Annotated in this window: 41 protein-coding genes and 1 pseudogene (1 of these 42 running past the window's edge); 18 read left to right on the top strand and 24 right to left on the bottom strand. The window is 49.8% G+C overall.

Annotated features, from left to right (window positions below):
* The 3 genes from AC2215_RS27610 to AC2215_RS27620 form a co-directional block, all read right to left on the bottom strand.
* Positions 1-616, bottom strand: partial view of an aldehyde dehydrogenase family protein gene (locus AC2215_RS27610; protein ID WP_486813253.1) — the 5' portion only. Its footprint begins 797 nt before the window's first position; the window shows 616 of its 1,413 coding nt (coding positions 1-616); its start codon is at positions 614-616; the stop codon falls past the left edge of the window.
* Positions 617-916: 300 nt separating this feature from the next.
* Entirely contained in the window at positions 917-3,265 is a 2,349-nt protein-coding gene (gene recJ, locus AC2215_RS27615) for a single-stranded-DNA-specific exonuclease RecJ (protein WP_486813254.1), read from the bottom strand.
* Between the two features lie 51 nt (positions 3,266-3,316).
* Positions 3,317-3,727 carry a hypothetical protein gene (locus AC2215_RS27620; RefSeq protein ID WP_486813255.1) on the bottom strand — a complete coding sequence of 137 codons (411 nt, stop codon included), beginning with the start codon at positions 3,725-3,727 and terminating at the stop codon, positions 3,317-3,319.
* A gap of 635 nt (positions 3,728-4,362) precedes the next feature.
* On the opposite strand from AC2215_RS27620, the gene AC2215_RS27625 reads away from it, so the two are divergent.
* Positions 4,363-4,563 carry a hypothetical protein gene (locus AC2215_RS27625; RefSeq protein WP_486813256.1) on the top strand — a complete coding sequence of 67 codons (201 nt, stop codon included), beginning with the start codon at positions 4,363-4,365 and terminating at the stop codon, positions 4,561-4,563.
* Here the strand turns inward: AC2215_RS27625 and AC2215_RS27630 are convergent.
* The 3 genes from AC2215_RS27630 to AC2215_RS27640 all read right to left on the bottom strand — a co-directional run bounded on the left by AC2215_RS27630 (position 4,560) and on the right by AC2215_RS27640 (position 7,073).
* On the bottom strand, positions 4,560-4,904 hold the full coding sequence (locus AC2215_RS27630) for a histidine kinase dimerization/phospho-acceptor domain-containing protein (RefSeq protein WP_486813257.1): 345 nt from the start codon (positions 4,902-4,904) through the stop codon (positions 4,560-4,562). The genes AC2215_RS27625 and AC2215_RS27630 overlap by 4 nt on opposite strands.
* A 190-nt stretch (positions 4,905-5,094) precedes the next feature.
* A complete protein-coding gene (locus AC2215_RS27635) occupies positions 5,095-6,648 on the bottom strand; it encodes a protein kinase domain-containing protein (protein WP_486813258.1) in 1,554 nt (517 codons plus the stop codon).
* A gap of 59 nt (positions 6,649-6,707) precedes the next feature.
* On the bottom strand, positions 6,708-7,073 hold the full coding sequence (locus AC2215_RS27640) for a DUF4359 domain-containing protein (RefSeq protein WP_486813259.1): 366 nt from the start codon (positions 7,071-7,073) through the stop codon (positions 6,708-6,710).
* 211 nt (positions 7,074-7,284) lie between these two features.
* On the opposite strand from AC2215_RS27640, the gene AC2215_RS27645 reads away from it, so the two are divergent.
* The 4 genes from AC2215_RS27645 to AC2215_RS27660 all read left to right on the top strand — a co-directional run bounded on the left by AC2215_RS27645 (position 7,285) and on the right by AC2215_RS27660 (position 11,226).
* Positions 7,285-7,422: a hypothetical protein gene (locus AC2215_RS27645; RefSeq protein ID WP_486813260.1), complete on the top strand. Its 138-nt coding sequence runs from the start codon at positions 7,285-7,287 to the stop codon at positions 7,420-7,422.
* A gap of 26 nt (positions 7,423-7,448) precedes the next feature.
* The gene (locus AC2215_RS27650) at positions 7,449-8,414 is read left to right on the top strand and encodes a pentapeptide repeat-containing protein (protein WP_486813261.1); all 966 of its coding nucleotides are present in this window, start codon (positions 7,449-7,451) and stop codon (positions 8,412-8,414) included.
* 522 nt (positions 8,415-8,936) lie between these two features.
* A complete protein-coding gene (locus tag AC2215_RS27655; RefSeq protein ID WP_486813294.1) occupies positions 8,937-10,535 on the top strand; it encodes an FHA domain-containing protein in 1,599 nt (532 codons plus the stop codon).
* Between the two features lie 115 nt (positions 10,536-10,650).
* On the top strand, positions 10,651-11,226 hold the full coding sequence (locus AC2215_RS27660; RefSeq protein ID WP_486813262.1) for a hypothetical protein: 576 nt from the start codon (positions 10,651-10,653) through the stop codon (positions 11,224-11,226).
* Positions 11,227-11,408: 182 nt separating this feature from the next.
* Here the strand turns inward: AC2215_RS27660 and AC2215_RS27665 are convergent, their stop codons facing one another.
* The 4 genes from AC2215_RS27665 to AC2215_RS27680 are packed head-to-tail and all read right to left on the bottom strand — an operon-like array spanning position 11,409 to position 12,746.
* Complete coding sequence (locus tag AC2215_RS27665) at positions 11,409-11,696, bottom strand: (2Fe-2S) ferredoxin domain-containing protein (RefSeq protein WP_486813263.1); 288 nt, start codon at positions 11,694-11,696, stop codon at positions 11,409-11,411.
* A gap of 39 nt (positions 11,697-11,735) precedes the next feature.
* A complete protein-coding gene (locus AC2215_RS27670; RefSeq protein WP_486813264.1) occupies positions 11,736-12,338 on the bottom strand; it encodes a hypothetical protein in 603 nt (200 codons plus the stop codon).
* 44 nt (positions 12,339-12,382) lie between these two features.
* Positions 12,383-12,481 (bottom strand): hypothetical protein, encoded by a 99-nt coding sequence (locus AC2215_RS27675; protein ID WP_486813265.1) that lies wholly within the window; start codon positions 12,479-12,481, stop codon positions 12,383-12,385.
* Positions 12,482-12,509: 28 nt separating this feature from the next.
* Complete coding sequence (locus AC2215_RS27680; protein WP_486813266.1) at positions 12,510-12,746, bottom strand: PD-(D/E)XK nuclease family transposase; 237 nt, start codon at positions 12,744-12,746, stop codon at positions 12,510-12,512.
* A gap of 238 nt (positions 12,747-12,984) precedes the next feature.
* Here AC2215_RS27680 and recQ point away from each other — a divergent pair, with 238 nt between their 5' ends.
* Positions 12,985-15,144, top strand: a complete 2,160-nt coding sequence (gene recQ, locus AC2215_RS27685; RefSeq protein ID WP_486813267.1) for a DNA helicase RecQ — start codon at positions 12,985-12,987, stop codon at positions 15,142-15,144.
* Positions 15,145-15,190: 46 nt separating this feature from the next.
* On the opposite strand, the gene AC2215_RS27690 is transcribed toward recQ, so the two are convergent.
* Positions 15,191-16,108, bottom strand: coding sequence for a histone deacetylase family protein (locus tag AC2215_RS27690; RefSeq protein WP_486813268.1), 918 nt, complete (start codon positions 16,106-16,108; stop codon positions 15,191-15,193).
* Between the two features lie 526 nt (positions 16,109-16,634).
* Here AC2215_RS27690 and AC2215_RS27695 point away from each other — a divergent pair.
* The 5 genes from AC2215_RS27695 to AC2215_RS27715 all read left to right on the top strand — a co-directional run bounded on the left by AC2215_RS27695 (position 16,635) and on the right by AC2215_RS27715 (position 22,751).
* Positions 16,635-19,286, top strand: coding sequence for a bifunctional serine/threonine-protein kinase/ABC transporter substrate-binding protein (locus tag AC2215_RS27695; protein WP_486813269.1), 2,652 nt, complete (start codon positions 16,635-16,637; stop codon positions 19,284-19,286).
* Positions 19,287-19,471: 185 nt separating this feature from the next.
* Positions 19,472-19,969 carry a methylmalonic aciduria and homocystinuria type D protein gene (locus AC2215_RS27700; RefSeq protein ID WP_486813270.1) on the top strand — a complete coding sequence of 166 codons (498 nt, stop codon included), beginning with the start codon at positions 19,472-19,474 and terminating at the stop codon, positions 19,967-19,969.
* A 38-nt stretch (positions 19,970-20,007) separates the two neighbouring features.
* Entirely contained in the window at positions 20,008-20,718 is a 711-nt protein-coding gene (gene rnc / locus AC2215_RS27705) for a ribonuclease III (RefSeq protein ID WP_486813271.1), read from the top strand.
* Between the two features lie 162 nt (positions 20,719-20,880).
* On the top strand, positions 20,881-21,915 hold the full coding sequence (locus tag AC2215_RS27710; protein ID WP_486813272.1) for a Gfo/Idh/MocA family protein: 1,035 nt from the start codon (positions 20,881-20,883) through the stop codon (positions 21,913-21,915).
* Between the two features lie 86 nt (positions 21,916-22,001).
* Positions 22,002-22,751 (top strand): SH3 domain-containing protein, encoded by a 750-nt coding sequence (locus AC2215_RS27715; RefSeq protein WP_486813273.1) that lies wholly within the window; start codon positions 22,002-22,004, stop codon positions 22,749-22,751.
* Positions 22,752-22,853: 102 nt separating this feature from the next.
* On the opposite strand, the gene AC2215_RS27720 is transcribed toward AC2215_RS27715, so the two are convergent.
* From AC2215_RS27720 to AC2215_RS27730, 3 genes are all read right to left on the bottom strand, one after another.
* A complete protein-coding gene (locus AC2215_RS27720) occupies positions 22,854-24,176 on the bottom strand; it encodes a sensor histidine kinase (protein ID WP_486813274.1) in 1,323 nt (440 codons plus the stop codon).
* Positions 24,177-24,680: 504 nt separating this feature from the next.
* On the bottom strand, positions 24,681-25,559 hold the full coding sequence (locus tag AC2215_RS27725) for a response regulator (RefSeq protein ID WP_486813275.1): 879 nt from the start codon (positions 25,557-25,559) through the stop codon (positions 24,681-24,683).
* A gap of 601 nt (positions 25,560-26,160) precedes the next feature.
* A complete protein-coding gene (locus AC2215_RS27730) occupies positions 26,161-26,658 on the bottom strand; it encodes an orange carotenoid protein N-terminal domain-containing protein (protein WP_486813276.1) in 498 nt (165 codons plus the stop codon).
* 237 nt (positions 26,659-26,895) lie between these two features.
* Between AC2215_RS27730 and AC2215_RS27735 the strand changes: the two genes are divergently transcribed.
* The gene (locus AC2215_RS27735; protein WP_486813277.1) at positions 26,896-27,762 is read left to right on the top strand and encodes a fructosamine kinase family protein; all 867 of its coding nucleotides are present in this window, start codon (positions 26,896-26,898) and stop codon (positions 27,760-27,762) included.
* A 63-nt stretch (positions 27,763-27,825) separates the two neighbouring features.
* Here the strand turns inward: AC2215_RS27735 and AC2215_RS27740 are convergent, their stop codons facing one another.
* Entirely contained in the window at positions 27,826-28,803 is a 978-nt protein-coding gene (locus AC2215_RS27740; protein WP_486813278.1) for an AraC family transcriptional regulator, read from the bottom strand.
* Positions 28,804-28,969: 166 nt separating this feature from the next.
* Between AC2215_RS27740 and AC2215_RS27745 the strand changes: the two genes are divergently transcribed.
* Together AC2215_RS27745 and AC2215_RS27750 are read left to right on the top strand one after the other, a co-directional pair.
* Positions 28,970-29,836 (top strand): NmrA family NAD(P)-binding protein, encoded by an 867-nt coding sequence (locus AC2215_RS27745; protein ID WP_486813279.1) that lies wholly within the window; start codon positions 28,970-28,972, stop codon positions 29,834-29,836.
* Entirely contained in the window at positions 29,829-30,311 is a 483-nt protein-coding gene (locus AC2215_RS27750) for an anthrone oxygenase family protein (RefSeq protein ID WP_486813280.1), read from the top strand. Before AC2215_RS27745 ends, AC2215_RS27750 begins: the two co-directional genes overlap by 8 nt.
* Positions 30,312-30,322: 11 nt before the next feature.
* Here the strand turns inward: AC2215_RS27750 and AC2215_RS27755 are convergent, their stop codons facing one another.
* The 7 genes and pseudogenes from AC2215_RS27755 to pap form a co-directional block, all read right to left on the bottom strand.
* Positions 30,323-30,502: an alpha-hydroxy-acid oxidizing protein gene (locus AC2215_RS27755; protein WP_486813281.1), complete on the bottom strand. Its 180-nt coding sequence runs from the start codon at positions 30,500-30,502 to the stop codon at positions 30,323-30,325.
* Positions 30,503-30,771: 269 nt separating this feature from the next.
* A complete protein-coding gene (locus AC2215_RS27760; protein WP_486813282.1) occupies positions 30,772-32,115 on the bottom strand; it encodes a dihydroorotase in 1,344 nt (447 codons plus the stop codon).
* Positions 32,116-32,272: 157 nt separating this feature from the next.
* The gene (locus AC2215_RS27765) at positions 32,273-33,043 is read right to left on the bottom strand and encodes a creatininase family protein (protein WP_486813283.1); all 771 of its coding nucleotides are present in this window, start codon (positions 33,041-33,043) and stop codon (positions 32,273-32,275) included.
* A gap of 839 nt (positions 33,044-33,882) precedes the next feature.
* Entirely contained in the window at positions 33,883-35,586 is a 1,704-nt protein-coding gene (locus AC2215_RS27770) for a protein adenylyltransferase SelO (protein WP_486813284.1), read from the bottom strand.
* Between the two features lie 44 nt (positions 35,587-35,630).
* Positions 35,631-36,101, bottom strand: a complete 471-nt coding sequence (locus AC2215_RS27775; RefSeq protein WP_486813285.1) for a hypothetical protein — start codon at positions 36,099-36,101, stop codon at positions 35,631-35,633.
* Between the two features lie 128 nt (positions 36,102-36,229).
* Positions 36,230-39,904: pseudogene (gene metH, locus AC2215_RS27780) on the bottom strand (methionine synthase).
* A gap of 214 nt (positions 39,905-40,118) precedes the next feature.
* A complete protein-coding gene (pap, locus tag AC2215_RS27785) occupies positions 40,119-41,606 on the bottom strand; it encodes a polyphosphate:AMP phosphotransferase (protein ID WP_486813286.1) in 1,488 nt (495 codons plus the stop codon).
* Positions 41,607-42,238: 632 nt separating this feature from the next.
* Between pap and AC2215_RS27790 the strand changes: the two genes are divergently transcribed.
* Positions 42,239-44,887, top strand: coding sequence for a CHAT domain-containing protein (locus AC2215_RS27790; protein ID WP_486813287.1), 2,649 nt, complete (start codon positions 42,239-42,241; stop codon positions 44,885-44,887).
* A gap of 80 nt (positions 44,888-44,967) precedes the next feature.
* Here AC2215_RS27790 and AC2215_RS27795 read toward each other — a convergent pair whose 3' ends face one another.
* Entirely contained in the window at positions 44,968-45,360 is a 393-nt protein-coding gene (locus AC2215_RS27795) for a nuclear transport factor 2 family protein (RefSeq protein ID WP_486813288.1), read from the bottom strand.
* 213 nt (positions 45,361-45,573) lie between these two features.
* Here AC2215_RS27795 and AC2215_RS27800 point away from each other — a divergent pair, with 213 nt between their 5' ends.
* The 3 genes from AC2215_RS27800 (at position 45,574) to AC2215_RS27810 (ending at position 48,578) form a co-directional block, all read left to right on the top strand.
* Positions 45,574-46,020, top strand: coding sequence for a hypothetical protein (locus tag AC2215_RS27800; protein WP_486813289.1), 447 nt, complete (start codon positions 45,574-45,576; stop codon positions 46,018-46,020).
* Between the two features lie 82 nt (positions 46,021-46,102).
* On the top strand, positions 46,103-47,677 hold the full coding sequence (locus tag AC2215_RS27805; protein WP_486813290.1) for an NAD(P)/FAD-dependent oxidoreductase: 1,575 nt from the start codon (positions 46,103-46,105) through the stop codon (positions 47,675-47,677).
* A 181-nt stretch (positions 47,678-47,858) separates the two neighbouring features.
* Complete coding sequence (locus tag AC2215_RS27810; RefSeq protein ID WP_486813291.1) at positions 47,859-48,578, top strand: actin-binding WH2 domain-containing protein; 720 nt, start codon at positions 47,859-47,861, stop codon at positions 48,576-48,578.
* 230 nt (positions 48,579-48,808) lie between these two features.
* On the opposite strand, the gene AC2215_RS27815 is transcribed toward AC2215_RS27810, so the two are convergent.
* Positions 48,809-50,077: a glycosyltransferase gene (locus AC2215_RS27815; protein ID WP_486813292.1), complete on the bottom strand. Its 1,269-nt coding sequence runs from the start codon at positions 50,075-50,077 to the stop codon at positions 48,809-48,811.
* Positions 50,078-50,524: the final 447 nt, after the last annotated feature.

Consider the following 50,524-nt stretch of genomic DNA (forward strand, 5'->3'; position numbering starts at 1 on the left):
AGCAAACTAAATCCACTTGTTCGATTAAAGCGGCCCCCGTTTCCCCTGCCCCTTGGATATAACCGAGAACCGATCGCAGTTCGGGAACCGCAGCCAGAGTTTCCATCAGGGGTTCCACAAAGCGGGGGGTAATTTCGCTGGGTTTGACGATCGCTCCACACCCAGCTAGCAGGGCGGGAATGGCATCGATTAACGATAGCAGCAGGGGAAAATTCCAGGGACTGATGATGCCGACGAGGGGGTAGGGAACCCATTGCTGTTGCAGTTGGATGGTGGGCATGGCAGTGGGTTGGGCGGTGTCGGCAGTGAGGAATTGCGGCGTTAACCGACACCAGCGATCGAGACTGGAAATGACCCCATCAACTTCCATCACCGACTCCGTCAGCCGTCCCGTATCGGCTACCAACGCCGCCACGATCGCCTCTTTTCGATCGAGAAGTGCCTGTTTCCACTGCTGCATCACCTCAATTCGCCCTTCAACCCCCAGTTGCTGCCATGACGGTTGGGCTTGGCGCAAATTGGCGCAGACTTGCCCCAGTTCTTCGGCGGTGGGGGGTGTTATCTCGTAATCTGGGATGCCGGTACGGGGATTGCGAACGGGAATGGCTGGGTTCATGTTTTTTCGGAATGCGGAATTCGGAATACGGAATTCGGAATATGCGCAGGCTACACCAACAGAAGGCGGAATGATATCAAATCCGGTTGATTAACCATAATTAAGGGTTGAGGTCAGAGGAGGCCTGGGATGCAGAGGAAGCAGGGGAGGAGGACTATCCGTAAAGTTGGCGTATTATGGTCCTTTAACCAGATCTGATATGAAATGGGACAGATCGGGGTAGTTCGGGTCGGTGGGCAATTGAACCGTCGGCGTATGAATTGAATCCCGATCGAGAAAACCTGCCTACCCTACAGCTTACTATTCCTGACGACATGGTGATTGCGATAAAGCCGTTATCGATCGCACCATTTCTAACGGAATTTGGGAAAAGTACTGGCGGCGGAATTGCTCTTCGCGAACGGCTTCGAGAAATGGATCGATGTCGATCGCCTCTTTTATTTGCGCTGAGTCGGGGGAGAAGGTGAAGGCGAGGGAGCCTTGTTTTTGATTGACAGAAAAGCCAATTTTTGATAAGTATTCAAAGCCGATTTCCAGCGATCGCTTGCCGATGCCCAACTTCTGACAAAGCTGCCTAGAGGTTGCCGATTCTCCAGTCCGGGCGAGAAACTTGGCAATGCCCACCAACTGCTGCCACACTCGTTCCGGGGGGATGGGTTCTGGAGGAGGATAGCCGATCGCAACGGGAAATTCTCCTGCTCGATCGCGGGAATTGACGGCGTTTCGCAGCCACGATCGCAACTCATCCCAACTCGCCGGACAAGCTTCGAGAACCCGAACGTCGTCGGTTTGTATTTCCTCAGACCCGCGCCAGTCGAGAATTTCTACGCCGGAATCCGCCGCTTGCCCCAACACCCACCCTTCCAGTTTCGATCGCACGGCAATTAAGCGTACTTCGTAGCGACGATTGAAGGTATTGTAGTCGAGTTCGACGATCGCATCGCAGCGACCGGTGGGAATTTCATCTTTGTAGTGACCCCACCAAATGCCGGGAAATCCCCGATCGGTTAATTCGTCCCAGATGCAAAACTCGGTTTTGATGTATTTAACCTTGCGCCCTCTTGAGTCTTTAATGTTGCGATGCCAAATTCGATCGAACCAGCAATCTCGAATCAGGAGTTTGGGAACTGGATTTCCCATACCGCAGGGTTCGAGATGTTTCAACTCGCGAAATAACCCCTGTCCCAACTCCGCCACCGTCACCTGTAAATCTGCTTCGACAACTGCCCCAAGCGTATATTCCCCAGCATCGATTTTCTGACGCAACTGGCGGTTGATGCCTTCCACCAACAACGGGATATTCTCCACGGTTAAACTCAACCCCGCCGCAAAGGGATGACCGCCAAACCGGTGCAGGAGGTGGGCTTGAGACTTAACCAGTTCGTACAAATCCACGCCATTCACCGATCGCGCCGAACCTCGGGCAAATTGCGCCGTTGTTTCCCCCAAATCCCCACCATCGCGACTGAGTAAAATGGTCGGCCGTCCGTATTCCTGGGCTACCTGTCCGGCCACCAAACCCAACACCCCAGGGGCCCACTGGGAATCTTCGAGAACGATGGCGCAGGTGGTGGATAAATCCAGTTGGGAAAGCTGCTGCCGAACCTGCTGGGTGACATCCCGTTGCAATTCCTGGCGGCGGGCGTTTGCCAGTTCCGTTTCTAGGGCCAACTCGTTGCAACGCCCGGTATCCCGACTGGTGAGTAACTCGACGCAAAAAGATGCATCCCCCTGAATCCGGCTGACGGCATTAATTCGGGGGCCGAGTCCGAACGAAATATCCGTGGGTCGATCGCCGGTTCGCTTGCACAACTCCAGTAATTTCGCCACGCCGGGACGGGTGGGATTGGTCAGTTGCTGTTGCAGTTTGCCAATTCCCATCTGCGCCAGGTAGCGGCAATCCCCACTCAGTTGCACCAAATCGGCAATCAACCCGATCGCCACTAAGTCTAATAACCCTTCGAGGGGTTGTTGGGGAACGGTTGGGAGAGTCAGGTAGAGGGCTTCAACGAGTTTGTAGGCGACGGCAACCCCGGAGAGATGAAATAGGGGATGAGTTTCGGGGAGATAGCGAGGATTGATAATTGCCACCACGGGAGGGCGATCGTCCGGTAGGGTGTGGTGGTCGGTAACGATCGTCTCGATGCCTCGGCGGTTGGCGTATTCGATTTCCTCGAGGTTGGTACTGCCGGTGTCGCAAGTGACGATGAGTTGGGTTCCCGCATCGGCGAGGCGATCGATTCGGGCGCAGTTCAAACCGTGGGATTCCTTAAGGCGATTGGGAATGTAGTAATCGAGATGTTGGGTCTCGAAAAATTGCCCCAATCCTTCTAGCAATACCGACGTTGATGTAATCCCATCGGCATCGAAGTCGCCCCAAATCGCAACGTTTTCCCCCCGATTTCTGGCTTGCCCCAAGCGTTCCACCGCCTGGTGCATTTCTAAGCCGAACTCGAAGGGATCGGTACGGGTATAGCGTTTGGGATCGAGAAATCCCGGCAATTGGTTCAAATCGCGAACGCCCCGATTCCACAGCAGAGTGGCGAGGTGTTGGCAGGTTTCCCCCCCGAACTTCTGCACGGCTTGTCGGAAAGCTTCAGGGGGTTCGACGGGAGGAACGAGTTGCCATGTGGCGTTTGCAGAAACCATAGACCGGGATTTTAACCCTAGGGATTCGTTCGGGCAGGAGGCTTGCCGAGATTACAAGGCAGGTTCTACAACCTTCGCTTTCCCTCGCAACGGCGGCGCGGCGGCGGCCCCATAATTGATGCGGCAACCGATATTAAAAACACTTGCCCCGCATTCGAGGGGTACGATGTCTCCTTTAAGCATGGCGCTACAACTGACGTAACCGTCGGCGTTGGTATCTTCGATCATGCACTCGATGGGACGCGCGCCGGCACTCGACGACCAAACTCTCATACCTTGTTCGGCAACGAGATGATTCCAGAAGAAATCGAGGAGAAATACGCCCATGCCAACGGTTAAGAGTATACCCGCAATTAACCCCGCTCTAACTTTCCAGTTGCCGAAAAAGTTGCGGATGCTGGCTTGCATTTTGGCGATCGGACCTGAAACTTGGGGGGTGGATTCTTGTGGTGCTTCGGACATAGGAGCGCCTCTTGAATATATTAGAAAATTTTAGAAAATATTAGGTCAATCTTAGGTCGGGAGTGACTCGAATCGGGCGATCGCAACGCCACTGGGATTCGGATTCAGCACTAGAGTTACTCTAACATTTCCTTTTTGGGGGTTGCGTTCGGATTTCTCGCTCTAGACAGATCGTCGAGACCTCTTGAAAACAGAGCATTTTTGGGTTCTCGAATCGGGTGTGAGGGTCCGATCGCAGTAGCCATATCGGTTATGGCACAAGTGGCTGTGGGACGAGGTCGGACCGGAGCGGGGCGCGCGCATACGCAAGGGAACGCCGACCGTTGGGAACTGTCTTGAGCAGGAGAGGCAGGGGGAGAACAAACCCTTGAAATCTCGTGTAATTCCAATGCTCGATTCTCCTGCATGAGACGCTTCGCGAACGCATCGATTCTAAAAAGCATTCACCTGTCCCCGAGAGCTACCCTGGCTCTCCTCTACCGGTCTCCTAACGAACTCGACCGTGACAATCTGCGTAATGATACTCATTCAGAATGCGTGTTTTTATAAAAATTTTATATTATGATACGTGTAAATACGCAGACTGCGTAAAAATACGTACTATAATAATGCAGTCGAGTTGAAGCTACCTATCCATGTTGCCCCAACTGCAACTGCTACCCGATGCCCTTTCGGAAATTGTCGCCTCGGTTGCCGATACTGGGGTTCTGACCAAAACCGATCGCTATGGATTGATGACCGTATTATTAGAAGAATCTCTCGATGAAGAGTCTATTCTGGCCACCAATCGCTTGCTTCGAGGCGTTTTAAAAGGACGGATTAAAATCGCCGATTAAGTTCGACTTGATTTGGAAGGATCGGAACTCGTTCGAGGAGATCGTATTGGAGATAAAGTATCTGCCGAAGAATTCCAGTGATTTGGACGATTTAATATCTGTTCTTTCGGCTCGTTTTGACTCAATAACTCCTTCATGGTTCCGACCGCACCTCGAATATGTTGCAAGTAATATTTTCGATCGATTTGAGTGCCAAAGGTATCCTTTTGTGCGAGTAACTCTACTGACATCAAAATGGTGTTTAGAGATGTCCTAAACTCATGCAAGACATCAGTGAATTCATTGTGCGCGGTGGCAAGAGAATCGAGCGACTTTGGGTCGACTTGAGAGGATTTTGTCATGGGAATCTGTTGGTGTAGACGAGAAATATCTAAATGCAGATCGCATTGAAATGCCAATTACATTTAGGTCAAGAGGGATAGGAATCGAGTTTTTAAAAACAAAAACATCGAATTCTGGGAATTTATAGCATTACATAATATCAAATTCAACTGGGTCGATTCATCAATTTTCCGACCAGTCTGGGAACTGTCATAAGGGCAAGGGAGAATCTTGAAGTAAGTTCCAACATTTTTGGCATTTCTTTATCTTCTGAGCCATCGCTCCAATCTGCGATCGCCATTGCAGACCCCCTGCCCAGGCACGAGAGGGTAAATGTCCTACGGGGGCACGGCGATCGTATCTCAGACCCCGTTCTCCCGAGGCACTGCGGGCCACCGACCAACCCACCCGATCGCAAAACTCAATGTAGTCGCCATCGCACGCTTCATAAATTTGCTGCTGGACGCTCAATCCAAACCGTCCTTGGGAGTAAGCACTCCACAATCGATCGATCGTTTGTAAATCCTCGCAGGGAAGGCGATCGATTTCGTGCAGGTGCATGGAAGCATTGGCGGGTTTGTTGAGGGTGCGACAGAGCAATCGCCGAGTTTCGCGATCGGCCCCTTGCCATTTTTTCTGCTTCAGGAGCGATCGCAACGGTGCGTAATCGAGTCCCACAGCCGATTGCAACACTTCGTCCGGCACGAGTGGTTCCGCCAACCCCAACCAATTCGCCCATCGCGAACGCCGTTTAACCCGTTTTGGCTGGGTTTTTGGGGGTGTGCGCGCCAGGGATTGCGCCAGGGGTTTGGACAGGGTTAAATCGTTTAACACCGCTCGTGCGGACTGATAGCGGCGGCTGAGGGCATTTTCGAGCAGCTTGTCTAGAATCCCAGCCAGGCGATCGCTCACTTGGGTGTTTGGGGGGAGAGAATCTCGCCATTTCCAGCGATCGGTTATCAAGTCGAACAATTCCACCGGGGATTTAGCGGTGAGCAAATGGACGCAGGTTGCCCCCAAACTATACAAATCACTGGCGGGAAACACCTTGCCTCGATGCTGTTCCGGGGCCATATATTCCGGAGATCCGATAATCGTGCCAGTTTTTTGTTGGAAATGGGGGGCGCAAATTTTAGCAATGCCGAAATCAATTAACACCAGTTCGGGTTCTTGAGCAGGTTTGTCCCGTCGGATGTCAGCGGGAACTTCCGAAATGCGATCGGCGATTTCCCCTTTCAATGGGGCAACGCGACGCATGAGATTCGCGGGTTTGAGATCTCGGTGGACGATTTGACGCTGGTGGATAAACTCCAACACCGGCAACATCTCTCGCAACAGTTGCCAAATTTGCGCTTCGCTAAAAGCACCCTGCTGCTTCAACTCCTCGGAGAGCGATCGCCCGTTAATCCATTCTTGTACTAAATAAAGCTGCCCGTTAAACTCGAAATGCGCCAGGAGTTGGGGAATTTGCGGATGCTCCCCCAGTTCGTCCAAACGATTGGCTTCTTGCTGAAATAGAGCAACGACCTTTTCTTGGATCTCGGTCTCGTCGGTTTGGAAGTAAAGTTGTTTGATGACGCAACGGGGATGGGATGGGATGTCTTCATCAATGGCGAGAAACGTACGACCGAATCCCCCTTTGCCAATGGTCTGTAGCGGACGATATCGATTTTTCAGGCGCAAGGGCGTGCCGCAAGTCTGACAGAATTGAGTTGAATCGGGATTTTTGCGGCTGGTACATTGAGGGTTCGTACAGTAGCTCATTAATTTTCTCGCACGCTCTTGTGGAACCACCATTTAACCGACCCCACAGATGTACCCCATTACTTTAGCGTTTCGCTTTTGTATGTGTGAAATGTATTGAGAATGCCAAAGGTTTCAATCTGGTAGGAGGGTGTGAACGGAACAGGAGTGGATAATTTGGTTTGATAGATACTAAACACGCCAAAGTTTTGTCGCTGGGTCGATCGGGCGACAATTTGCTCCACAGGAGAACCACTGGTTTCGAGAAGGGAATTGCATTGGTCTTGTAAGAAACCAGCATCCTCGCAGACGTTATCGTTTAGATAGGTTTTCAGCGTTGATGCGGCATATTTTTCGTAGGCAGACTGCTTGGGGTTCGTCAGTGCCAACACCACACCCACTCCTAGCAATCCAAGGAGGGGTAGGACGAGGTTTATTTTTTTCACGGTAGTAATCCTATAACCTATTCGTGTTTTCCAGAGCGATATACTGCCAAAGGAACGAGCTTTTCGGGATGGATTGAGTTGCGCGCTTACCCCGATGCTAGTTCGGTCTATGGACTTAACTCCTTACTTCTATTGTGTCATTTGAAACGACGAACGACAGTTGGGGGTTAGATTGAATGCGGCAACATCTTGCGTTTGGATATCCCCAACGGTGATAATACAAACGTTAGCCGATCGCCCCTGGAGCGATTCAACACAGTACAAGATCGACAAACGCCCTCTGGATGCATCTCGCGATCGCTTCGATCGCCCGAACCACTTTCCCCGATCGCCGCGCTCGTTTTCTTAAATAGTCGTAAGATAGGAGTTCGAGACTTGGTAGCCAATGAAGAACACCTGAGCTTGCTCAAGCAAGGCGTTGCCGTATGGAATCAGTGGCGAAAGCAACACAGAAAGATCCGACCCGATCTGCGCGGTGTCGATTTGCGCGGCACGGATCTCAGAAAAGCCAATCTGGCCCGAGCAATTTTGTTTAAAGCCAATTTTTTCGGTGCCGACCTCCAAGGTGCGAGTCTCGATCGAGCGGTATTGTTCGGGACCAATTTCAGTCGGGCGAATTTGATTCAAACCAGCTTGACCAACACCGATTTATTCGATGCCGACCTCACGGGGGCTAAACTCAAACGGGCCAACCTGCGCAAAGCCGACCTCACGGAAGCCGACCTTACGGAAGCCGACCTTACCGGGGCGAGTTTAGTGGACGTACAAGCGGTCTCCACGAATTTTGAAGGAGCGATTCTGACCGGTGCTTGCGTTGCCGATTGGAATATTAACGATTCCACCCATCTTGAGGATGTAATTTGCGAGTGGATTTATCTCGATTCGATCGTCACGCCAACGGGCAAAATTCGCTTTCGAGAACGGCGACCCCAGGATTCGCAAAAAAACTTTGCCAACGGTGAATTTCTATCTCTATTTCAAGGGAATGCAGAAATAGTCGAACTCGTGTTTTCTCGGGGAATTGAGTGGGCGGCGTTTTTAGATATTTTCCAACAGATCGAGCGGGACTTAAAAGAGCAAACGATTTCCATTCAAGCCTTTGAAAAAAAATCCGAACAGTCGTTTTTGATTCGCTTAGAAGTTCCAGAAGAATGTGACGGCAAAGAAATTGAAACCTATTTTCAAAAAGAATATGCATTAAGATTAAAAAAACTCGATCGCGCAACTCAAAAAGATTCAAAATCTTCCGACAATAAAAGCTCGACCAAAAAACGAAATAAGTGCGCGAACTTACTCGAGATTGCGCGTATTTTAGCCAGGTACCAACATTCTCGAAGTTAGAATTGCAAGTTGGATTTTCAAGAAAAGAGGTCTGCCTTGAGACTCCATAGAACTCGATCGCGTTTTATTTTGCGAAGCGAAAAGTAAGCATTCAGCTATCAGCCGTCAGCCTTCAGCTTGTTGCAGACCCCAAAAGCTTTAAATTTAAACAGACTCGCAGGTTCAGACGATGAATTTTATCCGTCGAGACAACCCAGATTAAACTAATTTATGCGGCATTTTCGTTCAAAGCTGATAGCGGATAGCAAGCGTGCTGAATGCTTACGGTTGTAATTCTCGATCGAGTCATAGTTGTGCAACCGGATTTGAGAGCGCCCATCCCGAGAAGCAGCACAGCAGAAATAATTACCGAGCTCTCAACCGCTGAAAGCTATATACAGTCAGCCTTTTTAATTGTTAATGCGCGCATTTTTAATTCTGCGTAGCAGCACTAGCCCGATCGCCCATCCTATCTTCGTCGATCGCAGATTGCAGATAGACTGAAAGAAGAATCTCTGACGATTGGGTCTCATTATCGATCGAATGCCGCAAGCCGACCATCCCTGTCTGAATATTGCCATCGCCCCCTTGACTTCAGCCGCCGGAAATCATTTTGCCATCTGGGTTCTGCAAGCCCCCTACCTCGGCGGTCACGTTCACCACGACTGCCCCTGGACTGACGAACTCGCCCAAACCTGGCAGGCCTGGCAGCAACTCTTTTCCCTGCAACCGATTCCCTCTCCTCTTGCAAAATCCACCGGCCAAAATGCGATCGGGTTGCCGAATCCCTCTGGAGGTCCCGCCACCAGCTACAGCAGCCTGCTGATGCAAAAATTGGGCTTGGGGTTGTGGCAGTGGCTGTTTTCCGGTCCGATTCAGCGCAGCTTCGCCCAAAGTCAAGGCATTGCCATGGGTCAAAACAAGCCTCTGCGGGTGCGTTTGGAACTGCGCGATCCCGATCTGATGAGTTTGCCATGGGAGATTATCCAACCCCAACTAGGCAAACCGTCAATTTCCCTGAGTCCCCGCTTGCTGTTCGGTCGTACCACTAGCGATGTCGATGCCCTTTCCTATCGCTTGGCCGATCGCACCTTAAATATACTGTTGGTGTTAGGTCAGGAATCAGCCGGAACCGATCGTTCTCGCCTGGATCTCGAAAAAGAAGCCACCACCCTCTCAGAAATTTTCGCCCGTTGCGGTCAACTCAACGGTACGATTCCCTACCAAGTGACCACCCTGATTCAGCCCACTCCCAAGGAACTGATTCAACATCTCGAAACCGAGGACACTCATATTTTCCTTTATGGAGGTCACGGCGTTCCTGCCCCGGATGGCGGGCGGTTGTTTTTGCGACCGGATACGACCCTGAGCGGTACGGAACTCGCTCAGGTGTTGGTGCGCGCCCAGGTGACTCTGGCGGTTTTTAACTCCTGCTGGGGAGCGCAATGCGATCGCCACGACTTCCAAAGTATTCCCCGCAGCAGCCTTGCGGAAGTGCTGGTACACCACGGCGTTCCCGCAGTCTTGGCCATGCGAGATACGATCGCCGATCGCGAAGCCCTCAGTTTTATCGAAGCCTTTGCTAAAGCCCTCGCCCAGCAGCAAAGTATCGATCGGGCGGTTTCCCTAGCCCGGCAGCAGCTTTTGACCCTGTACAAATTCAATCAACCCGCTTGGACGCTGCCGGTGTTGTACCTCCATCCAGAGTTTGACGGCTGTCTGATTCCAACGCGCCATTTCGATTCCTCCCTCACGGAATTGCCCTCCAACTCCAACACCCGTATGGGACAGCCTCTTTCTTCGGCGTACCTGCGCCGGGTGGGAAGCGAGGAAAAAGCGTGGCCGGTGCGCGCCGGACTGATGCGAGTGGGACGTACGGAACAAAACGACCTCACCGTAGCCGAACGCTGGGTTTCCAAACGCCACGCCGAAATTTTTTACCGCAACCTCCAGCCGTCCGGAGAGAACGGCAAACCGGCATACTTCCTGCGAGATTTTTCCCGCTACGGAACCCTGGTTTTGAATGCGGGAACCGGAAATTGGCAAAAAGTTCACCGCCAGGAAATTCCCTTAACCTCGGGAATGCAGTTCAAGTTTGGCAGTTCTCAGGGACAAACTTGGGAATTTGCGATCGAAGAATAACCGACCCGATTGCGGAACTCATTTCCACGGCCGTGTAGTCATGGTTAACAATCGATTGTCAGCTTTTGTTAATTCGAGTATCTCACTCTGCTATTTGTTCACAGGTAATCTTACGATGTCTACTTTTTCCAATACTTCCAATACTTCCCAGATTCAGGCTGAGTTAGATTTGCTGGCAACTTTGTTTCCCGATGCCGAATCTGTCAATGCTGAAGCTGTGACTTATCCTTGGAACCCGACCGATAGAGAGTCGGAGGTGTATCTTGCTGCATTAGAACAGAATCTGGAGATGAGCACCCTCTCCACAGAAGAAATTGCAACCCGATCGAGCGCGCTTTTCGGACAACTCGAGCAATGTTGGTCTCGAACGGAACTCGCTTCCAAGTTTGCCGTCATACCTGATTCGATTTTAGAGGCGATCGCCGATCGCGCTGCCGCAATTCTCGAAAGTCCCCAGGTTGCCGCAGATCGATTGGTTGCCTGCGTAGCTGAACTGTTCCCCAACTGGACGGATGCGGATTTGCAAGTGCTGGCCCGTCCCTTTGCCTACGCCATGCGGGGAACTGATGGGGCCGAATCGGCTATTGCCGGGGTTAGTTCGTCTCAATGGTCGGAACTTTCAGAAATCGAACGGGTTCGCTTAAGTATGGCTGCAGCACATTACGTGTTGAACCAAACCGATCTCGATTGAGATTTTACAGCAACCGCTGCATTTTCCGTATTTTTTGTACCCAATGTCCATCCACACTAACGGATGCAGGTGTCAAGCACGATCGAATCTTCGAGTCAATCTTGCCGGGGAAAGCATTTCGAAATGAATTTCCCGAGTATCCCTTTCCCCAAGGTCTGTTGCGCTAGAATTTGTGGCTTGCTTTAGCGCGATGGGTGAAATTTCCGATACAGCATCGCTTTGACCGGTTGACCGCCCAGTAGGTGTTGCTCGACGACGGCGACAACTTCACCCGGTTGAACGCGATCGTACCAGGTTTCGACCGGCAATACTAATACCATCGGCCCGTTGCCGCATTGTCCCAAACACCCGCAACCTTCGATGGCGATATCGGCGACAGGATGCGCCTTGAAGGTTGCCAGAACGGCCGGGGAACCCTGACGGCGACAGGTGCGATTTTGGCAGACTAAAACGCGATCGATTTTTGGCATGGGTTTTTGACGGGGAAAGACAACGAAAGGTTAGTCATTTTAAAGCAAATCATCTTTAATTGAGAGCCAAAGACTTAAATCTTTATCGATTGGTTGGGGATGACTTTCTAACAAAAATTCAATAACTTTGAGCTTTCCTTTAATTCTCCGGAGTTGTAACATTTCTTCGATCTCCGAATGCTTCAGTTGACGTTTCTGTTTCTGCGATAAAAAGGATTTCCATTTCTGACTTCTTGCACGAGCTTCTAAATGGGAAATTTCCAGACTTGAGAAAAACCACTCAAAAATCATCTGTGGATTGAAAATTCGAGCGTCTTGAACTCCTAAGTGATGAATTAAGTAAGCACGCAGCCACATTGCATAATAAGTATGAGAACTATCTAAGGCTCGAACATTTGTATCAATTTCATTAAGAATCTCGTAAGCTGCAATCGCTATTTTTCCCCACTGCAAGCTTATCTCTTTTGATTCTAAAACTAATTCCCTTGCCCTGAATGCCGAAACATCATCAAATCCGAGCCAGTTAAAATTATCTGGTGGTTTTGCCTTTTTTTCGACAATAGATTGTAGCCACTCTTGTACCGTTTCAACATCTTGACGGAGTAAATTTTTCAGAAAATCCGTGGCATCGATCGAATTCATGTGCGATCGTGGTAAAGAATAAAGCTAGCTATTTTTCATTAACACTAGACACCTTCAGAAAATTCATCCTCCCCAGATGGAAGACTATCCAGCCAAACCACGCAATCTTCCAGATTTGAGAAATCCAACAATGCTTCACTCAAGGCATCTAATGCGGAAGGTGAGAGTTGATTAATCCGTTCTAATAGTGGAATGGGGGTAGATATCGAAAATTGCTTTTCGATCTAGGGTTGTATTCCCTAAATTCTCGTTGCGCTTGTAGGTAACATCTCGAATGCGATGGTGAGGGGGAAGAAGAGTATTCAAGAAGTCGATGAGTAAGGCTTTATTGGGTTCGGTTCCGAAAACTCGTTTGAAGCCAAAATCGGTGAGGAGATTGATGTAGCGTTCTTGGAGGGGATAAGCCATGAGACAAACTAGAGAAGTTGTGGAGAGATATATACGATCTTACCCACAGACAACAGACAACAGACAAGTGAATTGAAGTCTTGCGAGAGTATGAAGTTTGGGCTGTAAGAAACCTTCACATCTCCTTGATTAGAGAAATTCTTCTCGATCGAAAACGAGATCGACACGCCCTTCCCTTATCTTTCTCGTGCCTCGCTCTCTCCTACAATAGGGAGGGACTCCAGCACCATCGGGGCGAATGTCAGATACGATCGCATCACCAACTACCACATCACCCAACACCGCTTTACACCACCCCTTAGAACGATCGCTCAAACAGTATTTCGGATACGATCGCTTTCGGGCGGGACAGCAGGAAATTATCGAGCAAGCCCTCTCCAATCGGGATGCCCTGATTGTGATGCCCACCGGTGGGGGAAAATCTTTGTGTTTCCAGCTTCCAGCTTTGCTGCGAGAGGGGTTAACGGTGGTGGTATCGCCGCTGATTGCCCTGATGCAAGACCAGGTGGAAGCGCTGCAAAATAACGGGATTGGGGCGACGTTTCTCAATAGTACCGTCAGCGGGGCGGAAGTTCGATCGCGTTCTAACGCCATCCTATCCGGGGAAACCCAACTCCTCTACGTTGCGCCGGAACGGCTGCTAAGCGAAAATTTTCTCGAATTTCTCACACAGGTGCGATCTTCTGTGGGGATTGCGGCGTTTGCCATCGATGAAGCCCACTGCGTTTCGGAATGGGGGCACGATTTTCGCCCGGAATACCGGCAACTGCGTCAAGTGCGGCAGCGGTTTCCCCAGGTTCCGGTGATGGCGCTGACGGCAACGGCAACGGAACGGGTACGGGGGGATATCATCCAACAATTAGCCCTGGCACAACCCTACATCCACGTTGCCAGTTTCGATCGCCCCAACCTATATTACGAGGTGCGCAACAAGAACAGTCGCACTTACGTCGAAATCGTCAAACAGATTCAAAAAGGCGGTTCCGGTATTATCTACTGCATGAGTCGCCGCCAGGTAGAAGAATTGGCGTTCAAACTCCAGCGCGATCGCATCTCGGCATTACCCTACCATGCCGGAATGTCCGATAAAGACCGCAGCGATAACCAAACCCGGTTTATTCGCGATGACGTGCAGGTGATGGTAGCGACGATTGCCTTTGGTATGGGGATTAACAAGCCGGACGTGCGGTTCGTGATTCACTACGATTTACCCCGCAATTTAGAAGGATACTATCAAGAAGCCGGACGGGCGGGACGGGATGGGGAAGCGGCGCGGTGTACCCTGTTTTTGGGTTTCGGCGACGTGAAAAAAATTGAGTGGATTATCGAGCAAAAGGGAGATGAAGGGGAACGGCGCATCGCCTACCAACAATTGCGTCGCGTCATCGACTACGCCGAAGGAACCGACTGTCGCCGCACGATTCAGTTGAGTTATTTTGGGGAAAGTTTTCCGGGGAATTGCGACAATTGCGATAACTGCAAAGAGACGAAGAATATCGAAGATCGCACCATCGAGGCGATGAAGTTTCTCTCCTGCGTGGCGCGGTGCAAGGAACGGTTCGGTACCAATCATATTATCGACGTGTTGCGGGGTTCTAAGAAGAAGAAGATTCAGCAACACCAACACGATCGACTCTCCACTTACGGTATCGGACGCGATCGCAGCGCAGAGGATTGGAAGTTGCTGGCGCGATCGCTTTTGCATCAGGGGTTGATGGATGAAACCACTGACGGCTATTCGGTGTTGAAACTCAATGCCCTCAGTTGGGAGGTGATGCGGCGACAGCGGAAAGTAGAGATGGCGGTTCCGGTAACCATCTCGAAGGAGAGTCGGGGCGATCGCGATCGTGCTGCTGCGGAGGCGGAAATGCTGCTGTTCCGGTTGCGGGGTTTGCGCAAACAAATTGCCGACGAACAATCGGTTCCCCCTTACGTCGTTTTTGCCGATTCGACACTGCGCCTAATGGCACAGCAACGCCCTGAATCCTTAATGGAGTTCGCCCAACTCTCGGGGGTGGGAAATTACAAACTCAATCAGTACGGCGAGCGATTTGTTAAGGAAATTCGGGAATATTGTCAGGAGACGATTTCGGCAACGCTATTGCAAACCCTCGAAGCGTACCAGCAGGGATTGAGTCTGGCTGAAATTGCCCAGGCGCGGGGCTTCAAACCCAGTACGATCTCCACCCATTTAGCCGAGTTAATCGAACGCAAACAGTCGATCGATTTGGATCGGTTGGTAGAACCCCAGGCGCAGGAGGAAATCCGAGGGGCGATCGACGTGGTGGGAGGAACGGCACTGCGTCCGATTTACGACTATTTGGGGGAACGCTACAGTTTTGGGGAGATTCGATTGGTGAAGGCGGCTGTTAATGCAAAATTAAAAATGCAAAATTAAAAATTGATTTTTCTAAATGCTGTGGAATGTAGGGATCGACAAAACGCTACAGTCGATACCGACGCACCACCTCTGCTGCCACTCGATGTAACAACCCGTGACGGTACACCAACCCCTGCATATCGTCGGCATAGCCACCGCCAATCACGCACGCCACTGGATACCCGCCCCCCACGCAACTGCTCAACACCTGCATTTCCCGGCGAAAAAGACCCGTATCGCTCAGTGCCAGCTTCCCCAGGCGATCGCCCGCATGGGTGTCTACTCCCGCGTCGTACAGCACCAAATCCGGCTCAAACGAGGCGAGTAAATCCGGTAAATACTGTCCCAGAGTTTGCAAGTACTCGTCATCCTCCATCCCTTCGGCCAGCGATACATCAAGATCGCTAGGCTGTTTGCGGGCGGGAAAATTTACGCCACAGTGCATGGAAAACGTAAATACCGTGGGGTCGTCTCGAAAAATAGCAGCGGTTCCATCCCCTTGATGAACGTCCAAATCGACGATTAATACCTTTTGTGCCAATCCCTGCTGCTGCACCCAACGGGCCGCGATCGCCAAATCGTTGAAAATACAAAACCCCGATCCAAACTCGGGATAGGCGTGATGGGTTCCTCCGGCCGTATTGCAGGCAATGCCGCATTCCAATGCCAGTTTCGCCGTGAGAATCGTTCCCCCCACCGCGCGACAGGTTCGCCGCGCCAAATCGGGCGTCCAGGGCAAACCGATACGGCGTACCGCTTTAGCTTCGAGGGTTCCTTCACAATACGATCGCACGTAATTCGCCTCGTGTACCCATTCGATCCATTCTCGCGGGGGCAGTTCGGGGGAATAGACGCAATCGGGACGGACGATCCCTTCTGCGAGGAGGTGTTGGTGCAACAGGCTAAATTTCGCCATTGGGAATCGATGACCGGCAGGCAGGGGGGCAACGTAGTCGGGATGGTAAATGACGGGAAAGCTCATCGGGTTATTCGCACAGCAGAGGCTTGTAGGGGCATAAGCATTTGGGCGATCGATTATGAATACAACGAAATCTGACAGCTCCAAATGCTTTAAATGCTTTGCCCACCTTACCGTCGGAGATGGGGAGAAATATGGCAGTTACGATAAGAATTAACCTTTCACCAACATCCGACATCCCACAGACCTCACCCTGACTCGCAACGTTATCGTGCGCCTGATGTTTGTCGATCGTTGTCGTGCCATCTGGGGGGTAGCAAACGTCACATTTGAGAGTTGTCTGACACAATGTATAAGGATAGAGAAAAGATAAGTCGGTAGGCACACATCCATCCAACAGCATCGCGACAAAAATTAGCCATTGCGAGTTTGTCGGCAAGACAACGCAATCCCAAGGTTGGGTTAAACGACCGTATCGCTTTTCGGGCATAGCTGCGCCCTTCACCCACCAGATGTCTGGTTACATCCTAGATTGTATTTGTGCCCGGTGGCTTAGCTTTGAGAAAATGTTAGGGGGGTTCACACCGTAATGTGCTTACAGCCTGGGGATATTTTGCGCGATCGCTACAAAATCCTGAAAGAGTTGGGACGCGGCGGGTTTGGCGTAACCTACTTGGCGCGAGATTTAAAGTCTTTGTTTCATCCCCTGTGTGCGATTAAAGAAATTCCCTTCCCCAAATCTAGCAAGCCTCAAGTTTTAAAAAAGGCTAGAGATTATTTTGAACGGGAAGCGGATGCATTAAAAGATTTAGGTCACCACCCGCAAATTCCCCAGTTTTTCGATCGCTTTGACGAAAATCGTCATTTTTATCTGGTTCAGAAATATATAAAAGGACAATCTCTTGCAGAGGAATTGACCGGTGGCAAACAATGGTCTCAAGAACAAGTTGTGACATTTTTGCGCGACATCTTGAAGGTCTTGAAATTTGTTCACCGACATGGGGTCATTCATCGCGATCTCAAACCCTCGAACCTGATTCGCCGCAAAGATAATGGCCCAATCGTCCTCATTGATTTTGGTGCAGTCCGGGAAATTAGCAGCTTAGATACCACTAACTCGGGAACTGTCGTTACGACTCGGGCAGTTTACTCGCAAGATTACACGCCACCAGAACAACGCCATGACCCTGATACTAGCGAACCTTACAACGATATCTATGCCGTCGGAATTATTGCCGCCCAAGCGCTAACGGGGTTGAATCCGAACCAATTCCCCACAGACCGAGAAACTTTAGTGAGAATTTGGCATTTCTCAACGCCCAATCGCCCCATGGTGACGGTAGACCCGCGCTTGGAAGCGATTCTCAATAAAATGATACGCTATCTCTTCAACCAGCGCTACGAATCGGTGGAAGAGATTTTAGAAGATTTACAAGACCTGGATTTATCGGAGTCCGTCGCTGGGGTTTCTCAAAGAAACGATCGTAGAGCTTTGACAACCAGATCTCAAGGGATAAAATCTTCTTCGCGCGGGTGGAATCGATCGTTTCTGTTTCGTTGGGGTTGGCTTGCCGTGGTGACGATCGCCGCCACTATTGCCTTGGATAAGATTACCGGACCTAAAACCGATCGGTTTCAAATCGGAGATAGTTTGAGCGTTGGGGAAGAAATTCTTTTGACCAACTCCAGTCCTTTTCCGAAAAAAGCTGGAGTGAATGCGATTGCTAGATGTCGATCGAACGGCTCAACTTTGCCAATTTTATTAAGGTTAACCAACTTCGAGGCATGGCAAGATTGTTTTGGCAAAAAACTGAGTTACGAAAAGGCGCTGAAAAATTTTAAGCTCGCATGGAATGACATGCGAGATCCCGAAACGTTAATTTATCTCAACAATACCTTTTTAGAAACCATTAATGCCGATTATTACACGATTTCCGTTGCCGTCCCCATTCGCAGAGATAATGCGGGTAACATAATTAATTCCGATCTCGCTCGCGAAATTTTACGCGGCGTTGCTCAAGCTCAACTAGAAGTCAATTTAGCATTTTTCGAGCGCTATCGATCGTTAACGATCGACGGTGCAGAAGCCTTGCCCAAAAATGCGATCGCTCATAAAGGGATATTCAATAACGGGACATTACAAGGATTGCGCGTCATTATCACCGATGATGGCAATCAAGTCGAGCAGTCAAAATCTGTTGCTGCATCCCTAGGTGAAATTCCCGATTTATTAGGAAACATCGGTCACTATGCCAGCGATATTACCATTGAAACTCTCGATATTTACGAAGCAAACCAACTGATAACCATTTCTCCGGGCAGTACTTCCTCATCCTTAGCACCAGGAGGACTTTCGGAATGTTCTTCTAAAGAGTCGCACGACTTTTTTCTGAGAACGATTTATTCAACATCAACTCAAGCCGCTGCATTAGTTGATTTTTTAATTCAAAATTTAAATCAAACTCAAGCTGCGGTTTTCTATAACCAGGGAAGTTCCTATAGTTATTGTTTTTGGAAAGACTTTGAAATTCTGTTTAAACTCAAGGGAGGAACGATCGCATTTTCCCAGGGAAATCTCCACAAAACTGATGAATTTAATGCGGTCGTAGAAAACAAGAAAGTTCGCGCTCGAGGAGACATTGCGATCGTTCTCATGCCAGATGGGGAAGTGACCGATTCCGTAGATAATGCGATCGAAATGCTCGTTGCCAATGGCGATCGAAACTGGATTCTCGGTGGGTGGGCGCTATACAATCAGAGAATTTTGCAAAAAGCGGCCCAACTCCCATCCCGCCAAAAAAGTGCGATTACCGTTCCCTGGCACCCGCTTACCAGCCCCAATGCTGAGTTTACCGAAGCGGCGCGCCAACTCTGGGGCGAATCGGTTAGCGGCAACACTGCCCTTGCCTACGATGCCGCACGGGCGCTAATCCAGGCGATTCGGTTGCAAAAGCACCCCAGTCGCGTGGGAATGCAGCAAACCCTGCGCCCAGAAGATGAAGAAAACGAGTTTATCGCCCGAGGGGCAACCGGCGATATTCGGTTCAACCCCTACACGGGCAATCGGAAAGGTCTTGAAGCTCAATGGGTGCGCATCGTTGCCTGTAAGGCGGAAGAAGGGGGGCTTGTTTTTGTCCCGTTCGAGCATCAGACGGCAGCAGCTGCGGGGTTGCAATGCTTGACTGGAGGGACATCGGAAGCATCGGGAGCAAAGGAGGCAGGGGGAACAGGAGATAAGTGAATGGACAATGGACGAATGGCACTGACATAAGCACAAATCGTAAAATCCTTGCCGTTCCGTACTCACTCAGTAGCAACTCAGTCTTAATTCAGTGCCATTCGACAATGGACAATTGACAAAATGGGTCCGTAGCAACGCTCTTCCCCCACACCCCACACCCCATCCCCTCACTTCCTCATATTGAGATGACTGTTGATAAAATCGATAATTGTGTCGAACTTTGGCTGAGCGTACCCAGTCCCTTCGTCGCGCGCCACCAACGGGATATCCTCCCAAGTTGGCAGGTCGATGTCGCTTCAATATTGGTGGTTCTTCAACGATCGCCTTTACCCCTGACTCACCCCAGCTGGGAAGTCGAAGTCCAAAAAGACCGGTTGCGATCGCAATTCCTCACCCTTGCCACATCCCTCACCGCACATCTGCAAAATCGTGGGTTTGCCGCCGATGCCATCGATCCCAAATCGGGCACTCCGATAATCTCTCATCCGGGCAGAATACATCATGACGACGTTGCCGCCACCGTTGCCAGTTTGGGATTTGCCGTGCAGCCTGGCGATTGCACCGCCCTCGTTCATCCCAATTGGAGTACTGCCGTGTATCCGGGAATCCTGCTGAGTTCCGCATCTTGGGGCGATTTCGCGACGGTGGTGCGAGAGTGGGGGCAAAGCGGCAGTGTATTCTAGAAAAAGCGAAGCTTCGATCGATCGCGTCTGATTTCTCCATGTCCTCAATTCCTCCCCAACGCCAGCAGCAACTTAAAAAGCTCGCGCGCAAGTTTGGCTTACCCGAACGCACGACAATTAACTGGTCATTACTCAACTTAGCCCTCACCCATCCTTCAGCTTCGGCGATTGCCAACTACGAACAATTGGAATTTGTTGGGGATGCCGCGATTCGCTTGGCGGCCGCCGAGTTTTTGTGGCAAACCTACCCAAACTTTGAAGTGGGGGAATTTGCTGCGATTCGATCGGTGTTGGTGAGCGATCGCATTTTAGCCAAAATTGCCCGCAGCTATGGCTTAGAGCGCTATCTCCTCGTTGCCGGCAGTGCCGCAGGGGATAAAGTAGGAATGGCAAGCCGACTCGCCGATGCCCTCGAAGCGATCGCCGCGGCCCTCTACCTGAGTACCCACACCCTCGAACTGGTGCGTCCCTGGCTCGATTCCCACTTCCAAACCCTAACCGAAGAAATCCGCGCCTGTCCGGCCCGTCAAAATTACAAAGCGGCATTACAAGAATGGACGCAAGCCCAATACAAGTTACTCCCAGAGTATCGGGTGCGGGAAGTTAACCCCACTCACGGCAGTCCCGAACGGTTTAGCGCCCAAGTCTGGCTGAAAAATCGCTGCTTGGGTCAAGGAAAAGGGCGATCGATTAAAGCTGCCGAACAAGAAGCGGCCCGAATTGCATTTCAGGCAGCAACTCGAGGGTGACGTGGGGAGGGGAAACGGGGGCAGGAGGAGAAAGGGGAGAAACACGAGCAAGATGCTCTCACTGCGTACGATGAATTCTGACTTTGCGATCGTTGCCCCCGAGAGCTACCGAAACTGCCCAAATCCCTTGCCCGACAAATAGGAACTAACAATTACTAAAGTATGACTGGAATTGCTATTTTGGGCGCGGGACGCTGGGGCGTTCACCTCGTCCGTAACTTTCTCAATCACCCCGACGCGCGGGTTGTGGCGATCGTCGATCCGCGTCCGGAACGCCTGCAAGCCCTCCGCCAACAGTTCGAGTTCTCCACCGATGTGGTCTTGGCAACGAGTTGGACTCAGGTGCGCCAGATGAGCGGTCTCGAAGCGATTGCCGTGGCGACTCCCGCTTCTACCCACTACGACCCGATCGCCGATGCTCTCGAGCGAGGCTACCACGTCCTGTCGGAAAAACCCCTCACCCTCGATCCCGACACGTCTTTCGAGTTATGCCAGCTTGCCGAGCAGCAGCAACGGCAACTGTTTATCGACCATACCTACCTCTTTCACCCAGCGGTGCGGCGCGGTGGGGATGCACTTCGACAGCAAGAACTGGGGGCATTGCGGTACGGCTATGCTGCCCGTACTCATTTGGGACCGGTGCGTCCCGATGTCGATGCCCTCTGGGATTTAGCGATCCACGATATTGCGATTTTTAACACCTGGTTAGGAGAAATTCCCGATCGGGTCTCGGCAACGGGCAATGTGTGGCTGCAACCGGCTTCTGAGGAGATCGATCGCACCCTCTTTCCCCAAGGACTCTCTGATGTGGTGTGGGCAAAACTCATCTATCCCAGCGGCTTCGAGGCAACGATTCATCTGTGCTGGTTCAATCCCGACAAACAGCGACGGCTGGCAGTAGTGGGAGAGCGGGGAACCCTCATTTTTGACGAAATGTCGGCCGATGCTCCCTTGACGATCCAGCGGGGTCAGCTCGAATTACAGGGGGGCTATTGGATTCCCACCCACCAAAGCCGAGAGGTTCTCGAACTCGAAAAAGCCGAACCCCTCAAACAGATGTGCGATCGCTTCTTAACCTGTATCGGCGAATCTCAACCCTGCCCCATTTCCTCCGGTTGGGTAGGTGCAAAACTCGTCAAAATCCTCCACGCCCTCACCGACTCTCTGAACCAAGGCGGCAAAGAGGTTCGCGTTTGAGCTTTGCCAGCCTCGTGCGGTGAGGCAGGGGAAGCAGGGGGAGCAGGGGAGGAGTGAATGGAAAATGGACAATTGACAATGGGTCGGTGGCAATGGTCCTCCCCCACACCCCACACCCTACACCCCACACTCTAACCCCCAATCCCCCCATTCCCCACTCCTACAGACGGCGATCGTCCGGTAATATTGACTCATCTGTTGAGAATTCCGGAAACGTCATGCAATTTCGCCTACCGATCGCCGAACTATCTCTTGCCTTACTACTCGCTCCAACACTGGCTCCGACTTCAGTACAAGCTCAGCCGGAGCCTCGAGAAATTCTTGTGTGTTCGGGAATTTCGGCACTGAACCTGCGGGAGACCCCAGGCGGTAGAATTTTAGATTCTCTCGTGCCAGGAACGACAGTCCTACAAGTTGCACCTCCCGCTGGTAACTGGCAACCGGTTGCGACGGAGGATTATCGCGGCTACGTTTGGGGAGCGTATCTTTGCGCTGATGCTCCGGAACCGGAACCGGAACCCGAGATGAGTGGGGAGAAAAATAAGGATATCGTCGTCAGCTCTAGGGTAACTCCGGCTCGATGCGGGGTTAACGATCCGAACCTGCGAAATGTCAACTATCCGGGGGGATTGGAAATTTACGCCCGACCCGATTCCTCTAGCGAAGTGTTAGGTTTTGTCGGCGATGGGGGTGTCGTTCGCCTCAATGGCGTTTCATTTGACACCGGAACGGAGGTCGTCTGGCAACCGATTAACCATCCCGAACGGGGATATATTGAAGGCGGTCGGAATGGCACCGTGGAGAATATCGTTTATTGCACCCGCTTTTACGAATAAGAGACTTGCAAAGAAATAAAGTCCCTGCGTCATCAAAGATACACCAGTAGGGAGAATGCGACCGTTGACCCTGACGATGGGTACACTCTAAACCCGCACATCCTAATCGCAACCATCGCAATTTTGGCAAGGCTTGGGTATTAAGGGGAGTCGAAGGATAAATTCAGTTCCTCTTCCGACTTCGGAGGTGAAGTCTAACTGGCCGCCGTGTTGCTCGACCACGATCGAGTAGCTCGTGGCCAGTCCCAATCCCGTTCCCATACCGACGGGTTGAGTCGTAAAAAATGGCTCGAAAATGCGATCGCGCTCGTCTTCGGGAATGCCAATGCCATTGTCGGCAATTCGAATTTCTACCCAGTCTCGATCGATAACCTGGGTGCCAATGGTAATCACCGGTGCTGGAGATCGCCGCTTCCGAGATTCCTTGCCCATTCGGGTGTCGATCGCATCGATGGCATTGGCGAGCAAATTGAAAAAGACTTGATTGAGCTGGGCGGGATAGCATTCCAAGACCGGTAAATTGTCGTACTGGCGACGCACTTCAATCTCCGGACGTTTTTTGGAGGCGATTAGGCGGTTTTGCAGCAGCATTAACGTGCTTTCGAGTCCGATATGGGGGTCGGCGGTCTTCAGAGGCGCGCAGTCGAGAGCCGAAAAGTGCCGCAAATTCTTGACAATATCGCGAATGCGCCGAGCGCCGGTGTTAAGCGATTGCAGCAGCCGGGGAAAATCGGCTTTGAGGTACTCTAAATCGATCGATTCAATGGCGTCCTCGATTTCGGCAGCGGGTGCGGGATAGTGTTTTTGGTATAGCTCCAACAGATGAAATAAATCTGTGGTGTATTCGATGGCTGGGGCAATATTGCCGTAGATGAAGTTGGCGGGATTATTGATTTCATGAGCGACACCCGCAACGAGCACCCCCAAACCGGACATCTTCTCCCGTTCGATCAGTTTGACTTGGGTTTGTTTGAGATCCTTTAGGGTTTGCTCGAGCGATCGATTTTTCTCTTGGAGTTGAGTTTGTAGCGAGGAAATGGTGAGTTGGTGCTGGATGCGAGCGATGGCTTCTTCAACCTGAAAGGGTTTGGAGATGTAATCGACGCCTCCAACTTTGAAAGCTTTCGCTTTGTCGAATCCTCCCCCTAAAGCACTCATAAAGATGATGGGAATCTCAGAGAGGGTGGGATCGGCTTTGAGCTGCTCGCACACCTCGTATCCATTCAAATCGGGCATCATGATATCGAGGAGAATTAAGTCAGGTGGTGACTTACGAACGACTCTCAATGCAATATCACCGCTGATTGCCTGGCGGACGCGATATCCAGAATCTTGCAGTATCTTCGATAAGAGTTTCAGATTGCCGAGTTCGTCATCAACAACAAGAATTTCCCCTTGAGTGTTTATACGTTCAGGAGCGGACATAACATGAGTACAGAATTCCACAGAAGCACGATCGAGTTCCAACATAATAAGAGTCCACAAAATTCCAACCAGAGAAACTCTCCAATGGGTTTGGAGATCTACCAACCGTCAAATCTTGGGTTAGAAAATACTACAACGCTCAAAACTTGAATTTTGCCGCTCGACTTTAATTGCTTTCGTTTTCGATTGAGGTAAAATTCGCTCTCTCAAGAGCGAGCAGTTTGGAGATCGGAGTCAGCGTTACTGTTAAAGTCACATCCCTTTAAGAAAAGCTGCCGATTCGGCCACTGACTTTTAGGACGTCTATGTTGATGAAAACGACGATCGAGTCCTTGGATACGGCTGGATAGTTTATATCGCGGTTACCCGATCGATGTCATCCGCAAAATTACTTGTTTTGAGCGAAAATCTTCCGTCTTCAGAAATTTTCGGGAAGAAAATGGGAGCATTCTAATCAAGAGATTTGTCAAGGTCATTGGGAACGTCGCTCCGCTTTCACCCAACTTAGAACGATGACAAGCACCCGGCTACTGCTTCGAGCGGTTGGATTTCGCGTCGAGCGAAATTTTGGCGGACTCGAGCGTACAACCCCAAGATTCCCCGTAGTTCTTGCTCGAAGCAAATCGGTGCCACCAGTGCGGATTTCAAACCCGCATCTGTTGCCGTAGAATTACGCAAAAATGGGAGATTTCGAGCATCATCGAGATCGATAATCCATTCAATCTGCCTATCTTTCCAAACCGATGCGGGTACATCTGCCTCGAGCTCGAACTTGTGGGTGCAACTTTCCCGGACGAATTCCCTCAAACGATCGTGACTGATATAGGTTTGCTCGTTACAAACCAAACCCGTTCCCCCAACCGACCAAATTTCCCCAACATCCCACTCAAAGGTTTGACAGACCTGGGTCAGTGCCACCTGTAAGAATGAAGGACGATCGGGTTGTCGCGCGCGCGCGATGGCAATTGCCCGCAGCAAATCTGCATCCCGTCGTGCTTGTTGACCCTCGAACCGGCACTGACACAGCATTTGTTGGTGTTTTACCCGCGCGAGCACTTCTTCGACGTGAAAGGGTTTGGTAATGTAATCGACTCCTCCGGCGCGAAATGCTTCTCGTTTCTGCTGGGTTTGAGAAAAAGCACTCAAAAAAATGACGGGAATGTCGCGAGTCAGACGATCGGCTTTGAGGTGGCGGCACACTCCAAAACCATCGAGTTCGGGCATATTGATATCTAATAAAATTAAGTCTGGGGGAGCCAAAGAAATGGTTTTAAGAGCAAATTTACTATTGGTTACTTTTCTGACTTGATATCCTTTTTCTTCGAGAATGGCTGAGAGCAATCGTAGATTGTTGATATTATCGTCAACGATTAAAATATCCATTGAACATCGTTTTGTTTCGGTTGTATTTTCTCGAGAAAATTAGCCGCTCGCGATAAATAGACACTCAAAATTTTGAGTGTCAGAATTTTTATATTTTTTACCCATTTATTTTGATTTAAGTTGGCTCGAGAATTAAATTAAAACCCAAAACCGAGCACTATATTTGACTGATTTAGTTAGTTTATTATAAATAAATAATTTGTCTCCAATTTATTTAGAAAATGTTTATAAATTCCCAACTCGACTCGATCTGAAAAAATTGAGAGATGCGATCGTTCACAATGTAGCCACAATCTAGAATTATTTGATTCGATCGGGAGTAATATAGCAACCGCAAAGGCGGTTTGGGCAATTGTAATGAACCCGCGGTCTTTCCCCCAGGAGCCTCCTGGAGCCCCATTTCAGGCACTATCCTCACTGGACTGACAGTTGCGATCGAAATATGGATACGGAAAAAGCAGAAGACGAGTGCCTCCTGCTTTTTCAGATGTTGTAGCGAATTATACGAGTTTTTCCCTCAGCGCAAGGCGATCGGAATCGAATGAAAAACTAAAAGCTCTTGGGTTGCAAGATTTTAGCCGATCGCTCTTTGCGATGTGACTTAGGCAAGGGGGTCAATTCCCATGTTGACTGCGGCTTGACGTAGAACAGTAATTTGCTGGTTGAATTCTAATTGGGCAATCTGACTGAAAACTCGGGTTGCTTCACGAGAGAGTTTGTAGTTGGCGGGGACGGGAACCACTTCACCGGACTTCATCCACTCAGCGAGTTGGAACCAGAAGGCGAGCTTGTTATTGTTGCTCAGAACGCCGTAGGCACGGGTGTCAGGGGTGTTGACTTTATTGACGAGATCGCGCTGTAGCTGAAGTTGCTCTTCAGAGGACATGGCTTTGACGCGCTCGAGCAGACCGGCCGCAAACTGAAGTCTCGCAGCACCGGGAGCTGCGGGCGTGATCGCACCGCCCATGTTTTCGTACAGGACCCATAGCAAACCAAGTTGGTCATCTGTGCTGAGGCGCTCAAAGTTAGCGATGGCACTGGGAACGGGAGCCAGGGTATTGAAGATGGAGCTGGTGATTCTGTCAGTGGTAAAAGTCATCGTTAAAATTTTTTCAGGGATTTTAGGTGTTGCGCCCTTATGTAAATAAATGTAACAAACATATTTAGTTTTGTAAACAAAAAAAGACAAAATATTTCGCATAAAGTCTTGAACTCCTTGTCCAGGCTTTCCCCCAGCTCCTTTCCCCTCCTCAAGACCCTCAGATCTGCGTGCGAAACACTCCACATCGTAGATTTCCGATAAAATCGATCGAGTCCGCCCACCCACCGTAAACAGATGTGGAATACGATCGCCGCCCAAATTTCCGAAGCCACGGGAGAAGCCTTTGAGATTGCCGACAGTCGCTCGGTGGGTGGCGGGTGTATCAATCGCGGCAATGCAATTTCTGACGGCAAGCGTACCTTTTTCGTCAAACTCAACCGTGCCTCGCAAGTGGAGATGTTCGCTGCAGAAGCCCTGGGAGTGCAGCAGATGTGGGAGACTCACACCATCCGGGTGCCCAAACCCATCTGCTGGGGAACGGCGGCCGATTCAGCGTACCTCGTTCTCGAATGGCTGGATTTAAACGGACGCGGCGGTTCTGAGGCTTGGATGGAAATGGGGCGACAATTAGCCGCGATGCACCGCCAGGGAACTCGCGAGCGATTTGGATGGGATCGTAACAATACGATCGGTTCTACCCCTCAAATCAATACCCCGACGGAAGATTGGGGGGAATTTTTCCGCGAGTATCGCATTGGCTACCAGTTAAAACTTGCCGCCAGAAAGGGGATGCACTTTAACGGGAGCGATCGCCTCCTCGACAAAATCCCCCAACTCCTCGCGGGACACGAACCGCAACCCTCTCTCGTTCACGGCGATTTGTGGGGGGGAAATGCTGGGGTGACGGCAACGGGAGAACCGGCAATTTTCGATCCGGCCACCTATTACGGCGATCGAGAAACGGATTTAGCCATGACGGAATTATTCGGCGGATTCTCCAGTGCGTTCTATCGCGGTTATAACGAAGCTTGGCCTCTCGATTCGGGGTACGAACGCCGCAAACCCCTCTACAATCTCTATCACATTCTCAATCATTTCAATCTGTTCGGTAGCGGCTACGCCGGACAAGCCGAACGAATGATTCAGCAGCTTTTAAGATAATGCTCGTTATCGATCTTCCCCACACCCCACCCTCGCCGGTAACTGTCTTATGCCGAACTGACGTTAAGATGACTTCTCCCGACGCACTGCCCCCGGAGAAGTCCCGAAGAAGCGCTTGAAAGCATGGCTGAATGCAGCATCGGATTGGTAACCGAGACGATCGGCCAGCTCCCCGAGAGATGAATCTTCTTCCTTGAGCCACGTCAGGGCTAGATTCATTCTCCAGCGGGTTAGGTATTGCATCGGGGATTCGCCCACGAGTTTCTTGAAACGCGCGGCAAAAGCCGATCGCGACATGGCAACTTCCGCAGCGAGAGAAGCAACCGTCCACGATCGCTCGGGATGGCGCTGAACCAGCAGAATCGCACGACCCATTTGTCGATCCTGCAAAGCCCCCAGCCAACCGGGTTGGGACAAGGCGTCTTCTGCCATCCAGGCGCGAATGGCTTGGATGACCAAAATATCCGCAAGGCGGGTAATAATCGTTTCGCCACCGGGTTGCAATTTCCTAGCTTCAGCAGCCATCAAGCGCAACGTACTCTGAATCCACTCCATCTCGGGAGACAGGGACGCACCGATGCAGATTAAGCTTGGCAGGAGTCGCACTAAATCGCGGGCTGCCGGATGCTCGAAGCGAACCGCACCGCAAATCATGCTCGTTGCTTCCCCTCCATTGCCATATCGCAAAATTTCATATCGTTCGCTGACCTGTTCGCGAGGGAGATCGAAGAGTTGTGCCGCCCGAACGCCAGGAGCGCTCAAAAGCAGATGTCCCTCGCCATGGGGGACAAGGGCGAAATCCCCCGGTTGAAGCAGGCAGGGGTCTTTTCCTTCCACTTCAAGCCAACAACGACCGGATGTCACAACATGAAACATCAAGCAGTCCGGTAGCGGAGGTAAGTCTAAACCCCACGGGGCAGTGAATTCGGAGCGAGTGTAGAAAAGACCGCTCATGTGTAGAAAGTGTAGGGCTTCCCCCAGGGGGTCTACGGAAGTCAACAGGATATCTGTTGGATTGGAGTCAGGTGTTCGATGGCTCATCTATCGCCACTGGTAACTGTTATTCCCAACGATATACCACGAGCGCATTTGATCGATTCATCTATTTTTTTAGACGATTAATCATTTTTTAGAGACTTTTAAGTATTAAAAATCCAGTTTTCGATCGCTATTCTGGATTTAAAGCAAAACAAAGCGGAGACGCAAAATGCACAACACCAACCAGAAAAGAGAGCAAGAAAATATGACGCTGGTTCTTGGCGGCACGGGCAAAACCGGTCGTCGGGTTGCGAAACGGCTTGCAGACCGAAACCTGCCGATTCGGATCGGTTCGCGATCGGGAAAACTCCCCTTTCTCTGGGAAGACCCGACGACGTGGGAACCCGTTTTAGAAAACGTCGCATCTGTCTACATCGTCTATTACCCAGATTTGGCAGTACCCGCAGCGGCTGAGGCAATTCAAGCTTTTACCGATTTGGCCGTCAAGCATAACGTTCGCCGACTGGTCTTGCTTTCCGGTCGCGGCGAACCCGAAGCCCAACGATGCGAGCGCATCGTGCAAAATGCTGGCATTCCCTGGACGATCGTTCGCACGAGTTGGTTTTGCCAGAACTTCAGCGAGGGTTTTTTGCGAGAATTGGTCAACGGTGGTGAGGTTGCTCTCCCGGCTGCCGCGATACAGGAACCCTTTATTGATGTGGAGGATATTGCCGATGTTGCGGTGGCAGCTTTAACGGAGGAGGGACATACGGGTAAGCTTTACGAGTTGACCGGTCCGCACCTGATGACCTTTGCCGAGGCCGTTGAGGAAATTGCGAATGCGATCGATCGCCCGGTTCGATATACTCAAATTTCCCCAGAAGCTTTTGCATCGACACTGACGGCACAAGGTTTTCCTGCCGATGCCGTGATGTTGATGAACTATCTGTTTACCACGGTTCTCGATGGTCGCAACGCCTACTTGGCTGACGGCGTTCGGCAGGCGCTGGGTCGGTCACCCCGCGATTTTTCCGAATACGTCCGGCAAGCTGCTGCAACCGATGTCTGGCAACGGGAGGTCGTGCATCATGGTTAACGATCTCTTTTTCGCCCTCACCCTTTTTGCCGCACTGGGTTGCGGATTGATGTCCGGTCTGTTTTTTATCTTCTCAAATACCGTGATGAGCGCTTTGGCTCAACTCCCACCATCACAAGGTATTGCAGCCATGCAAGCCATCAATCGCATCATCCTCAACCCGTTATTTTTTGTCGCATTCCTGGGAACGGCTGCAACTTGCATCACAGTGGTGATTTCCTTGGTGTGGAGGTGGCAGCAACCCGGTACCCTTTATCTACTCATCGGTAGCCTGCTGTATTTGGGGGGTGTGATGGTGGTAACCATTATCTTCAACGTGCCAATGAACGAATCGTTAGATGCCATGAAGCCCGAAAGCATTGAAGCTGGGAATTTGTGGGCGAAGTATCTTGTGGACTGGACGGCTTGGAATCACGTTCGCACGGTGACCGCTCTTTTGGGAACTGCATCGTTTATCTTGGCACTCGTGGTGTAATGTCATAGCAATTAGAAATCACCGACAAGCACGTTCGGAATAAGATCGCAGTCCCCATAAGCTTTAGTGTTACGCCGATAGGTCTGTTCATCATCGACCGCTCCATCAATGTAATTGAAAATTGGTCCTGGCAGTCGGCGTTTCGCTAATTTTCGGAAATCCTGAAAATTGTGACAGTCATTCAATCCCATAAAATACCTCAGTTAGATTTATGTTTACTAGGTAGTCCATACTCTTTCATTTTGAGAAGCATTCAACCTTCACCGCCAGTGTCTAGGGAATGAACCGTTCCAAAATATCTATCCGAAAGCGATCGCTCGGATATCTCTTGACATTACTTTATCAAATCATCTTTATTCATCATTCATCTATTTAGAACTCTGGTCCAGGAAATATAACGCTAAGTTAAGCTGCAACGCGCAGCGTTGTCTGCTTGAACGCTTCGTTATCAAAAAAATACCTATCTCACGCCCTTGAATTCCAATCGTTTTGAGACTCCTGGATACTCAATTAGGTTTTGACCATCAAACACTAATTGACCATTAACCCAAGTACTCACAATGCTGGAACTAAATCTATACCCCATAAAAGGAGACCAACCGCAATGATAAAAGGTATTCTCAGGTGTCACCGTAAAAGGTGTTGACCTATCGACCAATACCAAATCAGCAAAATACCCTTCGCGAATGTAGCCTCGATCGATTACACCATATCGAATAGCGGGATTATGAGCGGTTTTTTCAACTAGCTGAGAAAGAGACATGCGTTTATGAGTTACTTGCTCAAAGAGAGTAAGTAAAGCATGTTGTACTAAAGGCAACCCTGCAGGAGCTTTTGGATAATCCACCTGCTTTTCTTCCCAAGTGTGCGGCGCATGATCGGTAGCAATGATATCAATACGACCTTCGTGCAAAGCTTGAATTAAGGCGGCGCGATCGTCGGCGGACTTAATGGCTGGATTACACTTAATCAGGTTCCCAAGTTCCACATAATCCCGATCGCTAAACCACAAATGATGAACGCATGCTTCGGCGGTAATAGACTTATTAGAAATCGGACCCGGATCGAATAAACTTAATTCCTTGGCGGTGGTAATGTGTAGAACATGTAACTGACTGCCATGACGCTGGGCTAAATCCACCGCCAAAGACGATGAGGCAAAACAAGCTTCAGTATCTCGAATGATTGGATGATCGGTAATAACGACAGGACGATTCAACGCTTCAATGCGAGCCAGGTTTTTCGCGATAACCGGACCACTTTCACAGTGAGTGACAATTAATGTTGGAGACTCCCGAAAAATATCCTCAAGTGCTGTTTTATCTTCAACCAACAAGTTACCTGTTGAAGCACCCATGAAAATTTTTACGCCACAATGTTTATTTGGATCGAGGCGCTTGATTTCTTCAATATTATTTTCCGTGGCACCTAAATAAAATGCATAGTTCGCGATCGAACTTTTCCGAGCGATTTCATATTTACTCTCTAGAGCCTCAATAGTGGTTGTGGAGGGGTTTACATTAGGCATTTCCATAAAACTCGTAATACCACCAGCCACCGCCGCACGAGACTCGCTCGCAATAGTACCTTTATGAGTTAGTCCAGGTTCACGAAAATGCACCTGGTCGTCAATCATTCCAGGCAGCAGATAAAGTCCAGATGCATCAACTACCTCTTCACTCCCAGAGGGTGTTATCGATCTAGAAATTTCTTCTATTCGTTCATTACAAATACGGACATCAGATGAAAACACCTGACCTTCATTAACTAGCTGGGCATTCTTAATCAAAATTTTTCTCGTCATACACCCCCCTTTTTATTTCATGTATATTTTATTTAATCCCTAAAAAACGATAAACCAACCTTTATAAAACCCAATGATAATTTCAAAGCCAAGTTGACGGCATTGGCTCTCACGTCTTCAGGTCTTGCTTGCACATTCTCATTATCCTCAAAATCCATTAAATCTGATACGCCGCCATGTCCTGCAGCAGAGCAATCATGGACTCGACGGCCTCCTCACAAATTTTTTGGCCGTCTTCCTCTGTGGCGATGGTCGCATCTCCTGTTGCGCCTTGGGGGTGTAGGTCTTCGGCCATCCAGGCTTGCTTGGCACCAGAACCATATAGCATCGGGTACAGAGAAGCCTGTTCCAAAGATACAGGCACAAAGTTTTTAATCTCCCTATGGTTTACAAGGTCAGGGTGCAGATGCAGCATCAGGGCGGTCTCTTCCGCGCCACCGTGTAGACCATGGGTGTACTCGGTGTCTTGGTACAGAGTTTTAGCCTTGTATGTCCACCAGTTCACGGGCACCACAAGGGCTTTGTGATGGGCGCGTAAATCTCTGGCAACAATGCGCGCAACGTCGGATTGTCCGCCATGGCTATTGAGCATCAACAGCTTGCGCACCGGGGTACGGAAAACGCTGGCAGCGATCTCACGCCACAATGCCATCACAGTCTCGGTAGATAACGATAACGTCCCATCAAAATTTTCATGCTCGATCGCCTTGCCAATCGGCAAAACGGGCAGGGCGATCGCAGTAATATCATCAGGGACGCATTTCAGGATACCGTGCAGTACGCCGCGTACGATCTTGGCATCAACGCCGACGGGCAGATGCGGGCCATGTTGTTCAATTGACCCCGTTGTCATAATGGCAATTGTGCGCTGTGGATCGAGATCTTTGAAGGCAAAGGTATTAAGATTTTCCCAATGGTGAATGGGCATAGTTTCTCTTATGGTTTGGATAAAAAATACTTTTGTATATTTTATATGGTGTCGGCATTCAAGGTGCGACCGTCCAAAGCCAATCCAGTTAAAATTTAGGGTGAATTACCGACGATTAACCGCCTAGTTTTCTAATTGCGGCTTCGGAATTCATAGGGGATTGCTATCTATCAACAAAATTGATGGCAAGTTTCACATCCCCTCCCTCCGCAGAAGCGCTGATTTCCAACTTTTAAAAAAATATTGACAATGACAATATTTTGGCAATATTGTTTGTCTTTTCAAGCAATAAGCATTCATGAAAAAATGAGAATTAAGCCTAATTTTTTTATAATTCATGAGGTGCTGTGGACGGAACCATTTCCGCCCTTTAAAAGCGCCGTTCCCGATTTAATCAAAGATTACAATAGGGGGATTCTCGGAAATTATTTAGGGCAAGCACCTAGTGCAACGCGATAAAGCAGGAATTTGGGACATTATCACGATATTGCTTTGTATAATAAATATGCCAAATTGAAAAGATAAACTGACTGCGATCTGTAGTTAGGCTTCTCTCTTTTACAGGCTGCGATGTCCGGCGGTCATTTTTCTGCTGTGAGAGTCAACTTATTCTTTGCTTCAACAAGTTAGGTTTTGATGCGTTACGCTATCGCTAACACATCCTACGGAAACTCAATTCTTTGTGCAAAGATGTGGCTGGTTTTGGAATCCCATCCAGGTTAAAGAATCAGTTTTGATGCCCGCCGATCGGCATTCTCAAAGTTTTTATATTGTTGCTGCAGGTACTGATATAGCAAGGACGACTTAAGTTAAGACATGCTATAACTTCCTTGTCGTCATCAAGATGAACAACTATAGTGCGACACGCCACCAACGTCAGAAAATGCGCTAGGTCTTAGACGATAGTATTTATCTTCTACTTCTTGTGATTGCTCATCATAGGGATGGCTAAATACTTCTTGCAACTCTTTAACTAACCTGTAGTCACCCTCCATGGCTTGTTGATAGGCAGGGACAATTAACCACTCTCGCCATGTGTATTTTGGGTTAGTCTGTTTCATCTTTGTTGATATCTCAGCCAAATTGCCCTCATTAATAACAAGGTCGCGCCAGCTTTTTAGCCAAGATTGCCATTGGTCATCAAATTGCTGTGAAGTTTTACCATAGAAGCTCTTTTTCAAGGGTTCCACATCGTCTGGTATGTGGGATAACTCGCGGAATAAAATGGTGTAATCCACATCTGAGTGGGTCATTAACTGCATTAATTTCTTGAATAGTTCTGGATTAAATTCGCTCAAACCAAGTTTGGTCGCCCACATTTTTTGGATTTGTTTTTGCATGGCTTCCGAAAAGCCACGACCTACTCGATCGAACTGTTCTAAAGCGACCGCATCTTCTGCCAGTAAAAGTCTCACAGCTTTCCAAAACATATAATAATTAGCTTCTGCTGCCCTTGGCTGATTGATGAAGGCAAAGTGGTGACCGCCGCCAGTCCAAGGTTGAAACCAAGGGTCAAAAATCTCACAAAACCCAAAGGGTCCATAGTCGAGGGTAAAGCCACCAGCAGCGCAATTATCACTATTAAAATTCCCTTGGCAATAACCAACCCGGAGCCAATTAGCCACCAGTAAAATAAGACGCTGGCGAAATAGCTTAGCCAACTCAACCAATCGATCTGCAAAACCAAGGTTTTGATTAATATCGCTTTTGTATTCTCGCTCAATTAAGTGGGACACGATCGCGCGCAACTCTTCTAATGCTTTTGGATGAGCATTGCTGCGAGCGCGGCGGGCAAATAACTCTAGCTGACCAACCCGCAAAAAGGATGGTGCAACGCGAGTTGAAATAGCCACAGGATCGTCCACCAAAATATCAGGGTCGGTGGAGAGGGAGTCTTGAGAATACCAAGGCCGGGCAACAGTCTCAGATTTAGAAACATACAGCGTCAAAGAGCGCGATGTTGGAACACCTAAGGCGTGCATATAGTCTTGGGCTAGAAACTCACGCACACTTGAACGCAGAACTGCACGTCCGTCGGCACCACGGCAATAAGGCGTTGGCCCACCCCCTTTTAATTGCATTTCCCAGCGCTGACCATTGATGATTCCTTCAAACACAGATATCGCCCGACCATCGCCATAACCATTCCCCGTACCGAATGGACAATTTTGGATATATTCGGTGCCATAAATCGACAGTGCATAACCCGTCGCCCAGCCAATCTGACGCATAGGCTCATGGGCAGCACGGAGATCGCCAGAAAAACAGGAGCGAAATTTCTCATCGAGCACCAGCTTGTCACTCAATCCAAGTTCCTTAAAAAAAGTGCTGCTATGGGCCACATATTCTGGTTCTGCAAGGGGTGTAGGTTGCACGGGTACAAAATGACCCGAAAAAACCTGTCGGGCACGGCGATCGTCACCATCTCTGGTGGCATCAGGATCGGCATTTAAGGTGTCCATCAGAGAGTAATCTGCCAATTGCACAAACTCATCGAAGGTCGTTACGCAGGGGCATGCCGATGGTTTAGATGGATACGACATAGTTGTTAATACCCTTTGTCGGGAAAGATTCAGTTTACAAGATCTCAGTTCTGACTGATTGTTGGAAGTTGTTCATCAAGCCTTGCACTAACTCCTGGCTGAAATTCATCCCAAGTCTTACGTACTTGCTCGTAGCATTGAGGTGGTGTGATGGGTAGGTTTTTCAAGTAAAAGAACGTTGCTCGATCGAAAGACTCCAGCAACAATACAACCTCTGTGGTTGGAGAATAATTATCGACAACTTCCAAGATGTGAGCGATCGTAAAGTTATGGGGCAAAATTGCCGTGTCCGGAGTCGCTAACCAGGCATTCAGGAACGGCGCAAGGCGAGAACGTCCGACAAAATGGGTTTTGAATGATTCTCCGCCAACCCCCAATGTTGGAGAATTTGTGCTACAAACGATCGCGCCGCGCTCGCAACTGAGATGACCGGCCCAAGCATTATAGCCAATGACTAACAAATTACTGGCAATAAAATCTTGATGCCAATTCGATCCATCGTTTATTTCACTCATTAGAGACCTTTATTTTGAAAGTCAATCCAGTTGAAATGTAGGCGGCATGAGCTATGCCGATGCCTAGCAACGATCGAGAAAAATTAGAGGTCGCCTGGATTTGGGCGCGACCTCATTACCGATCGCTCTTACGCACTAAAATATCTAGCGACAGGATGATAGGTGACAAAAGCAGTGGTCGTTTGCTCTGGATAAAGCTGTTCGCTCTCATCGATCGATATTCCAATGCGATCGCATCCCAATAATTGCAACTGTGGCACTTGATCCATCACCGTCGGACAAGCTGGATAGCCAAAACTATACCGAGAACCCTGATACCTTTGGGCTAATACATCGCGAATGTTATCTGGCTCTAAATCCCCATAGCCCAATTCCCGCCGAATCCTGGCATGACTCCATTCTGCCAAGGCTTCCGCCAACTGCACCGCCATCCCGTGGAAATAGAGATAATCGGTGTACTTGTTGTCTTTATAGAGTTCCTGTGCTTTCTCGGTGGCAATTTCTCCCATAGTCACTGCCTGCATCGGCAAGACATCAAATTGATTCTGTTCGACTGGGCGGATGAAATCAGCAATGCATAGGCGACGCCCGGATTTCTGACGGGGGAATGTCCAAGTGACAAACGGGGTTGCTGTTTTGGGTGTTAAGCCCTGCTCGATGACGCTTGGCTCGTAAACATGCACGGAATTTCCGATCGCTGCACAGGGGAAATAACCATAAACGAGAGTTGGCTCCAACCATTTTTCCGTGCGAATTTTTTCCTTCCATTCTTCCAAGATCGGATGAACCTTCGATGCCAGGAACCAATCATATTCCTCGCGAGATTGGTCTTTCGGTTTCCGGAATTGCTATTGGCCAGCGAACAGTGCCTGCAAATCCATGTACCAGAACAGTTCTTCTAAATCTAGATCTCCACTCTGAAGAATTTTCGTCCCCCAGAAAGGCGGCGTAGGACGTTCGATATCAATCTCTACCGCTGTCGAGCGTTCGGTATCGATGACAATGGGTTCATCGGATTTGGACCCATTACCATTGAGTTCTCCATCGGATTTGGACCCATTACCATTGAGTTCTCGATCTGAATCTTCAATCGCCTTGCGTCCCTTTTGGTTAAACTGAGCAAATTCCCCTGTAAAGCCTTCGGTATCCACCCAGGAATGCTGCTCTTTGGCGGGCATCAGCCGATCCATAAAGGTCAAATCAGCAAAAGCATCTTTACCGTAAATGACCTGCCCGTTGTAAGTCTCTTGACAATCGCCATAGACAAATTTTGGGGTGAGTGCCGCACCGCCCAAAATCACTGGGACTGTAATCCCTTTAGCATTAAATGCTGCCAGATTGTCTTTCATAAATGCTGTAGACTTCACCAGCAAGCCACTCATGGCAATACAATCAGGCTGATGCTGCTCATAAGCTTCGACGATTGCCTCAATGGCTTGTTTAATGCCCAGATTGATGACCTTGTAGCCATTATTGGTCAAGATGATATCCACCAGATTTTTCCCGATATCATGGACATCGCCTTTAACGGTAGCAATCAGGAATTTACCTTTACCGCGATCTTCGTCTTCTCCTTCGATTTTTTCCATGTAGGGTTCGAGGAAAGCCACCGCAGATTTCATGGTTTCGGCTGACTGCAACACGAAGGGCAATTGCATTTGACCGGAGCCAAACAGTTCGCCCACAACCTTCATCCCATCCAACAAGAAAGTATTGATAATCTCCAGGGCTTTATGACCCGCATCTAAACCCGCCTTTAATGCATCGTCCAATCCAATCCGCTCGCCATCAATAATATGTTGCTTCAAGCGTTCTTCGATGGGCAAGTCGGCTAAGGAAGGACCCGATCTAGCATCCTTTGCACTCACTCCCGCAAAAATTTCCGTCAGCTTCGTCAACGGATCGTAGGTGCAAATATCTCCTTCAAATTTGCGATTGTCATAAATCAAATCCCGACATATCTGTTGATGTTCTTCGTCAATCTTCGATAATGGCAAAATCTTGGCAGCGGAGACGATCGCCCCATCCATCCCAGCTTTCATCGCTTCATTCAGGAAGACCGAATTTAAGGTGATGCGAGTGGCTGGACTTAAGCCAAAAGAAATATTAGAGACCCCCAGCATGAAGTGAACGCCGGGCAGATTTTCCCGAATCAGTCGAATGGATTCGATCGTTGCTTTGGCATTTTCCCGATCTTCCTCAATCCCAGTTGAAATCGGTAGGGCTAAGGTGTCATAGAAAATTTCATGGGGTGGAATCCCAAACTCGATCGCATCCCGATAAGCCCGTTGGGCGATCTCGAATTTTTTCTGGGCGGTTCGAGCCATTCCCTCTTCATCGATACAGCCGATGACAACCCCCGCGCCATATTCTTTTGCCAGTTCCAATACTTTAAAAAATCGCTCTTCTCCATCTTCATAATTAGTGGAATTGAGCAAACATTTGCCTCCGGCGACCTTGAGACCCGCTTCCATTTTGGTCCACTCGGTGGAGTCGAGCATCAGTGGGAGGGTCGTATTGGTCACCAGTCGGGATACGAGTTCTCGCATATCCCGCTCGCCGTCGCGCCCGACGTAATCTACGTTTACGTCCAGCATATGCGCGCCTTCTTTGACCTGGGATTTAGCGATCGCCAATAACCCATCCCAATCATCTTCATTCAAAAGCTTGCGGACTTTTCTAGAACCACTGGCATTTAATCGCTCGCCAACGATTAAAAAGGAATTATCCTGCTCGTAGGTTTGGGCCGAATAAATGGATGCTGCTGCTGGCGTATAGGAGAGGGGCGATCGAATCTCACCGACGGCATTTTTTCGCACCGAACGCTCTTTTAGTGGGGTGTGTTCCACAGCCTCAGCTAAAGCTTGAATATGTGCTGGGCGCGTACCGCAGCAACCACCGACAACCTGAACCCCATGTTCTGCAATGAACCCAGTCATGGCAGTGGTATATTCTTCGGGGGTCATTTTATAAACTGCCTGACCGCCAATATTTTCGGGTAGTCCCGCATTGGGAATACAGGAAATGGGGAACGGCGAATTTTCTGACAGATACTTAATATGAGAAGTCATCAAATTGGGACCCGTCGCACAATTTAGCCCCAAAATATCAATGGGAAAGGGTTCGAGGATTGCCAGTACCCCAGATATATCTGTCCCCACCAACATGGTTCCCTGGATTTCCATAGTCACGGACACCATTAAGGGGAGTCGCGCACCTTTTTTGGCAAACACCGCCTCAAAGGCACTCAATGCCGCCTTAATTTGCAGAACATCTTGACAGGTTTCCACAATAAAAAGATCGGCTCCCCCGTCATAGAGACCTTCTGCTTGCACCATGAAGCTCGATCGCAATTCATCATAGGTGATATGACCGAGGGTGGGTAGCTTGGTTCCTGGACCGATGGAACCGGCGACAAATCTAGGTTTTTCGGGAGTGGTAAACTCATCTGCACAACTGCGCGCCAACTCTGCCGCCTTTCTACTGATCTCGTAGGCGCGATCGGCTAGATCGTACTCTGCGAGGACTAAGGGGCTAGATCCAAAGCTATCAGTCTCGACAACATCCGCCCCCGCTGCGAGAAAATCGCGATGGACCTTCGCCACTGCCTCAGGCTTGGTGATGACTAAATATTCATTACAACCTTCATATTTCGCTCCACCAAAGTCCTCGGCGGTCAAGTTTTGGGACTGGATGTTCGTTCCCATTGCACCGTCAAAGATCACCACTGGACGATCCCGACTCTGGAGCCGTTCGAGAAATGAAGTCTTTAACTGAGGTTTGGGAGTTTCAATACTTAGCATAGTCGTAATGGTTATAGTTGGTCTCGGACTTCTGCTGCAACCTTGTTATTTTTAACCCCAGAGCAAGTCTATTTAGAAGGCTGGGGAGGTTATTGTGCAAGAATGATAATCATTCTCAAAACTAACGTAACACAAAAATACTTTGTTTTAACCCTCTTTTGTCACTCTAGGCAGAGGAAAAATATAAATAAGGGATTCAGAATACTGCGATCGACTAACGGCGTTTCAACTCATTTTTTATCGCTTCCGTCACCGTTTCGATCGCCTTCACTCGGGCGTAATACTTATTATTTCCCGGGACGATCGTCCAGGGTGCGTTGGGAGTACTCGTGCGTTGAATGGCTTGATTGACAGCCACCTCGTACAGCGATCGTTTTTCTCGATTGCGCCAATCTTCATCGGTGAGTTTGTAGGCTTTAAACGGGTTATTTTGTCGATCGTGAAATCGCTGTAATTGTTCTTCTGGGCTGATGTGCAACCAGAACTTCACCAATACGTATCCGGCGCTGGTGAGTTGTTCCTCAAACTCGTTAATTTCCTGGTAGGCGCGCCGCCATTCGATTTGAGTAGCAAACCCTTCGACCCGTTCGACCAACACCCGACCGTACCAACTGCGATCGAAGATGCCAATCTGTCCGGCTTTGGGGAGATTTCGCCAAAATCGCCACAGGTAGTGATGGGCTTTCTCCTCATCGGTGGGGGCAGCAAATGCACTGACCTGATAGCCGCGCGGATCGAGCACGTCCGTTAACCGCTTAATCGCCCCACCTTTACCGGCCGCATCCCAACCTTCAAAAATTGCCAACACCGGAACCTGCTGCTGGTAAATCTTCATCTGGATTTTCCGCAAATCGAGTTGGGCATCCTTCAACTGCTGTTTGTACTCGTCTTTCGATAAATCCCGCTCTAAATCCACTTGCGCCAGGTAATTGGGTTCCGTGGGGTCGAGATGTTCTTGAGGTGGAAGTTGGGGAATGGGGGCGTTGAGGCGATCGCGATCGAGGGCCGCAGAAATGGTGGCAATGGCTTGGGTGAGTACTTTCACTTGCGCCCAGCGCGGATCGTGGGCTTCCACCAACGTCCACGGGGCTGGACCGGTGCTGGTGTAGGTTATCGCTTCTTCGGCAAAGGCACGGTACTTGTCGTAATTTTTGGCTTGCTGCCAGTCTTCCGGACGGACTCGCCAAGATTCTAAGGGGTCGTCTGCGGCTTTTTTAAGACGCCCTTTCAGTTCCTTGCGACTCAGGTGCAACCAAAATTTGGCGATCGTACAGCCATCATCCACCATTTGCCGCTCGAATGCATTAATTTGCCGCATGACGGTGGGAATCTCGCTATCGGACACCCGCTCGAACAGTCGATCTTCAAGAACGTGGGTGTACCAACTGTGGTAAAACACCCCAAACTGTCCCGCCTTAGGGAGTTGCTGCCAAAACCGCCACAGAAACGGGTATTGTCGTTCTTCAGTGGTTGGCGGCCAAATGTGATGCACGGCAAACCCTCGAGGGTCCATGTATCCGAGCATATTTTTCAAGAGTGCCCCTTTCCCCGTCGCCGTCCACCCTTCGAGAACGACAATCGCCGGTAATTTTTTCTCCCAGCACGCCGTTTGCAATTGGCGCAACTTCATCATGCAGGCTTCGAGTTGCGATTTGTAGCGGTCTTTGTCGAGGGATAGATGGAGATCGAGGGTTTCTAGCATGGTGCGATCGTTTTGATAGATGTAACGTCAGGCGCTCGATAAGAGTGTCTGGCGCTTAGAGGGGTGTGGGGTGTTGGGGGTGGAGTGTCCGGTAACAACTTATGGTTAGGGTCGATGGAGTCCGGTGGGGTTCGAGTTTTTTTACCCAGGACTCGAATCGACATCGCCTTGCTCGACTTTCAAGTATCCTGACTCCGGTATAGAAATTAATTTGATTTTTGATTTCTATAGCAGTTGCCAAGGCGGTTAGGACACGCTGTGTTCTCAAGCTCAAGGCTTGCATTTTCTTCTCTCCCCCAGCGATTGCCAGCGTCCCCTGCTCCCCCAGCTTACCTTCACGATGCCCTAACGGGTCTGGCGGTTGCAATACCAGAGGTCTAAAGGAAGCGACAAAGCCGGGTAGAGCATTTCTCTTGCCTTGAAATTTCAACCAAACCTATATACAGTAATCCGTAGGTCGATCGGGTCAGCAGGTTTTCTCCGGCGGCAATCGTGCGCGAACGCACTCGAAGCCGTCACCAGTCTCCTCAAACGCCCGCACTTCGATATTTCAACGAATTCACTTTATCGATCGCATGGGGCGATCGAGTTTCAGGGTACATCGTCGATCAATCGATGCCACTGGAGAACACATGAAATCAGATCGATCGCGCCTACATCTCGAGGGTAGGCTCAAGTCTCTACTTTTCGCCTCGATTGCCTTGGCCCTGAGCGCTCAAAGTTCTACAGCCTTTGCCCCACCCACCGCACCCCACCTAGATGCGATCGCCGCAACTCCCGATTCTCAAACCCCCACATTCCACCGGGCATCGGGAGAATCGTTACTCGATCGAGGGCGCAGCTTGTATCGAGCCGGACAGTACGCGGAGGCGGCGCGGGTTTGGCAGCAGGGAACGGAAGTCTTTGCAGGCGATCCTCTGAATCGGGCGTTAGCCTTGAACTACCTATCTCTGGCATACCAGCAAATTGGCGCTTGGGAAGACGCAAAAGAGGCGATCGAAAATAGCCTATCCCTGCTCGCATCTGCCGCCAACCCCGAAGCGGCAACCTATGGCAGTATCTTCGCCCAAGCCCTGAATACCGACGGACACTGGCAACTGGTGCGGGGACAGGGGGAAAAGGCCCTGGAACGATGGCAGCAAGCTGCGATCGCCTATTCCGAAGTGGGGGATGAGTTTGGGGCGACGGGGGCGCGCATCAACCAAGCCCAAGCCCTGCAAAGTCTGGGACTCTACGCGAGGGCCACGGAGACGTTGGAGGCGGTTAAAGCCGAGTTGCTGGCTGCGCCGGATTCCGCTCTCAAAGCCACGGGACTGCGCAGTTTGGGGAATGCCCTCCGGGTCATCGGCGATTTGGATGCCTCTCGCGAAGTGTTGCAGCAGAGTTTGCAAGTTGCCCGGAATCTCCAATCGCCAGATGAGATCGCAGCCATTCAGTTTAGTTTGGGAAATACTGCGGTTGCCTTCGCCAAGGGAAATGCCGCCGCCACCTCAGAAATCGAAACGGCCTTAGAGGCGTACGAACAAGCTTCAACCCAGGCCACGTCTCCCATCGTCCAAATTGAAGCCCAACTCAACCAATTGGGGTTGTTGGTGGAAACGGAAGCATGGCAAGATGCTGCAACCTTAACACCAGAAATTGAAGGGCAGTTGGCAGCGTTGCCCCGTTCTCGACGTTCGATTTACGCGCGGGTGAATTTTGCCCGATATTTAGAGGAGTTACCCGAAAACCCCCAAACTTCCCCATTTGAAACGGCAGCAGCTATCCTCGCAACCGCGATTGAAGAAGCCCGACAACTCGAAGATGTTCGAGGGCAATCGATGGCATTGGGGCGGTTGGGGGAACTCTACGAACGCACCGGGCAGTCAGAAATTGCCCTGGATTTAACACAGACAGCCCTTCTCAAAGCCCAGGGGATTAAAGCTTCGGATATCGCCTACCAATGGCAGTGGCAGTTGGGGCGGTTGCTGAATGGGCGAGGAGAAACCCAACAGGCGACGGCAGCCTACGAAGTGGCCATTACAACCCTGCAATCCCTGCGTAACGACTTGGTGGCGATCGAAGCGGGAAATTCCGATGTCCAGTACGGCTTCCGCAAAAGCGTCGAACCGATATACCGCCAGTTTGTGGCGTTACTTTTAGATAGTGGTGGCGGCAACCCGAGTCAGGAAAATTTGAAGAAAGCCCGCAAGGCGATCGAATCCCTGCAACTGGCGGAACTGGATAACTTTTTCCGGGAAGCCTGTTTGGATGCCGAACCGGTAGCGGTGGATGAAATCGATCCCGAAGCGGCGAGTGTCTACCCGATTTTGCTCGACGATCGCATCGATGTTATCGTTTCCCTGCCCAACGCCCCTCTGCGCCACTACAGCCATCGCGTTGCCACCGGCGAACTCGATCGCACCCTTCTCCAACTTCGCCAAGGGTTGGGACGCATCTCGGCAAATCAGCAGGAAGTGAAAGAGCTTTCCCAACAAGTCTACGATTGGGTACTGCGTCCGATCGAAACCGAACTCCAGCAGCAGGGCATCGAAACCCTCGTCTTTATCCTCGATGGCAAGTTGCGCAATATTCCCATGGCAGCGTTGTACGATGGCGAGCGGTACGCGATCGAAAAATACCGCATCGCTCTCACACCGGGACTCCAACTCCTCTCCTCCCAACCCCTCGAATCGGAGAAACTCACCACCCTTGCCGCTGGATTATCGGAAGCACGCCAGGGGTTTACGCCGTTGCCGGGGGTGGAACCGGAACTGACGCAAATTCAATCTCAGATTCCTAGTGAGGTATTGCTCAACGAAAGTTTTACCCAAGAGGCTTTGCAAGCCGAAATGGAGAAATCTGATTTTCCCATCGTCCACATCGCCACCCACGGACAGTTTAGTTCTCAAGCGGATTTGACGTTTATCCTCACCTGGGATGGGGTGATTAACGTCAAAGATTTGGATACGCTACTCAAGAGGCGATCGGATCGTTTTGCCAAGCCGATCGAATTGCTGGTATTTAGCGCCTGCGAAACCGCCGATGGAGACGATCGCGCCGCCTTGGGATTGGCGGGAGTTGCGGTGCGGGCGGGGGCGCGCAGTACTTTGGCAACGCTGTGGCAAGTGAACGATAGCTCTTCTGTGGTGCTGATGGAAGCATTCTACCAGGAGATAACCCAGCCGGGAATCACGAAAGCAGAAGCCTTGCGACAAGCGCAGTTAAGCGTTTTGCAAGATAGTCGCTACCGGATTCCCTATTTCTGGGCTCCTTACGTGTTGGTGGGGAATTGGCTTTGATGGAATGGGGAATGGGAAACGGGTTAGCGTCGGGAGTATGTCACAAACAAAGTCAAGAGGAACCCTAGAGACAATAGAGATTAGCGCTCCGTTTGCGATCGCTCTGTATAAATCGATGGAATATCCCAAGCTTCTGCAATGCAACCGTCAACAATGCGCCACACAACAACCGCATCAAGCTCGATCGCGCGACCTTCTAATGTCATCCGATCTCGAACGTGCGTAACGACCAATTCATCTCCCATGGGAGTAATTGAAAGTGGCTCAACCTCAAAGCTACCATTGGTGATTGCTGCCAGTTTCTCAAAAAAGGTTTGGAGACCGTTTAAGCCAACATAGTCACCCTGAACCTCCGGGAGCTTGGCATTAAAGAAATGCCACACGAACGTTTCTGCAAATAAGTCAGAAGAATTCGTTAATTTTTTAATATCTAGTTTGCTTAATAAATCGACGTTTGATTGTTGAATATTCATTGTTATACACCTCAAAATAACATCGAAACCAAAACAATTTTATTATATCTTTTTTCCTCGATAGCAGTTCGCGCTCTTTCCGTTATTCATTGGCGATCGTCACGCATCGCCAGTCAAACAAGCAAAATATTGTTTTAGACTACAAGCTTAATCGGAGTTTAACTCTAATTTGCCATGTGGTCTGCCTATTCAGATTATTAATCCAATTAAAAAATGAAAGTTTCCAGTTATCTACTTTTGTGCTTATACCTGTTTTATGCTGTTATCAGTTCGTTCCTGTTTGCTTTCTCAGCACCCGGCTGGTCAATGGCGATTATTTTAGTGATTTTGTGTTTTCCCTGTTACCTAATCAATCTTATTCTTATTGCGATCGAAGTCATTAGACATCGATCCAAAAAAATTGAAATTGGCGCGTTCGGATTCTCGATAGTTTTACTGATACAAGGATTAGCCGTGATGACGAATACGGGAGATTATGGAGACGCACCGGGAACTTATTATTTTCTTGAAGAGTTTTGGAAACGTGGGTTACCTGGCGATTTTTTTTACTCTCCAAACTACTTATTCCTCAGCTTCTCTTTAAAAATTTTATATGCGATCGCTCTGACAATCGGAGTCATCAAGATCTTGTGGTTTTCAAAGAGCGCTCAAAGAAAGTAAGCATCAAAAGAAGCTCCACTTAACCTTGCATCGCTATTAACGTTAAGCTATGTAAAGCAATACTGGTTTTCCCCTTCATCCCATGAACCTCACCCCGCAAATCCTCGATCGCACCCCCGGAAACCCCCTTGCCAACCTGCACCGCGCCGACGGGCTGTGGGACGCGATTAAAAACAATAGCACCCCGGTTCCGAACGTTATCCAGAACAGCGAGACTCTCCTCGGCGATACCGACTGGGATGTCATTATCTGCGGGGGAACCCTGGGAATTATCATCGGGGCGGCATTAGCAAAGCAGGGGTGGCGAACGCTACTCCTCGAACGGGGGGTTTTGCGCGGCAGAGAACAAGAGTGGAATATCTCTCGCCGGGAACTCGATGTTTTGCTGGAGTTGGACTTACTCACCGAAGCCCAGCTTAACGAGGCGATCGTCACCGAGTATAACCCTGCCCGCGTCAGCTTTTTCGAGGGTCCCGAAATTTGGGTGCGCGACATCCTCAATATCGGTATCCGTCCCGTGACTCTGCTGGAAATGCTGAAACAAACATTTTTGGCGGCTGGGGGCAAACTCTTGGAGGGGACGGCATTTGAAGGGGCGGTGGTTCACCCCGATGGAGTCAGCGTACAAACTGGGGAAGACGCCTTAAAAGGGCGGTTGCTGCTGGATGCCATGGGGCATTTTTCTCCCATCGTCCGCCAAGCCAGAGGGGGCAGTAAGCCTGATGCCATTTGTATGGTGGCGGGGAGTTGCGCCACAGGGTACGAGAACAACGAAACGGGGGATTTGTTCGCGTCGTTTACCCCCATTCAGCATCAATGTCAGTATTTCTGGGAAGCCTTCCCCGCCCGCGACGGACGCACCACCTATCTATTTACCTATCTCGATGCCCATCCCGATCGCTTCAGTTTAGAATTCTTTTTTGAGGAATACCTGCGCTTGTTGCCGGAGTATCAAAATGTCGATCTCGCCCAACTCGACTTTCAACGGGCGCTATTCGGCTTCTTTCCCTCCTACCGCAACAGCCCCCTGAAATCTCCCTGGAACCGGATTCTGCCAGTGGGGGATAGTAGCAGCAGTCAGTCTCCCCTCAGTTTTGGCGGATTCGGGGCGATGCTGCGCCACCTGAAGCGTCTCAATGAGGGAATTGGGGATGCTTTGCGCGGCGATATTCTCGATCGCGATGCCCTCGCCCTTTTGCAGCCCTACCAGCCGAATTTATCCGTCACCTGGCTGTTCCAACAAACAATGAGTGTGGGGGTGAACCAGAAAATTGCCCCCAATGCCATTAACGAGTTACTCTCAGCGGTGTTCGATGCCATGGCGAAGTTAGGCGATCCGGTGTTGCGTCCGTTTTTGCAAGATGTGGTGCAATTCGGCAGCCTCTCCCAAGCGTTATTCAAAACTTCGATCGACAGTCCTCTAGTGGTGACGAAAGTGATTCCTCAAGTGGGTTTGCCGCCGTTGGTAAACTGGATGCGTCACTACCTCAGTCTGGGAGCGTACAATGCCTTGTTGCCCTTGGGAGAAGCAGTGGCGAACTGGCAAAATGCTCGATCGACCCAGAAAGATATCCAGAAAAATGCCCGAGGGCAATACTATCTCGATCGCTGGATTCAAGCCTGGAAATACGGTTCTGGCGGCGATTATCACGAATAAACTCGAGCGAAAACTTGGGCGATCGAGCCGTATCTTTCGAGCGAAAACGGTAAAGCAAAACGTTCTAGTCGATAAAGTTGATTAAAGTTCATTCAAACTTTAAATGGAATTCGCCGGAATTTGCCTCGAACTTCGTGTAGCTGCTCTACGATTGATATCTTTAGATCTCTTTTCGCTCTCCATGAAAAATACACTAGAACCAAAGTTTCAAGTGACGAGTTACTTTGATACTTTGACAGGGTTGCTTCGCGATCGCCATGGCTTCATGGCTCAAATCAGCCAAGATATTGGACTGAAACAGAAAATTGTCTCTCTTCTCTTCGTTAGCTCGGCGTTCTTTGCCGTTTACGGTTTTATTATCGGCTCGTTTCATAGCGGGATGCAATCGCTATCCTCTGCGGTGAAGCTACCGTCTTTGTATCTAATCACCATGGCAGTTTGCTTGCCAACTCTGTATTTCTTCAATATCTTATTCGGTTCGCGAAAAAGTTTTACGCAGCATTTTGCCATTGTTCTAGCAGCGGTTTCAGCTATTAGTGTCTTGCTTTTTAGCTTCGCGCCAATCTCGCTCTTTTTCCTCGTTACAACACCGAACTACCAATTTTTCAAGTTACTCAATGTGGCAATTTTGGGGTTGACGGGATTTGTGGGGGTGAAATTCTTATATCAAGGAATGCAGCTCATGTCCGAAACTGAAGCGGATGAGGAAGGAAAAGAAAATCGGCAAAAGTTGCTCAAAGGCTGGCTATTTCTGTATGCCTTCGTTGGCAGTCAGTTGGGTTGGACGCTGCGTCCGTTTTTTGGCACGCCCGGAGCCGAGTTTCAGCTCTTTCGAGAAATGGGAGGAAACTTTTACTTCGATATTGTGAATGCAATTTTGAGCGTGTTGGGGTTAAAGTAATTTAAATTCTTCGCAGCCCTGAAAAGGCTCGAAGCGAGCGCAGACGGCTTTTGAATCCCAAAAATCTAGCTTCTTCAAGACCTATTTTTTCTTAACTCAGTCAACGAGCTATAGCACTCAGCATTCAGCAATCGGCATTTAGAGAGCGGCCAAATCCTTCCTATTTCTAGCTTGTATTTTTGATTGGATGTCATAGCTTGAATACGTAGTGCATTGGCTAAGGTGAATGCTTACATGTTCTCGATAATTGCGATCGTATTTCCAATACCATCTTCACGACGGATTCGATCGCTTAAAGCGTTTGCCCTTTGTCGGATTGTTGGATTCGTCGTTACCTCGGTTAAAGCAGACGCCAACCTCTCAACGGTCAATTGCTTCTGGGGAATCGGTTTAGTGCCCACCCCCAGTTCGCGGACGCATTCCCCCCAAAAGGGCTGGTCGCCAAAGAAGGGACAAACGATTGTCGGACAACCCGCACGCAAACCCGCTGCAGTCGTTCCCGCACCTCCATGATGGACGACCGCAGATACCTGGGGAAATAGCGCGGCATGGGGGGCACTGTCAATTTGGAAAATGGTGTCGGGTAACTCTCCCGGATCGAGTCCCCCCCAACCCGTGGCGATGATGCCGCGCAACTTCGCTTTTTGCAAGGCGGCGATCGCAATCTCGGCAACTCGCGCGGGATCTCGACCGGCCATACTGCCAAAACCGATATAAACCGTTGGGTCTGGGCGATTGAGAAATGCCTTCAACTCTGCCGACGGTTCCCAAGGTTCCGGTAAGTCTAAAAACCAAGATCCCGTAACACGAACGCAATCGGGCCAATCTTGGGGGCGCGGCACGACCGCAGTACTGTAGAAGTGGAGGATGGGAATGGGTCGATTATCGGCCGATCGCATGACTCCCGAGGATTGAGGCCACTTCTCGAGACCGAGTACATCCTGACGAAACTCGTCTACTATCCCCCCATAGCTTCGATAACCCATTTGCACCAGTTTGTAGGTGAACCGGTTGTACCCTGGACCCAGGGGTAAATGGGGAAAACCGATGGTGGGTCGTTCGGCGGTGGGGACGAGCATCGGACAAGGCAGGGCCATTGCTGCCGGAATATCGAGCTTCTCGGCAATCGATAGACCACCCAGGACTTTCGGGTGAAAGATAATCATATCCGGGTTTGCAGCTTGCGCGGCCGTCCACGAATCTTCGAGCAATTGCCGATTGATGGACTTTGCATCTTTCATCAACTTGATGGTGGTTGCGATCGCGCTGAATACTCCCGTGCTGTTTTCCATCGCATCTCGGCCGGCATCGGAGTCCATCAAATCGAGTAAGTCATTGGATGCGTAGCCATAGTCCAACCCAAAATCGGTGATAAATGATTCAAAACGGCTGCACGTGCAGACGGTGACCCGATGTCCTCGATTCTGAAGTCCTTTACCCAATGCGACGAAGGGCTGTACGTCGCCGCGCGAACCAAATGTAGCTAATAGTACGTTCATCGACTCAAATTATTCAATATTTACCCGACTAATATCATGGATTTCCGTACATCAATTTATTTTGTCATCTCTATGGACAACAGCAAGTCTGTTGAACAGAAATAAAAAGTCAGTTCTGTTGAATAAAAGAACCACAGTTGCAGATCGTCAAAAAGCAATTTGAGACTAAATAACAGAGGATCGCAAATGAGTCAGCCAACCTCTGTTCGCTATTTTAGTCAGTCAACTGGTCTTAGGTCGGTCGGTGTTAAAACCTTCAGCTGTGTAACTAAATGTAAAATAATCCAACCTCTTTCGATCTCTTTCTAAGTAGGTAGGCGTGGAAAAGTGTAGGTATGTAAAGATAAGTAAAAGTGAAGTCAAAAATCGGAGGAGATGCTATTGGGTGCGCGATTAAGAGCATTGCTAAAACCCGAAGAAGAACGAACCCTCTATGAACTGCGCACA

This window comes from Zarconia sp., assembly GCF_057467645.1.

Bases quoted from the DNA above. Each gene is read 5' to 3' on its own strand.
- AC2215_RS27805 (WP_486813290.1), top strand. From the start codon at position 46,103: ATGAACCTCACCCCGCAAATCCTCGATCGCACCCCCGGAAACCCCCTT.
- AC2215_RS27655 (WP_486813294.1), top strand. From the start codon at position 8,937: ATGCCGCAAGCCGACCATCCCTGTCTGAATATTGCCATCGCCCCCTTG.
- AC2215_RS27680 (WP_486813266.1), bottom strand. From the start codon at position 12,746: ATGGCTTATCCCCTCCAAGAACGCTACATCAATCTCCTCACCGATTTT.
- recJ (WP_486813254.1), bottom strand. From the start codon at position 3,265: ATGGTTTCTGCAAACGCCACATGGCAACTCGTTCCTCCCGTCGAACCC.
- AC2215_RS27760 (WP_486813282.1), bottom strand. From the start codon at position 32,115: ATGACGAGAAAAATTTTGATTAAGAATGCCCAGCTAGTTAATGAAGGT.
- AC2215_RS27725 (WP_486813275.1), bottom strand. From the start codon at position 25,559: ATGGATATTTTAATCGTTGACGATAATATCAACAATCTACGATTGCTC.
- AC2215_RS27735 (WP_486813277.1), top strand. From the start codon at position 26,896: ATGTGGAATACGATCGCCGCCCAAATTTCCGAAGCCACGGGAGAAGCC.
- AC2215_RS27800 (WP_486813289.1), top strand. From the start codon at position 45,574: ATGAAAGTTTCCAGTTATCTACTTTTGTGCTTATACCTGTTTTATGCT.
- AC2215_RS27750 (WP_486813280.1), top strand. From the start codon at position 29,829: ATGGTTAACGATCTCTTTTTCGCCCTCACCCTTTTTGCCGCACTGGGT.
- AC2215_RS27665 (WP_486813263.1), bottom strand. From the start codon at position 11,696: ATGCCAAAAATCGATCGCGTTTTAGTCTGCCAAAATCGCACCTGTCGC.
- AC2215_RS27635 (WP_486813258.1), bottom strand. From the start codon at position 6,648: ATGAGCTACTGTACGAACCCTCAATGTACCAGCCGCAAAAATCCCGAT.
- AC2215_RS27815 (WP_486813292.1), bottom strand. From the start codon at position 50,077: ATGAACGTACTATTAGCTACATTTGGTTCGCGCGGCGACGTACAGCCC.
- pap (WP_486813286.1), bottom strand. From the start codon at position 41,606: ATGCTAGAAACCCTCGATCTCCATCTATCCCTCGACAAAGACCGCTAC.
- AC2215_RS27755 (WP_486813281.1), bottom strand. From the start codon at position 30,502: ATGGGATTGAATGACTGTCACAATTTTCAGGATTTCCGAAAATTAGCG.
- AC2215_RS27730 (WP_486813276.1), bottom strand. From the start codon at position 26,658: ATGACTTTTACCACTGACAGAATCACCAGCTCCATCTTCAATACCCTG.
- recQ (WP_486813267.1), top strand. From the start codon at position 12,985: ATGTCAGATACGATCGCATCACCAACTACCACATCACCCAACACCGCT.
- AC2215_RS27790 (WP_486813287.1), top strand. From the start codon at position 42,239: ATGAAATCAGATCGATCGCGCCTACATCTCGAGGGTAGGCTCAAGTCT.
- AC2215_RS27695 (WP_486813269.1), top strand. From the start codon at position 16,635: ATGTGCTTACAGCCTGGGGATATTTTGCGCGATCGCTACAAAATCCTG.
- AC2215_RS27710 (WP_486813272.1), top strand. From the start codon at position 20,881: ATGACTGGAATTGCTATTTTGGGCGCGGGACGCTGGGGCGTTCACCTC.
- AC2215_RS27765 (WP_486813283.1), bottom strand. From the start codon at position 33,043: ATGCCCATTCACCATTGGGAAAATCTTAATACCTTTGCCTTCAAAGAT.
- AC2215_RS27630 (WP_486813257.1), bottom strand. From the start codon at position 4,904: ATGACAAAATCCTCTCAAGTCGACCCAAAGTCGCTCGATTCTCTTGCC.
- AC2215_RS27660 (WP_486813262.1), top strand. From the start codon at position 10,651: ATGTCTACTTTTTCCAATACTTCCAATACTTCCCAGATTCAGGCTGAG.
- AC2215_RS27745 (WP_486813279.1), top strand. From the start codon at position 28,970: ATGCACAACACCAACCAGAAAAGAGAGCAAGAAAATATGACGCTGGTT.
- AC2215_RS27625 (WP_486813256.1), top strand. From the start codon at position 4,363: ATGTTGCCCCAACTGCAACTGCTACCCGATGCCCTTTCGGAAATTGTC.
- AC2215_RS27620 (WP_486813255.1), bottom strand. From the start codon at position 3,727: ATGTCCGAAGCACCACAAGAATCCACCCCCCAAGTTTCAGGTCCGATC.
- AC2215_RS27770 (WP_486813284.1), bottom strand. From the start codon at position 35,586: ATGTCGTATCCATCTAAACCATCGGCATGCCCCTGCGTAACGACCTTC.
- AC2215_RS27670 (WP_486813264.1), bottom strand. From the start codon at position 12,338: ATGAATTCGATCGATGCCACGGATTTTCTGAAAAATTTACTCCGTCAA.
- AC2215_RS27720 (WP_486813274.1), bottom strand. From the start codon at position 24,176: ATGTCCGCTCCTGAACGTATAAACACTCAAGGGGAAATTCTTGTTGTT.
- AC2215_RS27795 (WP_486813288.1), bottom strand. From the start codon at position 45,360: ATGAATATTCAACAATCAAACGTCGATTTATTAAGCAAACTAGATATT.
- AC2215_RS27700 (WP_486813270.1), top strand. From the start codon at position 19,472: ATGACTGTTGATAAAATCGATAATTGTGTCGAACTTTGGCTGAGCGTA.
- AC2215_RS27690 (WP_486813268.1), bottom strand. From the start codon at position 16,108: ATGAGCTTTCCCGTCATTTACCATCCCGACTACGTTGCCCCCCTGCCT.
- AC2215_RS27740 (WP_486813278.1), bottom strand. From the start codon at position 28,803: ATGAGCCATCGAACACCTGACTCCAATCCAACAGATATCCTGTTGACT.
- AC2215_RS27810 (WP_486813291.1), top strand. From the start codon at position 47,859: ATGAAAAATACACTAGAACCAAAGTTTCAAGTGACGAGTTACTTTGAT.
- AC2215_RS27775 (WP_486813285.1), bottom strand. From the start codon at position 36,101: ATGAGTGAAATAAACGATGGATCGAATTGGCATCAAGATTTTATTGCC.
- rnc (WP_486813271.1), top strand. From the start codon at position 20,008: ATGTCCTCAATTCCTCCCCAACGCCAGCAGCAACTTAAAAAGCTCGCG.